This is a genomic window from Burkholderia sp. 10_S31 (genome assembly GCF_056930375.1).
Window position 1 is genome coordinate 2658775 of sequence record NZ_JBXOWK010000003.1, and the last position, 53373, is coordinate 2712147.

59 protein-coding genes, 1 tRNA gene, 1 other RNA gene, 1 pseudogene and 1 riboswitch (2 of these 63 cut by a window edge) are annotated in these 53373 nt (G+C 67.7%); of the genes and pseudogenes, 28 read left to right on the forward strand and 34 right to left on the reverse strand.

Translation table 11 applies throughout. The annotated features are described in order from the left end of the window. Positions 1 to 510, reverse strand: the beginning of a protein-coding gene (locus tag AC1Z3W_RS32465; RefSeq protein ID WP_057926020.1) for an autotransporter assembly complex protein TamA. The gene continues 1317 nt to the left of window position 1, outside the view; 510 of the gene's 1827 nt are visible here — the first part of the coding sequence; the start codon lies at positions 508 to 510; its stop codon lies beyond the left edge, outside the window. Positions 511 to 778: 268 nt separating this feature from the next. Here AC1Z3W_RS32465 and AC1Z3W_RS32470 point away from each other — a divergent pair, with 268 nt between their 5' ends. From AC1Z3W_RS32470 to panD, 4 genes are all read left to right on the forward strand, one after another. After that, positions 779 to 967 (forward strand): DUF3460 family protein, encoded by a 189-nt coding sequence (locus AC1Z3W_RS32470; protein ID WP_044849219.1) that lies wholly within the window; start codon positions 779 to 781, stop codon positions 965 to 967. Between the two features lie 4 nt (positions 968 to 971). Next, positions 972 to 1844, forward strand: a complete 873-nt coding sequence (locus AC1Z3W_RS32475) for a segregation and condensation protein A (RefSeq protein WP_057926021.1) — start codon at positions 972 to 974, stop codon at positions 1842 to 1844. A gap of 258 nt (positions 1845 to 2102) precedes the next feature. After that, positions 2103 to 2942, forward strand: coding sequence for a pantoate--beta-alanine ligase (gene panC, locus AC1Z3W_RS32480; RefSeq protein WP_057926209.1), 840 nt, complete (start codon positions 2103 to 2105; stop codon positions 2940 to 2942). Between the two features lie 41 nt (positions 2943 to 2983). After that, on the forward strand, positions 2984 to 3370 hold the full coding sequence (gene panD / locus AC1Z3W_RS32485; RefSeq protein ID WP_006754524.1) for an aspartate 1-decarboxylase: 387 nt from the start codon (positions 2984 to 2986) through the stop codon (positions 3368 to 3370). A gap of 190 nt (positions 3371 to 3560) precedes the next feature. Here panD and AC1Z3W_RS32490 read toward each other — a convergent pair whose 3' ends face one another. The 4 genes from AC1Z3W_RS32490 to AC1Z3W_RS32505 all read right to left on the reverse strand — a co-directional run bounded on the left by AC1Z3W_RS32490 (position 3561) and on the right by AC1Z3W_RS32505 (position 6650). Next, positions 3561 to 4220 (reverse strand): ParA family protein, encoded by a 660-nt coding sequence (locus AC1Z3W_RS32490; protein ID WP_057926022.1) that lies wholly within the window; start codon positions 4218 to 4220, stop codon positions 3561 to 3563. A 126-nt stretch (positions 4221 to 4346) separates the two neighbouring features. Next, positions 4347 to 4760, reverse strand: coding sequence for a DoxX family protein (locus AC1Z3W_RS32495; RefSeq protein WP_057926023.1), 414 nt, complete (start codon positions 4758 to 4760; stop codon positions 4347 to 4349). Between the two features lie 164 nt (positions 4761 to 4924). After that, positions 4925 to 5065, reverse strand: a complete 141-nt coding sequence (locus AC1Z3W_RS32500) for a hypothetical protein (protein WP_162840555.1) — start codon at positions 5063 to 5065, stop codon at positions 4925 to 4927. A gap of 82 nt (positions 5066 to 5147) precedes the next feature. Beyond that, a complete protein-coding gene (locus tag AC1Z3W_RS32505) occupies positions 5148 to 6650 on the reverse strand; it encodes a cobyric acid synthase (protein WP_483509307.1) in 1503 nt (500 codons plus the stop codon). A gap of 75 nt (positions 6651 to 6725) precedes the next feature. Here AC1Z3W_RS32505 and cobU point away from each other — a divergent pair, with 75 nt between their 5' ends. From cobU to AC1Z3W_RS32525, 4 genes are read left to right on the forward strand one after another with little or no spacing between them, the layout of a single operon-like run. After that, entirely contained in the window at positions 6726 to 7286 is a 561-nt protein-coding gene (gene cobU, locus AC1Z3W_RS32510) for a bifunctional adenosylcobinamide kinase/adenosylcobinamide-phosphate guanylyltransferase (RefSeq protein ID WP_483509308.1), read from the forward strand. Next, positions 7280 to 8224 (forward strand): adenosylcobinamide-phosphate synthase CbiB, encoded by a 945-nt coding sequence (gene cbiB / locus AC1Z3W_RS32515; RefSeq protein ID WP_483509309.1) that lies wholly within the window; start codon positions 7280 to 7282, stop codon positions 8222 to 8224. The genes cobU and cbiB overlap by 7 nt, the downstream gene beginning before the upstream one ends. Further along, positions 8217 to 9236: a threonine-phosphate decarboxylase CobD gene (gene cobD, locus AC1Z3W_RS32520; RefSeq protein WP_483509310.1), complete on the forward strand. Its 1020-nt coding sequence runs from the start codon at positions 8217 to 8219 to the stop codon at positions 9234 to 9236. The genes cbiB and cobD overlap by 8 nt, the downstream gene beginning before the upstream one ends. Next, complete coding sequence (locus AC1Z3W_RS32525) at positions 9233 to 10144, forward strand: cobalamin-binding protein (RefSeq protein ID WP_483509311.1); 912 nt, start codon at positions 9233 to 9235, stop codon at positions 10142 to 10144. The genes cobD and AC1Z3W_RS32525 overlap by 4 nt, the downstream gene beginning before the upstream one ends. Positions 10145 to 10181: 37 nt before the next feature. On the opposite strand, the gene cobC is transcribed toward AC1Z3W_RS32525, so the two are convergent. Genes cobC through AC1Z3W_RS32550 form a run of 5 tightly spaced genes read right to left on the reverse strand, consistent with a single transcriptional unit; the run spans position 10182 to position 14438 of the window. After that, positions 10182 to 10766, reverse strand: a complete 585-nt coding sequence (gene cobC / locus AC1Z3W_RS32530; protein WP_175825079.1) for an alpha-ribazole phosphatase — start codon at positions 10764 to 10766, stop codon at positions 10182 to 10184. Next, positions 10751 to 11527, reverse strand: coding sequence for an adenosylcobinamide-GDP ribazoletransferase (locus AC1Z3W_RS32535; protein WP_057926028.1), 777 nt, complete (start codon positions 11525 to 11527; stop codon positions 10751 to 10753). Before AC1Z3W_RS32535 ends, cobC begins: the two co-directional genes overlap by 16 nt. After that, a complete protein-coding gene (gene cobT / locus AC1Z3W_RS32540) occupies positions 11517 to 12572 on the reverse strand; it encodes a nicotinate-nucleotide--dimethylbenzimidazole phosphoribosyltransferase (protein ID WP_124834436.1) in 1056 nt (351 codons plus the stop codon). The genes AC1Z3W_RS32535 and cobT overlap by 11 nt, the downstream gene beginning before the upstream one ends. A gap of 52 nt (positions 12573 to 12624) precedes the next feature. Continuing rightward, positions 12625 to 13443, reverse strand: coding sequence for an ABC transporter ATP-binding protein (locus AC1Z3W_RS32545; protein WP_483509312.1), 819 nt, complete (start codon positions 13441 to 13443; stop codon positions 12625 to 12627). Beyond that, positions 13440 to 14438, reverse strand: a complete 999-nt coding sequence (locus AC1Z3W_RS32550; RefSeq protein ID WP_124834438.1) for a FecCD family ABC transporter permease — start codon at positions 14436 to 14438, stop codon at positions 13440 to 13442. The genes AC1Z3W_RS32545 and AC1Z3W_RS32550 overlap by 4 nt, the downstream gene beginning before the upstream one ends. A gap of 432 nt (positions 14439 to 14870) precedes the next feature. Beyond that, positions 14871 to 15127, reverse strand: a riboswitch (cobalamin riboswitch). 176 nt (positions 15128 to 15303) lie between these two features. Here AC1Z3W_RS32550 and AC1Z3W_RS32555 point away from each other — a divergent pair. From AC1Z3W_RS32555 to AC1Z3W_RS32575, 5 genes are all read left to right on the forward strand, one after another. Continuing rightward, the gene (locus AC1Z3W_RS32555; protein WP_057926031.1) at positions 15304 to 15654 is read left to right on the forward strand and encodes a hypothetical protein; all 351 of its coding nucleotides are present in this window, start codon (positions 15304 to 15306) and stop codon (positions 15652 to 15654) included. Next, complete coding sequence (locus tag AC1Z3W_RS32560; protein WP_011885730.1) at positions 15651 to 15965, forward strand: cell division protein ZapA; 315 nt, start codon at positions 15651 to 15653, stop codon at positions 15963 to 15965. The genes AC1Z3W_RS32555 and AC1Z3W_RS32560 overlap by 4 nt, the downstream gene beginning before the upstream one ends. Before the next feature lie 80 nt (positions 15966 to 16045). Further along, positions 16046 to 16227, forward strand: a non-coding RNA gene (ssrS, locus tag AC1Z3W_RS32565) — 6S RNA. A gap of 70 nt (positions 16228 to 16297) precedes the next feature. Next, on the forward strand, positions 16298 to 16759 hold the full coding sequence (locus tag AC1Z3W_RS32570) for an EVE domain-containing protein (protein ID WP_006750008.1): 462 nt from the start codon (positions 16298 to 16300) through the stop codon (positions 16757 to 16759). Positions 16760 to 16964: 205 nt separating this feature from the next. Next, complete coding sequence (locus tag AC1Z3W_RS32575; protein ID WP_175825078.1) at positions 16965 to 17705, forward strand: SIMPL domain-containing protein; 741 nt, start codon at positions 16965 to 16967, stop codon at positions 17703 to 17705. Between the two features lie 168 nt (positions 17706 to 17873). Here AC1Z3W_RS32575 and lgt read toward each other — a convergent pair whose 3' ends face one another. Next, entirely contained in the window at positions 17874 to 18764 is an 891-nt protein-coding gene (lgt, locus tag AC1Z3W_RS32580; protein ID WP_057926033.1) for a prolipoprotein diacylglyceryl transferase, read from the reverse strand. An 89-nt stretch (positions 18765 to 18853) separates the two neighbouring features. After that, positions 18854 to 19771, reverse strand: a complete 918-nt coding sequence (locus tag AC1Z3W_RS32585) for a LysR family transcriptional regulator (RefSeq protein ID WP_057926034.1) — start codon at positions 19769 to 19771, stop codon at positions 18854 to 18856. Between the two features lie 135 nt (positions 19772 to 19906). On the opposite strand from AC1Z3W_RS32585, the gene ilvD reads away from it, so the two are divergent. Both ilvD and AC1Z3W_RS32595 read left to right on the forward strand, forming a co-directional pair. After that, positions 19907 to 21580: a dihydroxy-acid dehydratase gene (gene ilvD, locus AC1Z3W_RS32590; protein WP_124834441.1), complete on the forward strand. Its 1674-nt coding sequence runs from the start codon at positions 19907 to 19909 to the stop codon at positions 21578 to 21580. A gap of 126 nt (positions 21581 to 21706) precedes the next feature. After that, entirely contained in the window at positions 21707 to 22036 is a 330-nt protein-coding gene (locus tag AC1Z3W_RS32595) for a c-type cytochrome (protein WP_124834442.1), read from the forward strand. 148 nt (positions 22037 to 22184) lie between these two features. Here AC1Z3W_RS32595 and AC1Z3W_RS32600 read toward each other — a convergent pair whose 3' ends face one another. The 3 genes from AC1Z3W_RS32600 to AC1Z3W_RS32610 are packed head-to-tail and all read right to left on the reverse strand — an operon-like array spanning position 22185 to position 24925. Continuing rightward, entirely contained in the window at positions 22185 to 22931 is a 747-nt protein-coding gene (locus tag AC1Z3W_RS32600; RefSeq protein WP_483509313.1) for a DUF2486 family protein, read from the reverse strand. Positions 22932 to 22956: 25 nt separating this feature from the next. Beyond that, on the reverse strand, positions 22957 to 23373 hold the full coding sequence (locus tag AC1Z3W_RS32605) for a DNA polymerase III subunit chi (RefSeq protein ID WP_057926038.1): 417 nt from the start codon (positions 23371 to 23373) through the stop codon (positions 22957 to 22959). 40 nt (positions 23374 to 23413) lie between these two features. Continuing rightward, a complete protein-coding gene (locus AC1Z3W_RS32610) occupies positions 23414 to 24925 on the reverse strand; it encodes a leucyl aminopeptidase (RefSeq protein WP_057926039.1) in 1512 nt (503 codons plus the stop codon). Between the two features lie 122 nt (positions 24926 to 25047). On the opposite strand from AC1Z3W_RS32610, the gene lptF reads away from it, so the two are divergent. From lptF to AC1Z3W_RS32625, 3 genes are read left to right on the forward strand one after another with little or no spacing between them, the layout of a single operon-like run. After that, positions 25048 to 26139, forward strand: coding sequence for an LPS export ABC transporter permease LptF (gene lptF / locus AC1Z3W_RS32615; RefSeq protein WP_175825074.1), 1092 nt, complete (start codon positions 25048 to 25050; stop codon positions 26137 to 26139). Between the two features lie 3 nt (positions 26140 to 26142). Next, positions 26143 to 27291 (forward strand): LPS export ABC transporter permease LptG, encoded by a 1149-nt coding sequence (lptG, locus tag AC1Z3W_RS32620; RefSeq protein WP_057926041.1) that lies wholly within the window; start codon positions 26143 to 26145, stop codon positions 27289 to 27291. Between the two features lie 25 nt (positions 27292 to 27316). Further along, the gene (locus AC1Z3W_RS32625; protein WP_057926042.1) at positions 27317 to 27700 is read left to right on the forward strand and encodes a sirohydrochlorin chelatase; all 384 of its coding nucleotides are present in this window, start codon (positions 27317 to 27319) and stop codon (positions 27698 to 27700) included. A gap of 128 nt (positions 27701 to 27828) precedes the next feature. Here AC1Z3W_RS32625 and cobA read toward each other — a convergent pair whose 3' ends face one another. The 6 genes from cobA to AC1Z3W_RS32655 all read right to left on the reverse strand — a co-directional run bounded on the left by cobA (position 27829) and on the right by AC1Z3W_RS32655 (position 34037). Then, a complete protein-coding gene (gene cobA / locus AC1Z3W_RS32630; RefSeq protein ID WP_175825073.1) occupies positions 27829 to 28578 on the reverse strand; it encodes a uroporphyrinogen-III C-methyltransferase in 750 nt (249 codons plus the stop codon). Positions 28579 to 28672: 94 nt separating this feature from the next. Then, on the reverse strand, positions 28673 to 29989 hold the full coding sequence (locus tag AC1Z3W_RS32635; RefSeq protein WP_057926044.1) for a sulfate adenylyltransferase subunit 1: 1317 nt from the start codon (positions 29987 to 29989) through the stop codon (positions 28673 to 28675). A 22-nt stretch (positions 29990 to 30011) separates the two neighbouring features. Next, positions 30012 to 30974, reverse strand: coding sequence for a sulfate adenylyltransferase subunit CysD (gene cysD / locus AC1Z3W_RS32640; RefSeq protein ID WP_057926045.1), 963 nt, complete (start codon positions 30972 to 30974; stop codon positions 30012 to 30014). Between the two features lie 75 nt (positions 30975 to 31049). After that, a complete protein-coding gene (locus AC1Z3W_RS32645) occupies positions 31050 to 31793 on the reverse strand; it encodes a phosphoadenylyl-sulfate reductase (protein ID WP_057926046.1) in 744 nt (247 codons plus the stop codon). Then, positions 31790 to 32332, reverse strand: coding sequence for a DUF934 domain-containing protein (locus AC1Z3W_RS32650; protein WP_124834445.1), 543 nt, complete (start codon positions 32330 to 32332; stop codon positions 31790 to 31792). Before AC1Z3W_RS32650 ends, AC1Z3W_RS32645 begins: the two co-directional genes overlap by 4 nt. Before the next feature lie 25 nt (positions 32333 to 32357). Next, positions 32358 to 34037: a nitrite/sulfite reductase gene (locus AC1Z3W_RS32655; protein ID WP_175825072.1), complete on the reverse strand. Its 1680-nt coding sequence runs from the start codon at positions 34035 to 34037 to the stop codon at positions 32358 to 32360. Between the two features lie 216 nt (positions 34038 to 34253). On the opposite strand from AC1Z3W_RS32655, the gene AC1Z3W_RS32660 reads away from it, so the two are divergent. The 4 genes from AC1Z3W_RS32660 (at position 34254) to AC1Z3W_RS32675 (ending at position 36919) form a co-directional block, all read left to right on the forward strand. Beyond that, on the forward strand, positions 34254 to 35195 hold the full coding sequence (locus AC1Z3W_RS32660) for a CysB family HTH-type transcriptional regulator (protein WP_009689198.1): 942 nt from the start codon (positions 34254 to 34256) through the stop codon (positions 35193 to 35195). A 73-nt stretch (positions 35196 to 35268) separates the two neighbouring features. Continuing rightward, positions 35269 to 36426: an ABC transporter substrate-binding protein gene (locus AC1Z3W_RS32665; protein ID WP_057926049.1), complete on the forward strand. Its 1158-nt coding sequence runs from the start codon at positions 35269 to 35271 to the stop codon at positions 36424 to 36426. Between the two features lie 96 nt (positions 36427 to 36522). After that, positions 36523 to 36607 (forward strand) — tRNA-Leu (locus AC1Z3W_RS32670). Between the two features lie 144 nt (positions 36608 to 36751). Next, the gene (locus AC1Z3W_RS32675) at positions 36752 to 36919 is read left to right on the forward strand and encodes a hypothetical protein (protein WP_162840556.1); all 168 of its coding nucleotides are present in this window, start codon (positions 36752 to 36754) and stop codon (positions 36917 to 36919) included. Positions 36920 to 36943: 24 nt separating this feature from the next. Here AC1Z3W_RS32675 and AC1Z3W_RS32680 read toward each other — a convergent pair whose 3' ends face one another. Beyond that, positions 36944 to 37846, reverse strand: coding sequence for a LysR family transcriptional regulator (locus AC1Z3W_RS32680; RefSeq protein ID WP_483509314.1), 903 nt, complete (start codon positions 37844 to 37846; stop codon positions 36944 to 36946). A gap of 117 nt (positions 37847 to 37963) precedes the next feature. Between AC1Z3W_RS32680 and AC1Z3W_RS32685 the strand changes: the two genes are divergently transcribed. Continuing rightward, positions 37964 to 38701: an SDR family oxidoreductase gene (locus AC1Z3W_RS32685; protein ID WP_057926051.1), complete on the forward strand. Its 738-nt coding sequence runs from the start codon at positions 37964 to 37966 to the stop codon at positions 38699 to 38701. A gap of 168 nt (positions 38702 to 38869) precedes the next feature. Here the strand turns inward: AC1Z3W_RS32685 and AC1Z3W_RS32690 are convergent, their stop codons facing one another. From AC1Z3W_RS32690 to AC1Z3W_RS32700, 3 genes are all read right to left on the reverse strand, one after another. Then, positions 38870 to 39799 carry a LysR family transcriptional regulator gene (locus AC1Z3W_RS32690; protein ID WP_124834449.1) on the reverse strand — a complete coding sequence of 310 codons (930 nt, stop codon included), beginning with the start codon at positions 39797 to 39799 and terminating at the stop codon, positions 38870 to 38872. 179 nt (positions 39800 to 39978) lie between these two features. Beyond that, entirely contained in the window at positions 39979 to 40752 is a 774-nt protein-coding gene (locus tag AC1Z3W_RS32695) for an SDR family oxidoreductase (RefSeq protein ID WP_057926053.1), read from the reverse strand. Between the two features lie 192 nt (positions 40753 to 40944). Beyond that, positions 40945 to 41445 carry a DinB family protein gene (locus AC1Z3W_RS32700; protein WP_175825071.1) on the reverse strand — a complete coding sequence of 167 codons (501 nt, stop codon included), beginning with the start codon at positions 41443 to 41445 and terminating at the stop codon, positions 40945 to 40947. 207 nt (positions 41446 to 41652) lie between these two features. On the opposite strand from AC1Z3W_RS32700, the gene AC1Z3W_RS32705 reads away from it, so the two are divergent. Both AC1Z3W_RS32705 and AC1Z3W_RS32710 read left to right on the forward strand, forming a co-directional pair. Next, positions 41653 to 42369, forward strand: a complete 717-nt coding sequence (locus tag AC1Z3W_RS32705) for a pseudouridine synthase (protein ID WP_057926055.1) — start codon at positions 41653 to 41655, stop codon at positions 42367 to 42369. A gap of 105 nt (positions 42370 to 42474) precedes the next feature. Continuing rightward, positions 42475 to 42663 carry a hypothetical protein gene (locus tag AC1Z3W_RS32710; protein WP_057926056.1) on the forward strand — a complete coding sequence of 63 codons (189 nt, stop codon included), beginning with the start codon at positions 42475 to 42477 and terminating at the stop codon, positions 42661 to 42663. Here the strand turns inward: AC1Z3W_RS32710 and AC1Z3W_RS32715 are convergent. Next, complete coding sequence (locus AC1Z3W_RS32715; RefSeq protein ID WP_057926057.1) at positions 42646 to 43683, reverse strand: NAD-dependent epimerase/dehydratase family protein; 1038 nt, start codon at positions 43681 to 43683, stop codon at positions 42646 to 42648. The two genes, AC1Z3W_RS32710 and AC1Z3W_RS32715, sit on opposite strands and share 18 nt — an antisense overlap. A gap of 106 nt (positions 43684 to 43789) precedes the next feature. On the opposite strand from AC1Z3W_RS32715, the gene AC1Z3W_RS32720 reads away from it, so the two are divergent. The 3 genes from AC1Z3W_RS32720 to AC1Z3W_RS32730 all read left to right on the forward strand — a co-directional run bounded on the left by AC1Z3W_RS32720 (position 43790) and on the right by AC1Z3W_RS32730 (position 46769). Then, complete coding sequence (locus tag AC1Z3W_RS32720; RefSeq protein ID WP_057926058.1) at positions 43790 to 44821, forward strand: CDP-6-deoxy-delta-3,4-glucoseen reductase; 1032 nt, start codon at positions 43790 to 43792, stop codon at positions 44819 to 44821. Between the two features lie 294 nt (positions 44822 to 45115). Further along, a complete protein-coding gene (locus tag AC1Z3W_RS32725) occupies positions 45116 to 46300 on the forward strand; it encodes an acetylornithine transaminase (RefSeq protein WP_057926059.1) in 1185 nt (394 codons plus the stop codon). A 13-nt stretch (positions 46301 to 46313) separates the two neighbouring features. Further along, positions 46314 to 46769 (forward strand): GNAT family acetyltransferase, encoded by a 456-nt coding sequence (locus AC1Z3W_RS32730; RefSeq protein WP_057926060.1) that lies wholly within the window; start codon positions 46314 to 46316, stop codon positions 46767 to 46769. 18 nt (positions 46770 to 46787) lie between these two features. Here the strand turns inward: AC1Z3W_RS32730 and AC1Z3W_RS32735 are convergent. From AC1Z3W_RS32735 to AC1Z3W_RS32770, 8 genes and pseudogenes are all read right to left on the reverse strand, one after another. Continuing rightward, positions 46788 to 47039, reverse strand: a pseudogene (locus tag AC1Z3W_RS32735) (DUF2278 family protein); the annotation flags it as partial. Between the two features lie 100 nt (positions 47040 to 47139). Then, positions 47140 to 47856 (reverse strand): ABC transporter ATP-binding protein, encoded by a 717-nt coding sequence (locus AC1Z3W_RS32740; protein WP_057926061.1) that lies wholly within the window; start codon positions 47854 to 47856, stop codon positions 47140 to 47142. After that, entirely contained in the window at positions 47856 to 48632 is a 777-nt protein-coding gene (locus AC1Z3W_RS32745; protein WP_057926062.1) for an ABC transporter ATP-binding protein, read from the reverse strand. The genes AC1Z3W_RS32740 and AC1Z3W_RS32745 overlap by 1 nt, the downstream gene beginning before the upstream one ends. Positions 48633 to 48656: 24 nt before the next feature. Further along, positions 48657 to 49826, reverse strand: coding sequence for an ABC transporter permease subunit (locus AC1Z3W_RS32750; RefSeq protein WP_057926063.1), 1170 nt, complete (start codon positions 49824 to 49826; stop codon positions 48657 to 48659). 19 nt (positions 49827 to 49845) lie between these two features. Next, positions 49846 to 50796: a branched-chain amino acid ABC transporter permease gene (locus AC1Z3W_RS32755; RefSeq protein WP_057926064.1), complete on the reverse strand. Its 951-nt coding sequence runs from the start codon at positions 50794 to 50796 to the stop codon at positions 49846 to 49848. A gap of 211 nt (positions 50797 to 51007) precedes the next feature. Beyond that, positions 51008 to 51844: a type 1 periplasmic-binding domain-containing protein gene (locus tag AC1Z3W_RS32760; RefSeq protein WP_124834453.1), complete on the reverse strand. Its 837-nt coding sequence runs from the start codon at positions 51842 to 51844 to the stop codon at positions 51008 to 51010. Between the two features lie 268 nt (positions 51845 to 52112). Further along, the gene (ispH, locus tag AC1Z3W_RS32765) at positions 52113 to 53093 is read right to left on the reverse strand and encodes a 4-hydroxy-3-methylbut-2-enyl diphosphate reductase (RefSeq protein WP_057926066.1); all 981 of its coding nucleotides are present in this window, start codon (positions 53091 to 53093) and stop codon (positions 52113 to 52115) included. Positions 53094 to 53095: 2 nt separating this feature from the next. Beyond that, positions 53096 to 53373: the 3' portion of an FKBP-type peptidyl-prolyl cis-trans isomerase gene (locus AC1Z3W_RS32770; protein WP_057926067.1), read on the reverse strand. Its footprint extends 178 nt past the window's final position; only the last 278 of its 456 coding nucleotides appear in the window; its start codon lies off the right edge, out of view; its stop codon occupies positions 53096 to 53098.

The window sequence follows — 53373 nt, forward strand, 5'->3', positions numbered from 1 at the left end:
GCCCGGCTTCAGCGAGAACGCGAAGCGGGTCGCGGCCTCCTGCTTCGGATCCTCGGTATCGACCGGCCCCTTGAACGTCAGGTCGACCGTCGACACGACGGTCTGCGGCCCGGGATCGACGGCGACGCGCACGTCGCGCCTGCCGTCGCGCGTGCGCACGTCGGTGCGCACGACCGGCGAGAAATAGCCGGCCGTCGCGGTCAGGTCGCGCACCTGCTGCGGCGTGGCGGTCACGAGGAAGTCGAACTGGTCGTCGCTGATGTCGTCGCGCTTCGCGAAGCGCGCGATGTCGAGATGGGTCTTGAGGAGCTTGCGGATCGAGCGCGGCGCGTCGATGTCGACGTCGTACTTCGCGTAGGCCGGCAACACGACGCACGCGGCGAGACAGCCCACGAGGGCAGTCCGGGCCGCGGCACCGGCGCCGCGCCGTGCGCGATCGCCGGGATCACGGGCCGCGCGCGGATTCGCCTCACGCGCCGGATGTGCTTGCTGGTTCGCCTGACCCGCCAAATATGACCTCGTCCTCGGTTGTCTCGGTTTCGTGGAAAACCCTGTATTTGACCACAGGGTGCAGGCGTCGAAGCTTAATGTTTGCAAACCGCGCCGCGGGCGGACGTGACCGCGGCGCAGCGCTTGCCGGCCCTCGGCGCTGGCGCCGGCCGTGCCCCGGCCAGCGGATTCGACGCGCGATTGCCGCCGGCTGTTCCCCGCGATGCGGTAAAATCCCGCCATCGAGAATCCGGCGCACCGTGCGCCGCCCGAAACGGAAAGCCAAGCCATGCCGTACCAGTCCGACGTCACGCAATTCCTGAACCAGCTCAAGCAACAGAAGCCGACGCTCGAAGAAGAGCAGCGCAAGGGCCGCTCCCTGCTGTGGGACAAGCAGCCGATCGACCTCGACGAGCGCGCCGAGCAGCAGGAATCGCGCGTGAAGCAAACGTCCTACGTCTACTACCAGAACTTCTGACGACGTGAGCGCCGCCGACGAGGCCAGCGCCGCCCGGCAGGACGACGCGATCGCCGCGCCCGCGGGCGCCGACTCGACGCCCGACACGGTAGACGGTGTCGCGGCGTTCGCACGCCTGTACGGCGAGCCGCTCTTCAAGCTGCCGCAGGATCTCTACATCCCGCCCGATGCGCTCGAGGTGTTCCTCGAGACGTTCGAAGGCCCGCTCGACCTGCTGCTGTACCTGATCCGCAAGCAGAACTTCAACGTGCTCGACATCCCGATGGCGCAGGTCACCGCGCAATATCTCGGTTACGTCGACCAGATCCGCACGTCGAACCTCGAGCTGGCGGCCGAATACCTGCTGATGGCCGCGATGCTGATCGAGATCAAGTCGCGGATGCTGCTGCCGGTCAAGAAGGCCGACACCGGCGAGGAAGCCGAGGATCCGCGCGCGGAACTCGTGCGCCGCCTGCTCGAATACGAGCAGATGAAGCTCGCCGCGCAGCGCCTCGACCAGCTGCCGCAGCTCGGCCGCGACTTCCTGCGCGCCGAGGTCTACATCGAGCAGAGCGTCACGCCACGCTTCCCCGACGTGAACTCGGACGACCTGCGCGCCGCGTGGGCCGACGTGCTCAAGCGCGCGAAGCTCGTCCAGCACCACAAGATCTCCCGCGAGGAGCTGTCGGTGCGCGAACACATGAGCCTGATCCTGCGCCGCCTGCAGAACGCGCGCTTCATGGAGTTCGCCGACCTGTTCGACACGTCGCGCGGCGTGCCGGTGGTCGTCGTGAACTTCATCGCGATGCTCGAGCTCGCGCGCGAATCGCTCGTCGAGATCACCCAGGCCGAACCGTTCGCGCCGATCTACGTGCGCCTCGCCTACCTGCCCGCGTAAGGCGGGCCGCCGCGCCCGCGTCGCCCCTGCACACTCGACACACCGCATTGCGCCGCCGGCCCCGCCCGCGCGGCTCGCCAGCGACGCGCCCGATTAAAAAGTGAACGATCGTTCTTTTTTTGATGCGCCCGGCGGCCAAATCCTCTACAATCCGCCGACGCCCGATGCGCGGCCCGCGCGCCGGCGTTCTCCGCTTCGACCCCGACGCCGCAGTTGCGGCGCCAACGCGCGCATGCGCGAGGAACCCGCTACCCGATCATGAAAGTCATCAGCTCGATCCAGGAACTGCGCGACCAGTTGCGCGGCCAGAACCGCACGGCGTTCGTGCCGACGATGGGCAACCTGCACGAAGGTCACCTGTCGCTGATGCGCCTCGCGCGCCAGCACGGCGATCCGGTCGTGGCGAGCATCTTCGTCAACCGGCTGCAGTTCGGCCCGAACGAGGATTTCGACAAGTATCCGCGCACGCTGCAGGACGATATCGAGAAGCTGCAGAAGGAAAACGTCTACGTGCTGTTCGCGCCGACCGAGCGCGACATGTATCCGGAGCCGCAGGAGTACCGCGTGCTGCCGCCCGACGACCTCGGCGGGATTCTCGAGGGCGAGTTCCGCCCCGGCTTCTTCACGGGCGTGTGCACGGTCGTCGCGAAGCTGATGTCCTGCGTGCAGCCGCGCGTCGCCGTGTTCGGCAAGAAGGATTACCAGCAATTGATGATCGTGCGCCGCATGTGCCAGCAGCTCGCGCTGCCGGTCGAGATCATCGCGGCCGAGACCGTGCGCGACGAGGACGGCCTCGCGCTGTCGTCGCGCAACCGCTACCTGACGCCCGACGAGCGCAAGGAAGCGCCCGAACTCGCGAAGACGCTGCAGCGCGTGCGCGAAGGCGTGCTCGGCGGCGAACGCGACCTCGGCAAGCTCGAGCAGACCGCATGCATGCACTTGGCCGAGCGCGGCTGGGCGCCCGACTACATCTCGATCCGCCGCCGCGCGAACCTGATCGCGCCGAGCGCCGCCGAGCTCGAAGCCGGCGAACCGCTCGTCGTGCTCGCGGCCGCGAAGCTCGGCGCGACGCGCCTGATCGACAACCTGGAAATCTGACGGGCCGCCCGCCCTCGCCTCTCACGCATCACGGAGATACCATGCAGCGCCATATGCTCAAATCGAAGATTCACCGCGCGGCCGTCACGCACTGCGAGCTGCATTACGAAGGCTCGTGCGCGATCGACGAAGACCTGCTCGAAGCAGCGAACCTCGTCGAGAACGAACGGATCGACATCTGGAACATCAACAACGGCGAGCGCTTCTCGACGTACGCGATCAAGGGCGAGCGCGGCAGCGGGATGATCTCGCTGAACGGCTCGGCCGCGCGTCGCGCGCAACTCGGCGACCTCGTGATCATCGCGGCGTTCGCGATGGTCGACGAAGCCGAGCTGCAGGCCGGCTGGAAGCCGAAGCTCGTGTTCATCGACGAAGGCAACAAGATCAAGGGCCATCGCGATCACGTGCCGACGCAGAACTGGACGTAATACGGCCGGCCATCGGCGTGTCACGACACGCCGGGTAGCTGTCGCGGCGCCCCGCGCGTCATGGCGGCCGGAGCCGCGCAACCGTATGAAAACAAAGGGCCTGATCCGGCGCGATGCCGGATCAGGCCCTTTGTCATTCACTCTGCCTTGCTCACTGTGCCCCGGCTTCGCCCGGTTCGGCCAACGCGGATCAGGACGCCTTCGCGACCTTCTCCGCTTTCGACGCACGGCGCTCGGCCCATTCGACGATCGGCCGCCACTGCTCGAGATCCTTCTCGACACGGTTCTTCGCGACGTCCCACAGCGTCAGGCCGTGCGCGGCGATCTGCACGTAGTTCTGCGTGTCGCGCACGTAGCCGAGCACCGGCAGCCCGAGCCCCTCGACGAAACGGTGCAGTTGGTCGGACGAGCGCGTACGCGCGTCGACCCGCATCCCGACGATCCCGACCTCGACGCTGCCCTTGCGCACCGCCTTCTCGCCGGCGAGGCGCTCCAGAAACTGCTGGGTCGCGAGAATATCGAACATCGACGGCTGTAGCGGCACGATCACCTTGTCCGCGAGCTGCAGCGCGACGTTGAGCCGGTTGCCGTGCAGCCCGGCCGGCGTGTCGATCACCGCATATTCGAGGCCGCGCGGCGGCTTCGTCGGCGCGTCCGGATCGAGATCCCATGCCTCGATCGCCGGCAGGCCAGCCGGCCGCAGGTCGAGCCATGCATGCGCGGACTGCTGCCGGTCCAGATCGGCGAGCGCGACCCATGCGCCCTGCGCCGCGAAATAGCCGGCAAGATTGGTGGACAGCGTGCTCTTCCCCACGCCGCCCTTCGGATTCGCCACCACGATGACCGTCATGAATTCCCCCGAGAAGGCCGCGCGGCGCGTGCCGCATGGCAGGCGCCGCTCGATTGCGGATACAGGGAGCGATGATATCGGCAAACGGGGTGTCACCGGAACGGGTTGCGCCGATGCCTGCCCCGTTTATGCGGGTCGCGTCGCCGCGCGCGGCGCGCCGAGCGCGAAGGCGCCGCCGCCCAGCAGCGCCTGCACGGCCAGCGTGACGGCCCAGAACGCCGGGTATTCCCAGCCGCCGTGCGGCGATGCGAAGCCCCAGCCGTTCGGCAGATGCGCGGACACCGCGCCGAGCATGAACGGCAGCAGCACGAGCGCGGCGATCCGCACGCGGAAGCCCGCGAGCAGCGCGAGGCCGCCGGCCAGCTCGACGAAGGCCGTCACATACGCGAGCCAGCCCGGCAGGCCGATCGACGCGAAGAACTGCGCGGTGCCGGGCAGCGTGAAGACGAATACCTTCTGCGCGACATGCGCGAGGTACAGCACGCCGAGCGCGACGCGCAGCAGCGTCGCGCCGAGATCGTTCAGACGATTGGGGTTCATGGCGAATTCCTTCGTGAGTGGGTGAGAATGGATCGCACTCTATTCGAATCGATTCGACCGATAAACACGCCGCAAGGCTTTAACTGATTCCTACAAGGAACGAATCGAGCTGTAAAAAAGGGCATGACCGATCATGCCCTGACGCTCCATTTCCAATACGCTCGTCAGCCGCCGCTCTTGCCCTGCCCGGCGTCGCCGGAGCCAGCCGGACCGCCGCCCGGTGCGTACGAATCGCACGCGTGCGCAACCGCCGACGCGCCCAGCAGCACCGCGAGCAGCACGCTCAACCACCATCGAGCCTTCATCGTCGCGCTCCTTCGGGCGGACCTCCGCCCACCTGAGTTGTACGCGATCCTCCGCAAAATACCAGGCCGGCCGCGCCGTACGTCAGCGGAACTCGGCGTACAGCGCGCGCAGGTCGAGATGCTCGGCGAACGAATCGGCCAGCCGCTCGAGCGACGCCTCGCGCAGCGCCGGATAGTCGATGCGTTCCGCGCCGTCGAGCCCCGCCCACGCGAGCAGGGCCGCGCACGCGTCGGGCGCGTCGAACAGCCCGTGCACGTAGGTCGCGAGGATCTGCCCGTCGGGCGATACCGCGCCGTCCGTGCGCACGCCGCCCGGTGCGTCGCCCGTTGCCAGTTCCAGCGCAGGCGCCGCGAGCGCGGGCCCGCGCGTGTCGCCCATGTGGATCTCGTAGCCGTGCACGGCGGCCGCGCCGGGCAGCGCGAGATGCCCGGCCACGTTCTTTAGCGTCTTGTCCGGCTGCAGCGTCGTGTCGAAGTCGAGCAGGCCGAGCCCCGGCACGCTGCCGGGCGCACCCTCGAGGCCGAGCGGATCGTCCAGCGTGCGGCCGAGCATCTGCATCCCGCCGCAGATGCCGATCACCTTGCCGCCATAGCGCAGGTGCCGGCGGATCACAGCGTCCCAGCCCGCGTCGCGCAGCCACGCGAGATCGCGCTGCACGCTCTTCGAGCCGGGCAGGATCAGCAGGTCGGCGTCCGCCACCGGGCCGCTTTTCCAGTACGTGAACTCGACCTGCGGATGCGCGCGCAGCGGATCGAAATCGGTGTGGTTGCTGATCCGCGGCAGTGCAGGCACCACCACGCGCAGCACGCCGGCGTCGCCGCGCGCGGCGGCGCTGCGCGCCTGCGACGGCAGCATGTCCTCGGCGTCGAGCAGCAGCCCGTGCAAGTACGGCAGCACGCCGAATACCGGCTTGCCCGTCTGCGCGCGCAGCCAGTCGAGGCCCGGTTCGAGCAGCTTGATGTCGCCGCGGAAGCGGTTGATGACGAAGCCGCGCACGCGCGCGCGCTCGCTGTCCGACAGGCACGCGAGCGTGCCGACCAGGTGCGCGAACACGCCGCCGCGGTCGATGTCGGCCACCAGCACGACCGGGCAGTTCACGCGTTCGGCGAAGCCCATGTTCGCGATGTCGCCGTCGCGCAGGTTGATCTCGGCCGGGCTGCCCGCGCCTTCGACGAGCACCGTGTCGTAGCCGGCGCGCAGCCGCGCGTACGACTCGAGCACTGCGTCGAACGCGACCGGCTTGTAGTCGTGGTACGCACGCGCATCGAGGTTCATGCGCGCCTTGCCGTGAATGATCACCTGCGCGCCGCGATCGCTCGTCGGTTTCAGCAGCACCGGGTTGAAATCGGTATGCGGCGCCACACCCGCGGCGAGCGCCTGCAGCGCCTGCGCACGACCGATCTCGCCGCCGTCGGCCGTCACCGCGCTGTTCAGCGCCATGTTCTGCGGCTTGAACGGCGCAACGCGCGCGCCCGCGCGGCGCGCGAGGCGGCACAGGCCCGCGACGAGCGTGCTCTTGCCGGCGTCGGACGTCGTGCCCTGGATCATCAACGTGCCGCGCGGCTGCGGTTCGGGTGCATTCATCGTGTGCAAGGTCGTGGCGAAGCAAAGGCCGCATTATCGCCCGCGCCGCCGCACGCGCGCCGTTACAATCACGCGATGATTCCGCACGACCTCACCTTCGTCCTCGGCGGCGCGCGCTCGGGCAAGAGCGCGCACGCCGAGCGGCTCGCCGCCGACAGCGGCCGCCCCGTCACCTATATCGCGACCGCGACGGCGACCGCCGCCGATGCCGAATTCGAACGGCGCATCGCGCATCACCGCGCGCGCCGGCCGGCCGACTGGGGCTTCGCCGATGCGAGCGTCGACCTCGCCGGCACGCTCGCGCGGCTCGACGATCCGCGCGCGTGCCTGCTGGTCGACTGCCTGACGCTGTGGCTCACGAACCTGCTGTGCCCGCTTGACGGCGAACCGCTCGACGATGCGCAGTACGCGGCGCAAGTCGAGCGGCTCGAGCACGCGTTGCGCAACGCACGCGCGCAGGTGATCGTCGTCAGCAACGAAATCGGGCTCGGCGTCGTGCCGCTCGGGTCGGTCACGCGCCGCTACGTCGACGAGCTCGGACGCCTGAACCAGCGCATCGCCGCGCTCGCGACACGCGTGACACTGCTGGTGGCCGGGCTGCCGCTCGAGCTCAAGGCCGGAGCGCCGTCATGCTGATGCTGTCGCTGCCGGTCGTCGCGATGCTCGCGGTCGCGGCCGCGCTCGTCGATCGCCTCGTCGGCGAACCGGCCAGCTGGCATCCGCTCGTCGCGTTCGGCCGGCTCGCCGGCCGCATCGAAGGCGCACTGAACACGGGCCGGCGCGGCCGCGCGGTTGGCGTTGCCGCATGGGTCGCGGCGGTGTTGCCGCCGGTGGCCGTCGCCGCATGGCTCGCGGCCGTGCTGCCGTGGCCGCTCGCGGCCGCGCTGCACGTCGCGCTGCTATGGTTCGCGCTCGGCGCGAAGAGCCTCGCCGACCACGTCGCGCCGATCGCCGCCGCGCTGCTGCGGCACGATCTCGACGCCGCACGCGCGCTGACCGCGCGGATCGTGTCGCGCGACACGAGCGAAGCCGACGAAGGCGCGCTGTCGCGCGCGGCCGTCGAATCGGCGCTCGAAAACGGCAACGATGCGATCTTCGGCGCGCTCTTCTGGTTCGTCGTCGCGGGCGGCCCCGGCGCGCTGCTGTTCCGGCTCGCGAACACGCTCGATGCGATGTGGGGCTACCGCACGCCACGCTTCCTGACCTTCGGCTGGGCCGCCGCGCGCCTCGACGATGCACTCAACTGGATTCCCGCGCGCCTCACCGCCGCGAGCTACGCGCTGCTCGGCGACACGGCCGCCGCGTGGCGCTGCTGGCGCACGCAGGCACGCCACTGGGACAGCCCGAACGCGGGCCCCGTGATGGCCGCGGGCGCCGGCAGCCTGAACGTGCAGCTCGGCGGCCCGGCCGTCTATCACGGCGAAATCGAAGAGCGCCCCGCGCTCGGCACCGGCGCGCCCGCAACGGCCGTGCACGTCGTCGCCGCGCTGTCGCTCGTCACGCGCACGCTCGCGCTGTGGCTCGCGCTGCTCGTCGCGAGCGGCGCACTCATCCTCGCTACCCATCATGTCTGACGCACGCATCCCGCACGGCGGCAACCTGCACGAAGCCGCGCGCCGCCACGGCATTCCGTACGACGCCTGGCTCGACCTGTCGACCGGCATCAATCCGGTCGGCTATCCGGTGCCGCCGGTCCCGGCCGACGCATGGCGCCGGCTGCCCGACGACGGCGATGCGCTCGCCGCGCGCGCGGCCGACTACTATCACGCGCCCGATGCCGAGCACGTGCTGCCGGTCGCCGGCAGCCAGGCCGCGATCCGCGCGTTGCCCGCGCTGCTGCCGACCGGCGACGCCGGCGTCGCGACACTCGCGTATGGCGAATATGCGCCTGCCTTCGCGCGCCACGGCCATCGCGTCGTACCGCTCGACATCGACGCGGACGTGTTGCCTGCGACGTTGCGTCACGTCATCGTCGGGAATCCGAATAATCCGACCGCCGAATCCGTGCCAACCGAACGGCTGCTCGGCTGGCATGCGCAGCTGTCGACACGCGGCGGCACGCTGATCGTCGACGAGGCATTCGCGGATACCGGCGCCACCCCATCGCTCGCGCAGTACACCGATCGTCCGGGTCTCGTCGTGCTGCGCTCGGTCGGCAAGTTTTTCGGGCTTGCCGGCATTCGTGCAGGCTTCGTGCTCGCGCATCCCGACCTGATCGCCGCATTGCGCGACGTGCTCGGCGCCTGGACCGTCAGCGGCCCCGCGCGTCATGCGGTCGCCGCCGCGTTCGCCGATCGCGCATGGCAGGCTGCCGCGCGCGATCGGCTCGCGGCCGACGGCGAACGACTCGCCACGCTGCTGCGCATGCACGGCTTCGCAGTACGTGCGACACCGCTCTTCAGCTGGACCGACGACCCGCGCGCCGCCGCGCTGCATGCGGCGCTCGCCGCGCGCGGAATCTGGACACGGCACTTCGCGCGACCGTCGAGCATACGCGTCGGCCTGCCGGGAAGCGAAGCCGAATGGCAGCACATCGCCGACGCGCTCGCGCAGTGCGTCCCGGCGCTGCAACGGGCATCCGCATGAACGTTCGCCTGTTCCGCCGGCTACCGCCGCTCGTAACACTCGTCGCGCTCGCGCCTTTCGCTCATGCCGACGTCACGGCACACGACGATGCCGGCAATACCGTCACGCTGCCTGCGCCGGCGCAACGCGTGATCAGTCTCGCGCCGCATGCGACCGAGCTGGTCTACGCGGCTGGCGGCGGCGCGAAGCTGGTCGGCACCGTCACGTACAGCGACTATCCGCCCGCCGCGCAGGCCGTGCCGCGCGTCGGCGACAACAAGGCACTCGACCTCGAGCGGATCGCCGCGCTGAAGCCGGACCTGATCATCGTCTGGCGGCACGGCAATGCCGAACGGCAGACCGATGCGCTGCGGGCGCTGCACATCCCGCTGTTCTTCAGTGAACCGAAGCATCTCGACGACGTGGCGACGTCGCTGCGCCGGCTCGGCACGCTGCTCGGCACGGAACCGGTCGCCGACGCGGCCGCGGCATCGTTTTCGCGCGACATCGCGGCGCTGCGCGCGCGTTACGCGACGCGTCCGCCCGTCACGATGTTCTTCCAGGTATGGGACCGGCCGCTGACGACGCTCAACGGCGCGCACCTGTTCAACGACGTCATTGCGCTGTGCGGCGGCCGCAACGTGTTCGCGGCGCTGAAGCCGCTCGCGCCGACCGTCACCGACGAGGCCGTGCTCGCGGCGAATCCTGAAGCGATCGTGACGACGAGCGCCGGCGCGACGCGCTTGGATGCGCCGCTGCCGAGCCTCGCGCGCTGGCGTGCCTGGCCCGCGCTGACGGCCGTGGCGCACAACAACCTGTTCGCGATCGACGGCGACCTGCTGACCCGTCCGTCGCCGCGGATCGCGCAAGGCGCGGCTGCGCTGTGCGAGGATCTCGACGCCGCGCGGGCGCGGCGGCCGGCGCGCTGATTCCGGCCTGCGGCGCGTCGGAGGCGGACGCGAGCGCCTACGCGTCCCAGTGGACGACTTCCCACGGGCGGTCGGCATCATCCATGCGCAGCCACACGACGCCGCCCGTCGGTACCGGTCGCGACAGCACCGTATCGAGCGGCACGCGCAACGCGTGCGACGCGAGCGCGCGAATCACGCCTGCATGCGTGAGTGCCCATTGCGGCGCATCGGTCTGCGCGACCGTGCCCGCGATCCGCGCGACACGCGCGGCGAACCGTGCGACGCTTTCGCCGCCGTGCGCGCATGCGTGCATCAGGTCGGCCGCCCACGCGTCGAGCGCGGCGCGGTCGATGTCGTCCCAGCGCTGCAGCTCCCACGTGCCGAAGTCCATTTCCCGCCAACCCGCGTCGCACCGCAGCGGCACGTCGAGCGCTTGCGCGAGCCGTTCGGCGACCGACGCGCAGCGCGCAAGCGGGCTTGTCCAGACCTGTTCGGGCAACGGCGCTGCGAGCGCCGCCAGACGCTCGCGCACGGCCTGCGCGCCCGCATCGGCCGATGCCGCGAGCGGCACGTCGCTTCGCCCGTAGCAGACGCCCGGCTCGACATCGACGGCCGGATGGCGGATCAGGACGAGGTCCATCCGAGCACCACCAGATAGATCGCCAGTTCACTCAGTTGCTGCGCGAAGCCGAGACAGTCGCCGGTATAGCCGCCGATCCGCTTCACGAAATAGCGGGCCGCCCATGCACGCACGATCACGAGCGCGACGAGGGCCGCAATGCCCGCGCGCCAGTCCGGCCAGATGAGCCACGGCAGCCCGAATGCGGCCGCGACCGACGCCGAGCGTGCACCCATGCGCTGCGCGACCGGTTTTGCCTTGCCCTCCGGCCGGACGTAGTCGAGCGACATCAGCAGGCTCACGGCCGCCGCGCGGCTCGCCGCATGTGCGGCGATCATCGTCCACGCGGCGCGCAGCGGCGGCATGGCCGCGAGCGCCTGCCATTTCAGGCCGAGCGCGATCACGAGCGCGACCGCGCCGAACGTGCCGATTCGCGAGTCGTGCATGATGCGCAGCACGTCGTCGCGCGCATAGCCGCCGCCGAACGCATCGCAGCTGTCGGCGAGGCCATCCTCGTGGAACGCGCCGGTCGCGAGCAGCGTCGCGGCCATCGACAGCCCAACTGCGATCGACGCGGGCAGCACGCGCAGCGCCGCGAGATAGACGAGCGCGCCCCACGCGCCGACGCATGCGCCGATCAGCGGGAAGTAACGCGCGGCCTGGTCGAGATCGCCCGCCGCGTAGCCGATCGCGCGCGGCACCGGCACGCGCGTGAAATAGCCGAGCGCGACGAAGAAGTAGCGCAGTTCGGCGCGTACGCCGCGCGCGTGCTCAGGCGTCACGATTGTCGACGCCCGCGGATTCGAAGCTCGCCATCTCGGTGAGGAACGCGGCCGCCGCGCGCACCAACGGCAGCGCGAGCGCGGCGCCCGTGCCTTCACCGAGCCGCAGGTCGAGCGCGAGCAGCGGCTTCGCGCCGAAATGCTCGAGCATGCGCCGGTGGCCGGCCTCGTGCGACGTATGCGAAAACACGCAGTAGTCGCGCACACCGGGCGCGATGCGCTCGGCGACGAGCAGCGCGGCCGTCGCGATGAAACCGTCGACGAGGATCGTCATCCGCTCGCTCGCGGCCGCGAGATACGCGCCCGTCATCATCGCGATCTCGAAGCCGCCGAACGTCGCAAGCACGTCGAGCGGCGCGATCGCGTGCGAATGCCGGACGAGCGCGCGGCCGAGCACCGCGCGCTTGTGTGCGAGCCCCTGGTCGTCGAGGCCCGTGCCGCGCCCGACGCACGCGTCGATCGGCACGTCGAGCAGCCGGCTCATCAGGCATGCGGCCGACGACGTGTTCGCGATCCCCATCTCACCGAAGCCGATCACGTTCGTGCCGAGCGATGCGTGCAGGCGTACGCGTGCGGCGCCGGCCGCGAGCGCGGTGTTCGCCTCGTCGCGCGTCATCGCGGGCTCAACCGCGAAGTTGCGCGTGCCGCGCGCGATCGGCAACGACACGAGCCGGTCGGATACCGGCAGCGGCGACGCGACGCCCGCATCGACGATCTCGAGCACGCTCTGCGCGACACCCGAGAACGCATTGATCGCCGCGCCGCCGGCCAGGAAGTTCGCGACCATCTGCGCGGTGACCGACTGCGGATACGGGCTCACGCCCTCGGCCGCGATCCCGTGGTCGCCGGCGAACACGATCGTGACGGGGCGCTGCAGCTGCGGCCGCTCGGTATGCTGGATCAGGCCGATCTGCAGCGCGATCGCCTCGAGCTGGCCAAGACTGCCCGGCGGCTTGGTCTTGTGATCGATCACATGCTGCAGGCGCTTGCGCAGCGTGTCGTCGAGCGGCGCGATCGCGGGCGGGAAGTCGGTCGGTTTCGTCATTGGAAGGTTGCCTCGTTGGCGCGGCCGCTGCCGCGCATCGAAAGAAGGGAGTTCATCGCCGCTCGGGCCACGCAGGCAGCAGCGCGTCGCGGCCGTTCTCGCGAATCAGCACGAGCGGATAGCCGAACGCGTCGCTCGCGCGCGCCGGCGTCAGCACGTCGTGCACGGGGCCCGCCCACGCATGGCCGCGGCCGTCGAGCAACAGCGCGTGCGTCGCGAAACGCCGCGCGAGATTCAGGTCGTGGCACGAGAACAGCACCGTGCGCGGGCCCGCGTCGAGCCACGCGCCCAGCGCGGTCAGGCCATCGATCTGGTGATGCAGGTCGAGATGGGCGAGCGGTTCGTCGAGCAGCATCAGCGGCGCGTCCTGGCACAGGGTCGCGGCCAGTGCGACGCGCTGCCGCTCGCCGCCCGACAGCGACAGCACGTCGCGCGACGCGAGCTCGGCGAGCCCGAACGTCGCGAGCGCGGCGCGCGCGGCCGCACGGTCCTCGTCACGCTCCCAGCCCCAGCCCCAGCCGCCAAAATACGGAAAGCGGTTGAGCAGCACCGTGTCGAATACCGTCGCGCTGAACGCGTCGTGCAGTTGTTGCGGCATCAGCGCGCGGCGCCGCGCGAGCGCTTCGGGCGACCACGCGGCGAGCGGCCGGCCGTCGATCTCGACGTGGCCGCCGGCCGGCTGCTGCAGGCCCGCGAGCGTCGCGAGCAGCGTCGTCTTGCCTGCGCCGTTCGGCCCCGCGACGCACCAGATCTCGCCGGGCCGGAACCCTTGCGTGAAGCCGTCGAGCAGCGTCCGTGCGCCGGCCTTCAGCGTCAGGTCGACCGCCGCGCAGGCCATGTCGCCGCCGGTGTGCGATACGGTGTGCGTCATCGCATCGGTCTCCTCAGCAACATCCACAGGAACACCGGCACGCCGATCAACGCAGTCATCACGCCGACCGGCAATTGCGCGGGTGCGATCGCGGTGCGCGCGAGCAGGTCCGCCGCCATCACGCCGCCGCCGCCCGCGAGCATCGCGGCGGGCAGCAGCATGCGCTGGTCGTTGCCGAATGCGAGCCGCAGCGCGTGCGGCACGACGAGGCCGACGAAGCCGATCGTGCCGGCCGTCGTCACCGCGGCCGCGGCGGCCAGCGACGCGACGAGGTAGATCCGCATGCGCAGTCTCGCGACCGGCACGCCAAGCGCATGTGCAGTCGCGTCGCCGCGCAGCAGCACGTTGAGTTGCGGCGCGGCCGGCAGCGCGACGCAGGCGGCCACCAGCAGCGCACCCCATGCGAACCAGGGCGCCGTCACGCCGTTCAGGTCGCCCGTCAGCCAGAAGATGATGCCGCGCAGCCGCGCATCGGGCGCGAGCGACAGCAGCAGCGTGACGAGCGCGCCCCACCCGGCCGCGATCACGACACCGGTGAGCAGCAGCCGCGGCGACGCATCGCGCGAATCGCCGCGCCACAGCTCGCGGCGAGCCAGCCCGAGCACGAGCGCGACCGACGCGAGCGAGCCGGCGAACGCGGACGCATCGACGAGCCACCACGCGGCGCCCGCGATCATCGCGACGAGCGCGAAGCCCGCCGCGCCGCCCGACACGCCGAGCACGTACGGCTCCGCGAGCGGATTGCGCAGCAGCACCTGCAGCAGCGCACCGGCGAGCGCGAGCAGCGCGCCGCAGGCGAAACCCGCGAGCGCGCGCGGCAGCCGCAGCGTGCGCACGATGTCGGCGAACAGCGCGTCGCCGCCGTGCGGCACGAGCGACGCGAGCGCCTGCCACGGCGACATCGGCACGCTGCCGATCGACAGCGACGCGACGAACAGCAGCGCGACCACGGCCGCAAGCACGGCCCAGATCGCGGCGGCACGCGCGGCGCTCATGCGGCGTACGGCATCGCGCATGACGCGCGACAGGTCGGCTGACCACTGTTGCCGACCGAGCGCGGCACGGGCGTCGCGCTTCGGCGCGTTGTAGGCATACGCAAGCTCGTTATCCTTGTCGAACGGGTTGTTGCGCCGCACGCCGGCCATACCGGCATGCAACGGCCGCGATCCGCCGGGCCGCACCTTCGCGCGACCGGCGTTCTGCGCAATATAGTGGAAGGTGCCGCATCGGGTCGATCGGCGTGGTGACGACGAGCGTCGGCGCCGATCCCGGACGAATCGGCGTCCGCCGCGGCCTGCGCGACGGCGGCAAGCGGTACGCCGCGGCGTGCGCCGAATGCCGTGCGGACGATTGGGGTCAGCATCGAAGACAAGTCCCGTGAAGCACTGCGCGCCCCGCTTCCCCGCAGGCCGCGCGTCATGAAGCCGTGCTGGCTCCTCGCCTCGGCCGGTATCCGGGCTGGCGGCGTACCGGCTCGCCTTCCCGCGCGTGTCACGCGCAGTGGCCCGCGCCCGCGTGCGACCTACCTGCACGCGAAACGCGCCCGAGCCGGCCTGCGTCACGCGACGCGGCCGCTTACCGTTGCGGGGGCAGCGCAGGTTGGCGATCTCCGGGCGGAGCGCGCGGCCTGCTTCCCGTTTAACCGCGCGACGCACGCGCGAGCACCGAGGCGGCGCCAGTTTAGGAGCCGGCCGCGCGAGCGTCAAGAAAGCGGCCGAACGCGTGCCTGGCGCGCGCCGCGAACACGCCGGAGCCGTGTATTCGCGGCAAGAAGCCGGGGTGTTACGACTGGAAACGTTACAGATGTCGGAATGCGCGTTATTCCGCGCTAAAATGCTGGGTCTTTAGAGGACGCAGCAGATGCTCAACGAACTCGAAACTTTATCTCAAAATATTGGCCGTCTGATCTCGCTGAACAAGCGCTATCACTCGGAACGGCTCGCGCTCGAGGAGCAGGTCGCGCAAATGCGCGCGGAAGCGGACGCGGTCCGCGCGGAACTTGCGCAACTGCGCGACGAACGCAATGCGCTCGCGGCCGAGCGCGACACGCTGTCGGCGAAGATCGACGACGCCCAGGTCAAACTGAACGCGATTCTCGAAAAGCTGCCGCGCACGAAGAATGCGGAGCAAACCGACAACCAGCTCGACCTGCTGGATGCGCAGGCGCGCACGGATAGCGACGACGCGGCCAGCCACGGAGAACATGCATGAGCACCAAGCAGATCGAAGTCTCGATTCTCGGTCAGCCCTATCGGCTCGCCTGTTCGGCCGAGACCGAAGCGGCGCTGCTCGAGGCCGTCGCGCGCGTCGACGCCGAAATGTCGAAGATCCGCGCGAACAGCTCGGTGCGCGGCACCGATCGCATCGCGGTAATGGCGGCATTGTCGCTCGCATCCGAATTGCTGCGGCTGCAAACGAGCGTGCGGCACGGTGAAGCATTTCCGGCGGAAGAAATCCGTCGTACAATGCATCAGATGAACGAACAGCTCGGCGCGGTGCTCGCACAGCACGAGACGCAGTAACGTTCGATCGATGCGTCGATTCCCCTTGATCTCGGCGATCAACGGTGGTCAAATTGGCGCAACGAAACACAGTTCAGTCAGCTTCCCTGCCTGGTTCGCCAAGGTCATATATTCCTTGAACCAATGCCATGTGCACGGTTGCGGAAATTTGTAGCACGGGCGCGCGCGTCACTCTGTCTGATGTACCCGATGTGCTGCTAACTGCGACCAATTCTGAACCCCAGGTTCAGGATGCCGGCCTAGCGGCCAAGGCGGGGGCCTATCCAACGGCATCGGGCGAGTCCCGATGCCGTTTCCTTTTGTAGCAGCCTCTTTCTGCGTCGATCACGACCATGCAATACTGGCTGATGAAGTCCGAACCGGACGAAGCAAGCATCGACGACCTCGCGCACGCGCCGCAGCACTCGCTGCCCTGGACCGGCGTGCGCAACTATCAGGCGCGCAATTTCATGCGCGACACGATGAAGATCGGCGACGGTGTGCTGTTCTATCACTCGAGTTGCCCCGAGCCAGGCATCGCGGGCCTCGCCGAAGTCTCGTCGACACCCTACCCCGATCCCACCCAGTTCGATCCAAAAAGCCCGTATTACGATCCGAAGTCGACGCAGGAAGCACCACGCTGGCTGCTCGTCGACGTGCGCTTCGTGAAAAAGTCGCCGCTCGTGCCGCTCGCCGCGCTGCGCGAACACGACGAACTCGCCGACATGCGCGTGCTCGCGCGCGGCAACCGACTGTCGATCACGCCCGTCACGCGCGCCGAATGGCGCTTCATCACCGAAAAGCTGATGAAGTAGGCGCACGCAGTAAGGCGCGTGCAGCTCGCGCACGCCAAAGGTCAAATCCGGTCAACACGCGCCACGATCACGGAACTCGCGGAGCGTTCGCGCGGCCTAAGCAACCGCTGTCGTCCGATCGGGCGACGGCCGTTTTTTGTCGCGCGGTACGCCCGCGTCGCGCACGCGTGATCCGCGTGCGCGCCCTCGCACAAGGAATCCAACAATGACCAAGAAATCCGCACTCGCGCTGTCGCTCGCCCTCGCCGTCGCCGTGCCCGTCGCGCTGACGCTCGCGTCGCCGGCCGCGCACGCGCAAACCGCGAACCCGCACTTTCCGGAGCCGGCGGGCGTGCTGTCGCTGTCGTCGCAGGCCAGCGCCGACGTGCCGCAGGACATCATCCACATCACGCTGTTCTACGAACAGCAGGCGAAGGACCCGGGCAGCCTGACGTCCGCGCTGAACCAGCGCGCCGATGCGGCGCTCGCACAGGCGAAGGGCGTATCGGGCGTCACCGCACACACCGGCGCGTTCTCCGTATATCCGAGCACCGATCGCGACGGGAAAATCTCCGCATGGCGCGGCCGTACCGAAGTCGTGCTCGAATCGCGCGACTTCGCGGCGGCGTCGAAACTCGCGGGCCAGTTGTCGAACCAGATGCAGGTCGCGAACGTCGAGTTCTCGCTGTCGCCCGAAGCGCAGCGTGCGGCCGAGCAGAAGCTCACGACCGAAGCGATCAAGTCGTTCCGTGCACGCGCGGACGAAGCCGCGAAGGCCTTCGGCTACAGCAGCTACTCGATTCGCGACGTGAACGTCGGCGGCGGCCGCAATGTGCAGCCGTACACGCGCATGATGGCGATGGCCGCGGCGCCGATGGACAACGCGAAGATGAGCGCGCCGATCTCGGTCGAAGGCGGCAAGGCGACCGTGTCGGTGACGGTCAACGGCTCGGTGCAGATGAAGTAACGCGCATCGCGCGACGCTCGGCAGATGCGAAAACGCCGGCCCGAAGGCCGGCGTTTTCATTTGTGATCCTGCGCTTTGCGATCCTGCGGTCGGTGCGCATGCCGATCGTGCGCATCGGCATCGCATCACGCGTCATACGTCACACGGAGCGCGCATGACACAACTCCATTACGCAACCGCATTCGCCGCGCGGCGGCGATACGCCCACACCATCAGCGCAATGCCCGTGAGAATCATCGGCAGCGACAGCCACTGCCCCATCGACAGGCCGAGGGCGAGCAGGCCAAGGAAATCGTCCGGTTCGCGCGCGAATTCGACCGTGAAGCGCGCGAGCCCGTAGCCGATCAGGAACAGCGCGGACACCGCCCCCATCGGCCGCGGCTTGCGCGAGAAGAAGAACAGCGCGAAGAACAGCGCAATGCCTTCGAGCGCGATTTCGTAGAGCTGCGAAGGATGGCGCGGCAGCATCTGGTATTGCATGAACACATCGGCGAGATGCCACTTCTCGACGAGCGCCGGATGCTTCGGCAGCCATGCTGCGTCGTCGCGCATCGCGCCCGGGAACATCATCGCCCATGGCGAATTCGGATCGGTCACGCGACCCCACAGCTCGCCGTTGATGAAGTTGCCGAGCCGCCCGGCCGCGAGCCCCGTCGGCACCATCGGCGCCACGAAATCGGTGACCTGCAGCCAGTGGCGCTTGCGCTGCCACGCGAACAGCGCCATCGCGAGCGTCACGCCCAGGAAGCCGCCGTGGAACGACATCCCACCCTCCCACACCTTGAACACGTCGAGCGGATGCGAGAAGTAGAAGTCAGCCTTGTAGAACAGCACGTAGCCGAGCCGGCCGCCGAGCACGGTGCCGAGCACGCCGTAGAACATCATGTCGTCGATGTCCTTCGCGGTCCAGCCCTGCGCCGCGACATGCGGCAGCTTCAGGCGGATCCGGCCGACGACGATCGCCGCGATGAAGCCGACGAGATACATGAGGCCGTACCAGCGCACGGCCAGCGGCCCGAGGTGGATCGCTACGGGGTCGAAATTCGGGTGAATGATCATGGGTTAGCGATGAAGTTTTCGAATGCGGTACGGCGCTCGCACCGGCGCCGCACCACGCATTGGACGGCGCCGGCGCGCCATCGTTCGCATCACGCGGCGAGACCGTGTGCGCGCACGACGTCGATGAAGCCGGCAAGCACGGGGCTGACATCCCCCGTGCGCCACACGAGGCCCGTCTCGACGACCGGCGCGTCGCCGGCGAGCGGCCGGTAGACCACGCCGGTGCGCCGCAGGTTACGCAGCGACTGCGGCACCAGTGCGACACCCATGCCGGCCGACACGAGGCTGACGATCGTCTGCATCTGGATCGCCTCCTGGCCGATGCGCGGGGTTTCCCCCGCCGCGCCGTAGCAGCCCGTAATGATGTCATAAAAGCCGGGCGCCAAACGGCGCGGGAAGATCACGAGCGGCAACGCGGCCAGCTCGGCCAGATGCACGGGTTCGTCTTCGGGCACGTCCGGCGCCGCGGCCGCCGGCATCGCGACCACCAGCGGCTCGCGCACGACCGGCAGGTACGACAGCCCGGCCGCATGGCGCGGCGGCACGGGCGGAATCACGAGCCCCGCGTCGATGCGGCCCGCGACGAGTTCGTCGATCTGCACGTCGCTCGTCGCCTCCGCGAGCTGCAGCCGCACCTGCGGATAGCGCGCGCCGAACGCGCGCAGCAGCGACGGCAGCAGCCCGTAATCGGCGGTCGACACGAACGCGAGCGACAGCGAACCGGCTTCGCCGCGCGCGAGGCGCCGTGCGAGCGGCGGCAGCGCGTCGGCCGACGCGAGCAGCCTGCGCACGTCGGGCAGCAGCGCGGCACCCACCGCCGTCAGCGCAACCGAGCGCTTGGTGCGCACGAACAGCGCGACACCGAGCGCATCCTCGAGCGCCCGGATCGCCTGCGACAGCGGCGGCTGCGTCATCGACAGGCGCTCGGCTGCGCGGCCGAAATGGCGCTCGTCGGCGACGGTCACGAAATAGCGCCACTGGCGCAGGTCGGGTGTCGGGTCGGCCATGCTTCACTCATTCGCAAAACGACTTAATAGGCGACAAATAATATATTGGACATCCCAAACCGGAAACTCCATTCTTGACTGATCCGAACCGGCGCGCCGTTCGCGGGCGTCGCCAATACAACGATGGAGCTCCCCATGCCGTACAACCGTCGCTCGAAGCACATCACGCAAGGCGTGGCCCGTTCGCCGAACCGCTCGATGTATTACGCACTCGGCTATCAGAAGGACGATTTCGACAAGCCGATGATCGGCATCGCGAACGGCCACTCGACGATCACGCCGTGCAACTCGGGCCTGCAGCGGCTGTCGGACGCGGCCGTCGCGGCAGTCAAGGCGGCCGACGCGAACCCGCAGATCTTCGGCACGCCGACGATTTCCGACGGCATGTCGATGGGCACCGAGGGGATGAAGTACTCGCTGGTGTCGCGCGAAGTGATCGCCGACTGCATCGAGACCTGCGTGCAGGGCCAGTGGATGGACGGCGTGGTGGTGGTCGGCGGCTGCGACAAGAACATGCCGGGCGGGATGATCGCGCTCGCGCGCCTGAACGTGCCGGGCATCTACGTGTACGGCGGCACGATCCGCCCCGGTCACTGGAAGGGCCGCGACCTGACGATCGTGTCGTCGTTCGAGGCGGTCGGCGAGTTCACCGCGGGCCGGATGTCGCAGGAGGATTTCGAGGGAGTCGAGCAGAACGCGTGCCCGACATCGGGGTCGTGCGGCGGGATGTACACCGCGAACACGATGAGTTCGTCGTTCGAGGCGCTCGGCATGTCGCTGATGTACTCGTCGACCATGGCGAACCCCGACCAGGAGAAGGTCGATTCGGCCGCCGAATCGGCGCGCGTGCTGGTCGAGGCGGTGAAGCGCGACCTGAAGCCGCGCGACATCATCACGAAGGCGTCGATCGAGAACGCGGTGTCGCTGATCATGGCAACCGGCGGCTCCACCAACGCGGTGCTGCACTATCTCGCGATCGCGCACGCGGCGGAGGTCGACTGGACGATCGACGACTTCGAGCGCATCCGCAAGCGCGTGCCGGTGATCTGCGACCTGAAGCCTTCGGGCCAGTACGTCGCGACCGACCTGCACGCAGCCGGCGGCATTCCGCAGGTGCTGCGGATCCTGCTCGATGCGGGGCTGCTGCACGGCGACTGCATGACGATCACCGGCCGCACGATCGCCGAGGAGCTGAAGGACGTGCCGGGCGTGCCGCGCGCGGACCAGAACGTGATCTTCCCGATCGATCGCGCACTGTACAAGGAAGGCCATCTCGCGATCCTGAAGGGCAACCTCGCGGAAGACGGTGCGGTCGCAAAGATCAGCGGCCTGAAGAACCCCGTGATCACGGGCCCGGCGCGCGTGTTCGACGACGAGCAAAGCGCGATGGACGCGATCCTCGGCGACCGGATTCGCGCCGGCGACGTGCTGGTGCTGCGCTATCTCGGCCCGCAGGGCGGCCCCGGCATGCCGGAAATGCTCGCGCCGACGTCGGCGATCATCGGCAAGGGGCTCGGCGAATCGGTCGGCTTCATCACGGACGGCCGCTTCTCGGGCGGCACCTGGGGAATGGTGGTCGGCCACGTCGCGCCCGAGGCGTTCGTCGGCGGCACGATTGCGCTCGTGCAGGAAGGCGATTCGATCACGATCGATGCGCACCGGCTGGTGCTGCAGCTGAACGTCGACGACGCGGAACTCGCGCGCCGGCGCGCTGCGTGGAAGCAGCCGGCGCCGCGCTACACGCGCGGCGTGCTCGCCAAGTACGCGGCCCTCGCGCGTCCGGCGAACAAGGGCGCCGTCACCGGCTGACGCGGCGCGCGGGGCATGCGACCCCATTGCAGGCGGCCGCCGGGAAAACGCGCAAAACGTGCTTTCCCTTTGCTTTTATAATGCGCGAATCGTGAAGCCGGCCGTCCCCCGCCGGCGGAGAACTGCATGAAACAGACGATATTGCGCGCGCTGCTCGTGGCGCTGCTGACCGGCAGCGCGGCGGCGGCCCACGCCGACCAGGCCGGCAACGGGCTCGCGCTCGCACAGCGCAAGAACTGCATGGCCTGCCATGCGGTCGGCAAGCTGCTGATGGGCCCATCGTTCCATGACATCGCCGGCAAGTACGCGGCACGCGCCGACGCCGTCGATTACCTCGCGCAATCGATCGTGAAGGGCAGTGTCGGGGTGTGGGGCAGCGTGCCGATGCCCGCCAATACGCAGCTGACGAGCGCCGAAGCACACACGCTCGCGCAGTGGGTGCTGTCGCTGCATTGAATTGGACCGGATGAGCGGGCGGCGTGCATGCACGCCGCGCTTCCCGTCGGGCACTGTCCCGCTCTCCTCGACATGACCGGCTCGGCGACCCGTCATTGACGATGAACGGAACCGCACCCGCGGTTCCGGCGCACGAACGATCGTGCGCTCAGCCAGAATGACCGGTCTGGCGACGGGCGATCTCTTCGTCGACCGCGTCGCGAACCCACTCCATCACTTCGGTTTCGAGCGCCAACGCCACTTCGCGCGTGATCTGGCCGACCAGCCAGGCCGTATGGTCGTGCAGCGCATCGCGGCAGCGGGCCTCGATCGCCTCGCGCCCTTCCCCGGTCAGATAATTCGTCAGCCGATTGCGCAGACGCTCGGCAATACGCTGCGCGTCCTCCGGCGTCAGCGCGGCGGCCGCAGGCGTGTCCGGCTGCGATACGCCGGCGAGCTGATCCGTAGCCAGCCCGTCGGCAGCCGGTGCGAGCCCATGCGGCAGCACCGCTTCGTCGGCCTCGCGCGGCGCCGCCGCGGCAAAGGCGGGCTGCTGCGTGTCATCGGTGGCCAGTGCGGAGCGCAGCGGCGCCTGCATCCCACCAGACTCTTCGGCGACGATGTGTCCGGCGGCACCGGGTTGCGCCGGTGCGTCGCTGTCTCCGGGCAATTCGACGGTCGGGACGTCCGGCGTCGGCACCGGCTCGACCACCACGGATTCGGGGTCGGGTCCCACGTATTCCGATGCGGCGGACGGCGTGGCCGGATGGCCCGGCGCGACCACGTCGGTCAGCGCCGGCACGGCGGCATCGTCGCTCGGCGGCGCATCGGCCGCGGACGAACGCTCCGGCGCCGGCTTGCCCGGCACCAGCACGTCGGTCAGCGTCGGAATCGAAGAAGATTCGGCTTGTGTCACGGGGATGCTCCGTCGACGGTTTCGGCTAGCTGCCCTGCTTGTAGTTGTTCAGCGCGTATCCGCGATCGCGGTAGAAGCGGTAGCGGTCGCGGCCCGCGGCCAGTTCGTCCGGCGCGTTGCCGACCACTTCGAGCAGGCGCTCGAAACGGGCGAACTGCGCGGGCACGGCCGCACCGAGGTTCAGCAGCACATGGTGATGCGGCGCCTGGTCGAGATCGGCGGTCAGCACGATCGGCGTGCCGGCCGCGTGCGCGCTGTCGACGCCGCAATGCGGGATGAAATCGAGCGGCGAGAACGTCCAGAGCCGCTCGTCGAGCGCGCGCAGGCGCGCGGGTTCCGCGAGCACGACGACCGGCTGCCCGGCCTGATAGGCCTTGCGCAGCAGCCGGCATGCATACGCGAGCGAATCGCCGACGTTCGAATGGAAATCGATTCGCGTCATTGCCCGCGTACCCGCATCGTCGTAAGACCTGCCATCACTATCACTGGCCGGCGCGGTCGATCAGGAACTGCGCGAGCAGCGGCACCGGACGGCCGGTCGCGCCCTTCGCCGCGCCCCCCTTCCATGCGGTACCGGCGATGTCCAGGTGCGCCCACGGATAGCTTTCCGTGAAGCGCGACAGGAAGCACGCCGCCGTCACGGCACCGGCCGGACGCCCGCCGATGTTCGCGATGTCCGCGAAATTCGACTTCAGCTGATCCTGGTACTCGTCGTCGAGCGGCATGCGCCATGCCGGGTCGTTCGCTTCGCGCGATGCGTCGAGCAGTTCGCCCGCGAGTGCATCGTCCTTCGAGAACAAGCCGCTGTTATGGGCGCCGAGCGCGATCACGCATGCGCCCGTCAGCGTCGCCACGTCGATCACCGCGGCCGGCTTGAAGCGCTCCGCATAAGTCAGCGCGTCGCACAGGATCAGGCGACCCTCGGCGTCGGTGTTCAGCACCTCGATCGTCAACCCCTTCATGCTGGTGACGATATCGCCCGGCTTCGTCGCGTTGCCGCCCGGCATGTTCTCGCAGGTCGGCACGATCGCGACCACGTTGATCTTCAGGCCCATTTCGGCGACTGCACGCATCGTGCCGAGCACCGAACCGGCGCCGCACATGTCGTACTTCATCTCGTCCATGCCCTCACCCGGCTTCAGCGAGATGCCGCCCGTGTCGAACGTGATGCCCTTGCCGACCAGCACGACCGGCGCGGCCTTCGCGGCGGCACCCTGGTAATGGAGCACGATGAACTGCGGCGGCTCGACCGACGCGCGCGCCACCGACAGGAACGAGCCCATCTTGAGCGCCTGGATCTGCTTCAGGCCGAGCACCTCGGCCTTCAGACCCCAATCCTTCGCGATCTTCTTCGCGGTGTTGCCGAGATAGGTCGGCGTGCACACGTTGCCGGGCAGGTTGCCCAGATCGCGCGTGAGATCCATCCCGTTCGCGAGCGCGACGGCCTGCTTGACCGCCAGCTTCGCCGCCTTTTCATCGGCCGGATCGACGCTGAACACGACTCGCTTGAGCGTATGCGACGCCGGTTCCGGCTTGCTCTTCATCTGCGTGAAGCGGTAGGTTTCGTTGCGCAGCGCGAGAATCGCCGCACGCACGCCCCAGTCGGAGCCGCGCTCGTCGACCGGCAGCTGCGCGAGCGTGAACGTGACCTGGACGACCTTGGTCGCCAGCAGCGCGCGCCATGCGGCCGTCGCTGCATCGTTGTAGGCTTTCTGGTTGAAAGCATCCTGCTTGCCGAGCCCGACGAGCAGCACGCGCGACGCGCCGATGCCCGATACCTCGGGGAGGAACAGCGTCTTGCCGCGCTTGCCGTCCATGTCGCCGGCCTTCACCACGCGCGAGATCAGCCCCTTGGTGGCCGTGTCGATGTCGAGCGCTGCGCCTGAAAGGGTCTGCGCCTCGAAGATGCCGAGCACGATGCAATCGGACTTCCCGGTCAGGAACCCCTTGGCCTCGCCTTTGCTCCAATCACAGCCTTTTATGCTAAAGTCCATCGCGCTTGTCCTCGGATAAAATCTGGGCTAAGGATGAAAGCCGCAATTATCCGCTATTTTTCCCGTGGCGGCGCGAGCGCTCCACCACGCGTGCGCAGCCTCCCGCCCTCTTCTCATCAAGAATGATCTTCGAACGCTCCCTCCAGCGCGAGCTTGCGTATACGGCTGGCGCCGTGTTCATGGTGCTGCTCACGATCATGCTCACGACGATGATGATCCGCATCGTCGGTTACGCTGCGTCCGGCGAAATCGATCCGCGGGACGTCCTCGTGCTGATCGGCCTCACCGTGATCGGCTATCTCGCCGTGATGCTCGTCGTCACGCTGTTCGTGTCGATCCTGTTCGTGCTGACTCGGTGGTACCGGGACTCCGAAATGGTGGTCTGGCTCGCGTCGGGCGTGAGCCTCACGCGCCTGATCAAGCCGATCGGCGTGTTCGCCACGCCGATCGTCCTGCTGATCGCGTTCTTCGCGTTCGTCGGCTGGCCGTGGTCGAACCAGCAGAGCAAGATGATCAAGGCACGCTTCCAGCAGCGCGACGAGATCTCGCTGCTCGCACCCGGCCAGTTCCGCGAATCGGCCGCGAATCATCGCGTGTTCTTCATCGAGAAGATGTCGCCGGACCAGAGCAAGGTGCAGAACGTGTTCGTCACGTCGACCGAGAACGGCAAGGTCAATATCGTCGTATCGCACACGGGCCATACGGAAACGAAGGACGGCGATCGCTTCGTCGTGCTGGAAGACGGCCGCCGCTACGACGGCACGCCGGGCCAGCCGAACTTCAAGATCATGGAGTTCCAGCGCTACGGCGTGAAGATCACAAGCACGCCGGTCACCAACGTGCCGACCACCAACAGCACGCCCACGCCCGACCTGCTGCGCAACCCGACGCGCGACAACCTCGCGGAATTCGCGTGGCGCGCGGGGCTGCCGCTGATCGCGATCAACCTGATGGTGCTCGGGATTCCGCTGTCGTACCAGAACCCGCGCCGCAGCCGCACGATCAACCTCGTGATGGCCGTGCTGATCTACCTCACGTACTCGAACCTGCTGAACGTCGTGCAGGCACAGATCGAGCAGGGCAAGATGTCGTTCGGCGTCGGCCTCGTCGGCCTGCACCTGGTCGTCGCGGTGATCGTCGCGTTCATCTTCTGGTTGCGCGTGCGCAATCGTCCGCTGTTTCCACGCGCGCTGTTCGGCCGCTCGGGAGCATGATCGATGCGGCTCTATGAAAAATATTTCGCGCGGCAGATCTACGTCACGTTCGTCTTCATCCTGTTCGCGTTCTCGGGCCTGTTCTTCTTCTTCGACCTGATCAGCGAACTGAACTCGGTCGGGCACGGCAACTACAAGTTCGGCTACGCGGTGCTGCGCGTTGCGCTGCAAACCCCGTCGCGCTTTTACGAGATCATCCCGGTCGCCGCGCTGATCAGCGCGATCTACGTGTTCGCGCAGATGGCCGCGAACTCGGAATTCACGATCTTCCGCGTGTCGGGCCTCGCGACCAACCAGGCGCTGCGCTCGCTGCTGAAAATCGGCATTCCGCTCGTGATCATCACCTACCTGATCGGCGAATTCGTCGGCCCGTACGCCGACCAGCTGTCCGAACGCGTGCGGCTGCAGGCGCTCGGCGCGTCGGTGTCGTCGAACTTCCAGTCGGGAGTGTGGGTGAAGGACACACTCGCGGCCCGCGAGAACGGCGAGCAGGTCACGCGCTTCGTCAACGTCGGCAGCCTGTCGCCCGACTCGACGATCAGCAACGTGCGCATCTACGAGTTCGACTCGAAATTCCAGCTGCAGAACGTGCGGATCGCGCAGACGGGCCGCTACGAGCCGCCCGGCCACTGGCTGCTCAAGGGCGTCACCGAAACCGAACTGACGCCGATCAAGCCGATCAGCGGCCAGCCGACGGATGCGCTGAACCCCGTGTACCGGTCGCAACAGGTGACGCTGCCCGAATACCGGCTGCGCTCGGACCTGACGCCGCAGATCCTGTCGGTGCTGCTCGTGTCGCCGGAACGGATGTCGCTCATCAATCTGTTCCGCTACATCCAGCACTTGCGCGAGAACCAGCAGGACACGCAGCGCTACGACATCGCGCTGTGGCGCAAGCTGCTCTACCCGTTCGCGGTGTTCGTGATGCTCGTGCTGTCGCTGCCGTTCGCGTACCTGCATACGCGCGCCGGCGTGGTCGGCGTGAAGGTGTTCGGCGGCATCATGCTCGGCATGAGCTTCCAGCTGCTCAACACGCTGTTCTCGCACATCGGCACGCTGAATACGTGGCCCGCGCCGCTGACCGCGGCGACGCCGGGCCTCATCTATCTCGCGCTCGGCCTGTTCGCGCTCAAGTGGGTCGACCGGCACTGAGCGCCGTCACGACGGAGGCTTCGACATGAGTTCGCATGGCATCGTCCTGTTCGGCCACGGCGCACGCGATCCGCGCTGGGCCGAGCCGTTCGAACGGCTGGCCGCACGGCTGCGCGGCGCCGGCGCCTCCCCGCCGCACGTGTCGCTCGCGTTCCTCGAACTGATGACGCCGTCGCTCGACGCAGCCGTCGCCGCGCAGGTCGCGGCCGGCTGCACGCGTATCACCGTGGTGCCCGTATTCTTCGGCCAGGGCGGCCATGTCCGTCGCGACCTGCCGCAACTCGTCGACGCCTGCCGCGCCGCGCATCCGGGGGTCGAGATCCGTTGCGCGACGGCCGTCGGGGAAGACGACGGCGTGCTCGACGCCATCGCACGCTACTGCATCGACCAGGTCGGCCGCGACGCGTAAGCGAATCGGCGGCCCCAAAACAAAAAAGCGCTGGCTTCGGTGAAGCCAGCGCTTTTTTTCAGCCTGCGGACCGGCGTCAATCCGGCGGCCATCGATGCATCGCTTGCCGCACGGACCGCGCCTTCGACTCAAGCCGCGTCCCGCAACGCGTCGCCCTCTTTCGCGAGCCGCACGCGTTCGGCGAACGCATCGCCGATCATCAGCAGGCTCGGTTCCGCCGGGTCGAGCCACGTCTGCGCGTCGCCCGCCGCCATCTGCGCAAGCGTCAGCGTCAGCGTGCGTTCGCGCGCGGTGCTGCATGCCTCGACGATCGCCACCGGCGTCGCGGGCGCGCGGCCCGCGTCGATCAGTTCCTGCGCGATGCCGGGCGCGCTGTCGCGGCCCATGTAGTAGACGATCGAATCGGCGCGCGCCGCCTCGCGAATCTCGTCGCTGCCCGGTGCGCGGCTGTGCGTCGCGAACGCGACGCTGCGCGACACGCCGCGCAACGTCAGCGAGCGCTTCAGCGTCGCCGCGCCGGCCAGCGCCGCGGTGATGCCCGGCACGACCTCGTAGTCGATGCCGGCCGCCTCGAGCGCGCGCATTTCCTCTTCGGCGCGACCGAACAGCATCGGGTCGCCGCCCTTCAGCCGCACGACGCAACCATGCTCGCGCGCCGCGTCGACGATCTGCTTGTTGATGAAGTGCTGCGCGGTCGAACGCTGCCCGCAGCGCTTGCCGACCGCGATCTTCCGCGCGTTTGGCGCGTAGTCGAGCATCGCCGGCTCGACGAGCGCGTCGTGCAGCACCACGTCGGCTTGCTCGAGCAGCCGCGCGCCACGCACCGTGATGAGGTCCGCGGCGCCCGGCCCTGCTCCGATCAGATACACCTTGCCCATGTTTGTCGCTTCGCTTGTCCTGCTCGTGCGGACGGCGGCCGGCCCGCGCCGCCGCGAGGGCGGCGCTAACCGCCGGTTATGCCGGTTATGCCGGTTACGCCGAGAACGCCCGGATCATGCCGGCGGCGACCGTGTGGTGCGTCGCCTCGTCGATCAGCACGAACGCGCCCGTGCCCGGATGCGCGTCGTACGTGTCGCAGACGATCGGCTTCTGCAGCGTCAGCGCGACGCGGCCGATGTCGTTCATCTTCAGCTCCTGGCGGTCGGTCGCGTGCGACAGCGTATGCACGTCGAGCACTTCCTTGACCGCGCCGATCTTCGCGAACACCGTGCTCGTGGTCTGCTTGAGCAGGTACTTGCGCTGCGGCGACAGCGGCGTCTCGTCGAACCAGCACAGGTCCGCCTCGAGCTTCTTCGCCGGCGCGACCGGCTCGGCGGTCGTGACGAACATGTCGCCGCGCGACACGTCGACGTCCTCTGCGAGGCGAATCGTCACCGTCTGGCCCGCGAATGCATGCGCGACGGACGCGGTGCCGCCCGGCACCGGCGCGACGATCTCGGCGACCGTCGCGGTGCGGTTCGACGGCAGCACGATGATTTCGTCGCCGACCTTCACCTCGCCCGACTCGATCCGGCCCATGTAGCCGCGGAAATCGTCGGCCGAGCTGCCGTCCTGGCGTGCGACCCACTGCACCGGGAAGCGCAGCGCGTCATGCGCCTGCGTCTCGACCGGCAGCGATTCGAGCACGTCGAGCAGCGGCTCGCCCGCGTACCACGGCATGCGCTCGCTCGCGCCGACGATGTTGTCGCCCTTCAGCGCCGACACCGGCACGAAACGCACGTCGGTCAGGCCGAGCTGCTTCGCGAGCGCGACGTACGCGTCGCGAATCTCGTTGAAGCGCGCTTCGCTGTAGTCGACGAGGTCCATCTTGTTGATCGCGACGATCACGTGCTGCAGCGCGAGCAGCTTCACGATCGCGCTGTGGCGCTTCGTTTGCGGCAGCAGTTCCGCGACGCCGTTCTCGATCGTCACGCGCGTCGCGTCGACCAGGATGATCGCCGCGTGTGCGGTAGACGCACCCGTCACCATGTTGCGCGTGTACTGCTCGTGGCCCGGCGTGTCGGCGATGATGAACTTGCGCTTCGCGGTCGCGAAATAGCGGTATGCGACGTCGATCGTGATGCCCTGCTCGCGCTCGGCCTCGAGCCCGTCCGTCAGCAGCGCGAGGTCGATCTCGTCGCCGACGGTGCGCTTGTTCTTCGCGCGCGACAGCGCGGACAGCTGGTCGGACAGCACGGCCTTGCTGTCGTACAGCAGGCGGCCGATCAGCGTGCTCTTGCCGTCGTCGACGCTGCCTGCGGTGATGAAGCGCAGCACGCCGAGGTCTTCGGTGTTCTCGATGATGCTCATGATGTGAATGTCCTCGTGTGCTTCAGAAATAACCTTGCTTCTTGCGCTGTTCCATCGCGGCTTCGGAGGCCTGGTCGTCCATCCGGGTCGCGCCGCGTTCGGTGATCTCGGTCACCGCCGTCTCGGCGATGATCTTCTCGACGTCGTCCGCATCGCTCGCAACCGGGCACGTGCAGGAAATGTCGCCGACCGTGCGGAAACGCACCTGCGCAAGCTCGCTCGTCTCGCCGTCACGCATCGGCGTGAGCGGCGTGACCGGCACGAGCAGCCCGTTGCGGCGCACGATCTCGCGCTGGTGCGCGTAGTAGATCGACGGCAGTTCGAGGTTCTCGCGCGCGATGTACTGCCACACGTCGAGTTCGGTCCAGTTCGAGATCGGGAACACGCGCAGGTGCTCGCCCTTGTGCAGGCGGGCGTTGTACAGGCTCCACAGTTCCGGGCGCTGCGCCTTCGGATCCCACTGGCCGAATTCGTCGCGGAACGAGAAGATCCGCTCCTTCGCACGCGCCTTCTCTTCGTCGCGGCGCGCGCCGCCGATCAGCGCGGTATAGCCGTGCTGTTCGATCGTCTCGAGCAGCGTGACGGCCTGCGCGGCGTTGCGCGAATCGGTTTCGCGGCGCAGCACGACCGTGCCGCGCTTGATCGAATCCTCGACATGGCCGACCACGAGCTCGGCGCCGAGCTCCTGCGCACGACGGTCGCGGAAGTCGATCACTTCCTCGTAGTTGTGGCCCGTGTCGATGTGCACGAGCGGGAACGGCAGCGTGGTCTTGCGGTTCGCGCCGAGGCCGAATGCCTTCAGCGCGAGGTGCAGCACGACGACCGAATCCTTGCCGCCCGAGAACAACAGCGCCGGCTTGCTGCACTCGGCGACCAGCTCGCGCAGGATGTGGATCGACTCGGCTTCGAGCCAGTCGAGGTGGCCCATGCGGCTGTCGGCACCGGTGGGCGGGGCAAAGGCGGATTGCTCGAGCGTCGTGCTCATGATTTCAGTCCTTCTCTTCTGGGTTCGTGCCGCCCGCTGTCGCAGGCGGCGCAATATTCGGTTTCTTGTCGGCTTTCAGTTCGCGGCGCCGGCAACGGCTGTCGCGGGAATCGGCGTGATCGTGATGTGCAGCCCGCATTCCTTCGTGTCGCGCGACTCCCACCACCAGCGGCCCGCCCGGCTGTCCTCGCCGGGACGGATCGCGCGCGTGCATGGCTCGCAACCGATGCTCGGGTAGCCACGCGCATGCAGCGGGTTGACCGGCACGTCGAACGCCTTCAGGTAAGCCCACACGTCGGTTTCCGTCCAGTCGGCGAGCGGGTTGTACTTCGCGATCCCGCGCGCTTCGTCCTGTTCTTCCTCGTGCAGCTCCGCACGCGTGACCGACTGCTCGCGACGCTGGCCCGTGACCCACGCGCCGACGTCGGCCAGCGCGCGGTTCAGCGGTTCGACCTTGCGGATGTGGCAGCACGACTTGCGCAGCTCGACGCTTTCGTAGAACGCGTTCAGGCCGTGCTCGGCGACGTACTGGTCGACCGCGTCCTGCTGCGGGTGAAACTGCTCGATCTCGTAGCCGTAGCGCTCGCGCACGCGGTCGATCATGCCCAGCGTTTCCGCGTGCAGGCGGCCGGTGTTCAGCGAGAAGATGCCGATCGACACGCCCTTCGACAGGATCGCGTGCGTGAGCAGCATGTCTTCCGCGGCGAGGCTGCTCGCGAACTTCACCTTCTCGTGCCGTGCGCCGATCTGCGCGAGCAGCGCGTCGAGGCGCTCGACCTTCGCGGCGAGTTCCGGGCTCAGTGCGGTCGCGCTGCTCATGCGCTCACCTTGGTGTCGACTGCCGCGGTGCGGCGGCGGAACAGCGGCGCCGGCTCGTCGAATGCGCCCTGGTAACGCTGCGTGAACTCGCCGAACGCATTCAGCGCGTCGTGGATGTCCTTGTCGGCACGCACCGCGAACGCGTCGAAGCCGCAACGCGACATATACAGCAGCTGGTCGCGCAGCACATCGCCGATCGCGCGCAGCTCGCCGTTCCAGCCGTGGCGCTCGCGCAGCAGGCGGCCGATGCTGTAGCCGCGGCCGTCCGCGAAGCGCGGGAATTCGACGGCGATCAGCGAGATCGCATCGAAATCGGCCACGAGATCGGCCGGCTCGCCGTCCGGCGCGAGCCACACGCCGAGTTCGTCCTTCGTCTTCGTGGCGACGAGCGCCGCGCGCTCGGCCTGCCACAGGGTGAACGGCACCAGCACCTTGCCGGCCGGCAATGCGTCGACCGCGGGCAGCGCACCGTCTTCCGCCGCGCGCACGACCTGCCATGCGTCGTCGATCACTGCGCGGTTCTTGATAATCGAAGCCATCTGCAAATTCCCTCTACCCGGTTGGTTACGCGTTCACTGCCTGGCGCGCCGCATACACGCGCTCCTTGAACGGTGCGATGCCGATGCGGTCGTACGTGTCGATGAAGCGCTCGCCGTCGATGCGCGTCTCGACGAACGTGTCGATCAGCTTCGCGATCACGTCCGGCACTTCTTCCGCCGAGAACGACGGCCCGATCACGCGGCCGAGACGCGCGCCGTTCTGGCCCGTGCCCTGCTCGCCGCCGAGCGACACCTGGTACCACTCGGCGCCGTCCTTGTCGACACCGAGGATGCCGATGTTGCCCACGTGGTGATGGCCGCACGAGTTCATGCAACCGGAAATGTTCAGCGACAGGTCGCCGAGGTCGTACACGTAGTCCAGATCGTCGAAACGCTGCTGAATCGCCAGCGCGATCGGGATCGACTTCGCGTTCGCGAGCGAGCAGAAGTCGCCGCCCGGGCACGCGATGATGTCGGTCAGCAGGCCGATGTTCGGCGTCGCGAAACCGGCCGCCTTCGCCTTTTCCCACACCGCGAACAGGTCGCGCTTCTTCACGTTCGCGAGAATCAGGTTCTGCTCGTGCGACACGCGCAGTTCGCCGAACGAGTACGCGTCGGCCCAGTCGGCCACCAGGTCCATCTGCGCGTCGGTCGCATCGCCCGGGGCCACGCGATGGTCCTTCAGCGACAGCGTGACAGCGGCATAGCCCGGCACCTTGTGCGGTGCGACGTTGCGCTCGACCCAACGCGCGAACGCCTTGTTCTCGAGCAGGTGCTGTTCGAACGACGCATCGGTGTCGGCGAGCTTCTCGTAGACGGGCGGCTGGAAGTATTGCGACACGCGGTCGAGTTCGGCCTGCGTGAGCGTCGACGGGCCGTCCTTCAGGTGCTGCCACTCTTCCTCGACCTGCTGCGCGAACTTCGCGGGCGACAGCGCCTTCACGAGGATCTTGATACGCGCCTTGTACAGGTTGTCGCGGCGGCCGTAGCGGTTGTATACGCGCAGCACGGCTTCGCAGTAGGTGATCAGGTGCTGCCACGGCAGGTCTTCCTTGATCACCGCACCGACGATCGGCGTACGGCCGAGGCCGCCGCCCGCGAGGATGCTCGCGACCACTTCGCCCTGCGCGTTCTTCTTCAGGTACACGCCGAGGTCGTGAATCTGCACGGCCGCGCGGTCGTCCTTCGAGCCGGACACCGCGATCTTGAACTTGCGCGGCAGCCATGCGAATTCGGGATGGAACGTCGACCACTGGCGCAGGATCTCGGACCACGGACGCGGATCGATCTCCTCGTCCTGCGCGACACCGGCGAACTGGTCGGCCGTGATGTTGCGGATGCAGTTGCCCGACGTCTGGATCGCGTGCATCTGCACCGACGCGAGCTTCGCGAGGATCTCGGGCGTGTCTTCCAGCTCGACCCAGTTGAACTGGATGTTCGAGCGGGTCGAGAAGTGGCCGTAGCCGCGGTCGTGTTCGCGGGCGATGCGCGCCAGCATGCGGAGCTGCTCGCTGCGCAGGTTGCCGTACGGAATCGCGATGCGGTGCATGTACGCGTGGCGCTGCATGTACAGGCCGTTCTGCAGGCGCAGCGGACGGAACTCGTCTTCGCTCAACTCGCCCGACAGGCGGCGGCGCACCTGATCGCGGTACTGTGCGACTCGCTCGTCGACGATCGTCTGGTCGTACTGGTCGTACTGATACATTCGGGGACCCCAGGGTTTTCGTGGTGACTGCGCGACGTCCTAGCCACGTCGCGCCCGAATCTCCGTTCCGCCGCCACCGCCGGCCTTCCGCTGCCTGGCTGGATTGCTAATGACGAAAACAGATATCCATATTTGAAAAACTCCGGTGAATCGTAATAAACTCGCCTTATATTTCAAACGACTAAAAAATTCTGTTGATATGCGGAAGGGTTATAAATGAACCTGCACCAATTTCGCTTCGTGCGCGAGGCCGTCCGGCAGAATTTCAACCTCACCGAGGCCGCCAAGGCGCTGTACACGTCGCAACCGGGGGTATCGAAGGCGATCATCGAGCTCGAGGACGAGCTCGGCGTGGAGATCTTCACGCGGCACGGCAAGCGCGTGCGCTCGCTCACCGAGCCGGGCAGGATCATCCTCGCGTCGGTCGAGCGGATACTGCAGGAGGTTGAAAGCCTAAAAAGGGTCGGAAAAGACTATGCAGCACAGGATCAGGGCAACCTGACGATCGCCGCCACTCACACGCAGGCCCGCTACTCGCTGCCGGCCGCGATCGCCGAGTTCAAGAAGCGCTTCCCGAAGGTGCACCTGTCGATCCTGCAGGGCAGCCCGACGCAGGTCGCCGAGATGGTGATCCACGACCAGGCCGATCTTGCGATCGCGACCGAGGCGATCGCCGACTACAAGGAACTCGTGTCGCTGCCCTGCTTCCAGTGGCATCACGCGGCCGTGGTGCCTGCCGACCACCCGCTGCTCGAGCGCAAGCCGGTCACGCTGGACGATCTCGCGCAGTACCCGCTGATCACGTACGACGACGCGTTCGCCGGCCGCAAGAAGATCAACCACGCGTTCGCGCTGCGCGGGCTGTCGCCGGACATCGTGCTCGAGGCGATCGACGCCGACGTGATCAAGACCTATGTCGAGCTCGGCCTCGGCGTCGGGATCATGGCCGACATCGCGTTCAATCCGGAGCGCGACCGCAACCTGCGGCTGATTCCGGTCGGCCACCTGTTCGGCAGCAATGTGACGCGCGTCGCGCTCAAGCAGGGCGCCTACCTGCGCAGTTATGTGTATACACTCGTCGAGCTGCTGTCGCCGACGTTGAACCGCAAGCTGATCGAGCAGGCGCTCAAGGGCGAGTCCGAATCGTACGAGCTTTGACCCGCGTGTATAAACGCAGGGGCGCCCGCTCCCCGCTTGGCGCCCCTTTTTGCTGCCCGACGGAGATTCCCGCATGACGCTTCCCGCCCTGTTGCGCCGCGCCGCCGGCGCCGCCCTCGTACTCGCGTGCGCGGCCGCGCACGCCGACCTGAAGGTCGGCGTCGACCTGTCGTCGACCGGCCCGGCCGCCGCGATCGGCATCACCAGCAAGAACGCGATCCTGATGTGGCCGAAGACGATCGCCGGGCAGCCGGTGCAGGTGACGGTGCTCGACGACGCATCCGACCCGGGCACCGCCGTGCGCAACATCCGCAAGCTGGTCGACGAGGATCACGTCGACGTCGTGGTCGGTCCGAACATCACGCCGGCCGCGCTCGCGGCGCTCGACGCGGTGGCAACCGCCCAGACGCCGATGATCACGCTGGTCGGCTCCGGCGCGATCGTCGAGCCGCAGGAAGGCGCGCGGACCTGGGCGTTCAAGATGGCGCAAAGCGACAGCGCGATGGCCGACGTGATGACGCGCTATATGGCCAACCACGGCGTGAAGACGGTCGGCTTCATCGGCTTCGCGGACAGCTACGGCGACAGCTGGCTGAACGAGTTCACGCGCTTCGCGCAGGTGCGCAAGATCCGCGTGATCGCGACCGAGCGCTTCAACCGCACCGACGCGAGCGTCACCGGCCAGGCGCTGAAGCTGATCGCGGCGAAGCCCGATGCGATCCTGATCGCGGGCTCCGGCACGCCGGCCGTGCTGCCGCAGCGCACGCTGATCGAGCGCGGCTACAAGGGCGCGATCTACCAGACGCACGGGATCGCGACACCGGAATTCATCAAGCTCGGCGGCAAGGACGTTGACGGGACGCTGTTCCCGACCCAGCCGGTCGTCGTCGCGCGCACGCTGCCCGCCGACCATCCTGCCCGCAAGGCCGCGCTCGCGTTCGTCGACGCGTATGAGGCGAAATACGGCGCCGGTACGGTCACGCAGTTCGCGGGCGACGCGGCGGGCGTGTACCCGCGCCTCGCCGACGCGGTCGGCCGCGCGCTGAAGACAGCGCAACCCGGCACGCCCGCGTTCCGCGCGGCGCTGCGACGCGAGCTCGAGCGCGCGCACGAGCTCGTCGTGCCGAACGGCGTCGTCAACACGAGTGACAAGGATCACGTGGGGCTCGATCAGCGCGCGAGCGTGATGGGAATCGTGAAGCAGGGCCGGTTCGTCTACCTGAGCCAGTAACGCGCGAACGGTCGCCGGACAGCTTGCCCGGTGGCCCGTTTTCCGCCATAATCCGCGTTTCGCCGCGCACAATCGCATGCGCGGTCAGGAACACAAGCCCAGGTGGTGAAATTGGTAGACGCAGGGGACTCAAAATCCCCCGCCGCAAGGCGTGCCGGTTCGATTCCGGCCCTGGGCACCAGCTTTCGCAGCGTCATGCGCTGCACTCGAAACCCGCGCAAGCACATCGCTTCGCGGGTTTTTTGTTATTCGCCGCCCGCGCCGCAACGCACGCCGCTCCCCGCCGGTCCAAGCATCATGATCGACGCGCAGCACGGAGGCAGCCATGCCCATGCGCACGATATCATCCCCGCTCTGCCGCGGCGTGCTCGCCGCGGTGCTCTCGCTGGTGCTGGGCGGATGCGACGTGCTGACCGCGCCGCCCGTACCCGAATGGCCGGGACCGCATGCGCCGTATCCGTTCCCGGACAACGTCCCGCATCGCACCGAATGACCGGTCGCCTTGCGCCGCATGCGCTCAACCCGTCAGCTCCCGCACGAAGTCGAGAAACACACGCACCTTCGCCGAAACGAGGTTCGACGCGTGGTGATACGCATACAATGGGAAGGTCTCGTCCGCCCACTCGGGCAGCAACTGCACCAGCCGGCCTTCAGCGACGATGTCTCTCGCGTAGAGTTCGAGCAACTGCGCGACGCCCTCCCCGCCGACACACGCGCCGAGCAGCGCGCCCGTATCGTTGACCGTCAGCCGGCCGGCGGCGTCGAACGGCACCACCTCGTTGCCGCGATGGAATTCCCATCCGTACGGCCGCCCCGTCACCGGGTCGCGGATCAGCACGCAGCGGTGCCCGTCCGCGAGATCCCGCGGGTGCCTCGGCTCGCCGTGACGCGCGACATAGGCCGCCGACGCGCAGGTGAGCACGTGCGTCTCCAGCAGCAGTCGCGCCCGGTATGACGACGGCTCCGGAATGCCGAAACGCACCGCGACGTCGAACCCGTCGGCGACGAGGTCGCCCATCCGGTCGCGCACGCTGATCTCGACGGACAGCTCGGGGAAGCGGTTGAGGAATTCGGCCATCCTCGGCGCCAGCACATAGTGGCCGAAGGTGCCGTCCACGTTGACCCGCAGCCGCCCCCTGACACGCGCCCGGGAACGGCCGGCGTCGACCGCCGCCTCCTCGATGCCGGCCAGCAGCGGCGCGACGGCCTCGTAGAAGCGCCGCCCTTCGTCGGTCAACGTGATCGCGCGCGCCGTCCGGTTGAAGATCCGGATACCGACACGCTCTTCCAGCCGCGCGACCGCGCGGCTCACCGCCGGCTGCGTCAGTCCCATCGCCTCGCCCGCGCGCGCGAAGGTACCGGCCTCGATCACCGCCGAGAGCACGCCGATCCCGCTCAGGAGCCTGCTGTCGAATCCCATGAGACATACTTTTAGTCATTCTTGATCTGATCATTATTCATTATTTTTATTGGTCGAGGAAACCTACATTAGTCCTGTCGCCGGATCGTCCGGCACTTACGAACCAAGGAGCAGGACATGAACGCATCGAAACAGGTCGCCCTCGTCACGGGCTCGTCGCGCGGCATCGGCGCGGAAATCGCCCGCCGTCTCGCCCGGGACGGCTTCCGGGTCGTCGTGAACTACGCCGGCGGCGCCGCCCCGGCCCGGGAAGTGGTCGACGCGATCGCCGCCGACGGCGGCGAAGCCATCGCGGTACAGGCGGACGTCGCCGACCCGGCGGCGGTGGCCGCACTGTTCGATGCGGCCGAGCAGGCGTTCGGCCGCATCGACGTGGTCGTCAACAGCGCGGGCGTCATGAAGCTTGGCGCGCTCGCCGAGTTCGACGATGCGGCCTTCGACCAGACCGTCGCGATCAACCTGAAGGGGGCGTTCAACGTCAGCCGCGAGGCGGCGAAACGGGTGCGCGACGGCGGGCGCATCGTCAATCTGACGTCGAGCGTGATCGGCATGCGCCTGCCGACCTACGGCGTGTACATCGCGACCAAAGCGGCCGTCGAAGGGATGACGCAGGTGCTCGCGCAGGAGATGCGCGGCCGCGGCATCAGCGTGAACGCCGTCGCACCGGGGCCGGTCGCCACCGAATTGTTCCTGCAGGGCAAGAGCCCCGAGCTGGTCGATCGCATGGCGAAGCTGAACCCGCTCGAGCGGCTGGGCCAGCCCGAGGACATCGCCGGCGTCGTCGCGTTCCTCGCCGGCCCCGACGGCGCGTGGGTCAACGGCCAGATCCTGCGCGCCAATGGCGGCATGTGCTGACCAGCGCAGGGAATCGCATTCGCCGCGAGAGGTTCAGGAACATCAGACTCGCCGACCTGCTTGCGCCCCGCGTCGGCGGCGGATCCGCCGCCCGCCGGCCGCAATACATGGCGAATGCCGCCGGCACCCGCCGATCGCGGTCAGCGCATTCGGGCGCAGCGGCCTTCTTCAGTCACCGCTCGCACTCGTGCCCGTGTCGTTCAGCGCATCCGCCATCAACTCCCCGAACCACTCGATGAACGCGTTGAGCCGCCGCGACCGGTGCCGGCGATGCGGATACACGGCCGACACGTCCATCGGCGCGGCCCGATGGCCGGGCATCACCTCGACCAGCGCACCGCTGTCGAGCAGATGCATGACGTCGAACCGCGGAATCTGGATCAGCCCCATCCCGGCAATGCAGCTCGCGATATAGGTTTCGGCGTTGTTGACGATCACGCGGCTCGGCAACGCCAGTGTGTGCCGCCCACCGTCCGCGCAGTATTCCCAGCCGAGCTCGCGCCCGGTCGTCGGCGACGCATAGCCGATCGCCCAGTGGCCGTGCGCGAGCGCATCCGGATGCTCGGGCACGCCGCATTCGCGCAGGTAGTCGGGGCTCGCACAGTTGATCAGCGCAAACTGCCCGAGCGGCCGTACGACGAGACTGCTGTCCGCGAGCCGCCCGACCCGGATCGCGCAGTCGACGCCTTCCTGCACGAGGTCGATCGACCGGTCGGTCGAGCCGAGCGAGAGCTGCAGCTTCGGATACTGGCGAAACAGCGAAGGCAGCGCGGGCGCAACCACGCGACGCGCGATCCGGCTCGGCACGTCGACGTTCAGCCGCCCGATCACGTCGCGGTCGCGGCGGCGGAACAGGCGATCGAGGTCGTCGGCCTCCGCGAGCAGCCGCCGGCCGCGCTCGAGCAGCAGCGCGCCGTCGGCAGTCAGCTGGACCTGCCGTGTCGTGCGGTGCAACAGGCGCGTGCCAAGCGCCGTCTCGAGCTGCTGGACGGCCGCCGACACGGTCGCGCGCGGCACGTCGAGCGCATGCGCGGCCTTGATGAAGCTGCCCATCTCGGCAACCTGAAGGAAGATTCTGACCTGGTCCAGCTTGTCCATCGGCGGGTGGAAAAAGTGGGTTCGGGCGACCGTCACCGGCAAACGCCGGGCGTCGCGGCCGATGCCTGCGGCACAGAAGAAACGGGCGCGTAGCTTCGTGCCCGCGCGCCCGTCCATTGTCCATGCAAACGGTCCATTGCGGGTTCCCGCGCGCACACGGCGCCCGCCGACACGGCCCGTTACTTCGTCGTATAGCCGCCGTTGATCAGGATCGTCTGGCCGGTGATCCACCAGCCGTCGGTCACGAGGTGACGGATGAACGGCACGACGTCCTCGATGTCGGTGAGGCCCGTCTTGCTGAACGGCGACAGCGCGGCCGCCGTCTTGTGATACGCGACCGCGTCGGCGCCTTCGGCCGGATAGAAGAACGGCGTGTCCATCGGACCCGGCCCGACCGCCGTCACCGAGATGCCGCGCGCGCCGTACTCCTTCGCCGCTGCGCGCGTGAAGTGCTCGACCGGCGCCTTCGACCCTTCGTAGGCCGCATAGAACGGCGTGAACGCGCCGAGCAGCGACGTCACGAGCGTGACGAGCTTGCCGTGATCCTCGAGGTGCCGCCCCGCTTCCTTGATGAAGAAGAACGCCGACTTGCTGTTCACCGCGAACATCTCGTCGTATTCGGCCTCCGAAATTTCCGTGAACGGTTTCTTCAGCACCTTGCCCACGGTGTTGATCGCGATGTCGATCTTGCCGAAGCGCTGCTTCGCGTCGTCGAACAGTTTTTCGACCGCGGCGGCCGTCGTCAGGTCGGCCTGGAACGTCGCGGCTTGCGCGCCGGCCGCGCGCACGGCGGCGGCCGTCTCCTCGGCCTGCGCCTGCGACGCCGCGCTGTTGTAGTGAATCGCCACCGCCTTCGCGCCGTGGCCGGCCAGGTCCCGGGCGATCAGGCCGCCGAGATTCTTGGCGCCGCCTGCGATCAGGACGACCTTGTCTGCGAGCGTGTGAGTAGCCACGGTTGACTCCTTTTAGCGTTGAATGAAGCTAGGAGTGTAGGCACGCGCAACGCACCGGTCAGCCCGGCGCGGCTGGATGGATTATCCAGAAAAGCGCTCCAATCGAGCGGCGGGAATGGCGGGCTGCCCCACCGACAGCGGCCGCGAAATCGGCTCGGCGCGATACGATGCGCGGCCCCGGCGCCACGCGAATCACCGTGTGTACAGCACCGCGTCGATCTTGCCGAGCAGCCACTGCATGCCGGCCAGATGCTGCTGGTCGTGGCTGCACAGGTAGTGAAGGAGGCCGCGCACGGTCAGCGCGCCATAGCCTTCGAACTCGCCGGTGCGTGCAAACTGATCGGGCGTGAGGCGCGCCACGAGGTCGAGCGTCTCGCGCCGTGCGTCGCGAATCGCCGCGAGCACGTCGGATGCGTACGCGGCGTCGTAGCGGCGCGCGATCGCGAGCGCGTCGCCGTCGACCGACACGAGCAGCGGGTGGTCTTCCTCGAGCATCCGCCGCAGCCGCACGTGATAGCCGTCGATCTCGATGTCGCGCACGTGGCAGAGCTGCCCGAGCGGCGAGAAGTGCTCGCTCGGGATGCCGCTCCAGTCGTCGGGCGTCCAGCGCGCGTAGCCGTCCGGCACGGCGGCGAAATGGGCTTCGAGCTGGCGGGGAAAATCGGCGAGTGCATCGAGCGTCGTCGGATTCATGCGGCAAACTCCGTGGCGGATGAAGACGGCGGCAGCTCTGGCACGGGCCTGCCGCCGCCGTGGCACGACTTCTCGCTGAAGCCGAACGTCCCTTGCGTGCGACGGCCGTCGGTCGCGAAGGATGAGCGCGCGCAGCGCTCCGGCAGCTTACCAGCGCGGGCGGGTTCGTGCCGGTGCCGGCACGCGGCTTGATAGAATGCGCGCGCTATGGATCTCGAAAGCATTCTCTACACGCAGGGCTTCGGCTCGCGCCGCCAGTGCCGCGGCCTGATCGAAACGGGCCGCGTCACCGTCGCGGGTGCGAGCGCGACCGACCCCGACGCGTCGTTCGACACCGACGGCCTGGTGTTCACGGTCGACGACACCGCGTGGCCGTTCCACGCCCGCGCGTATCTCGCGCTCAACAAGCCGGCCGGCTACGAGTGTTCGCGCGAGCCGCAACACCACGCGAGCGTGTTCAGCCTGCTGCCCGCGCCGCTCGTCGCGCGTGGCGTGCAGTGCGTCGGCCGCCTGGACCAGGACACGACGGGCCTGCTGCTGCTGTCCGACGACGGCCAGTTCGTGCATGCGTACACGTCGCCGAAGCGCAAGGTGCCGAAGACCTACGTCGCGACCGTGCGCCACCCGCTCGACGACACCCAGCTGGACGCGCTGCGCGCCGGCGTGCAGCTCCACGGCGAGCCGAAGCCGATCGCGGCGGTCGCCGCCGACGCGCGCGACACGCATGCGCTCGCGCTGACCGTCCTCGAAGGCAAATATCATCAGGTGAAACGCATGGTCGCCGCGGCCAGCAATCGCGTCGAGGCACTGCACCGCGAAAGCATCGGCGGCTTCACGCTGCCGGATGACCTGGCGCCCGGCGCGTGGCGCTGGCTCGGGGAAAGCGACCTTTCAGCCCTGCGCAATCCCGTCAAAACCCTGTAAGGGAAAATCCGCACGACCGTTCGAAGTCCGGCCGCATCGCGGCCGAACGTTCCCCCGCTATACTGAAATCACAAGCTGTAAGAGCAGCAATGCAGGGGAGACATCATGAACATCAACCATTCGTTCGAACTGTCGTACGTGACGATCGCGTTCGCGGTCATGGGCGCCATCGTGATCGGCGCGCTGCTGGCCACGATGCACATGAAGCACAAATATCATCCGAACCTGATTGGCGCGCTGATCGGCGCGTTGCTGTGCTTCCTGCTGATCGAGGCGTTACCGGCGCTGACCTGACGCGCTGCGCGGCGCGAGCGTTTGAAGGAATTCGTCTACGGTTGGATAGCGCAACGTCACGCACAATTCGGTCTTGAGCCGTGCATTGGACAGGCGCCGCGACTCGCGCATGAACGACAGGAGCGTTGGCTCGAGCTGATGCTCGGCGTCCGCGCGGCTGATACGCGGCGGCGGCGGCAGGCCGAATGCCTGTGCGACCCGGTCGAAATACTCTCCCATCCGCAGTTCGCTGTCGTCCGACGCGTGCACGGCGCGCGCCGGCTTGCCGCGCACGGCCGCGCGGCGCAGGATCGTCGCGAGATCGTCCGCATGGATGTGATTGGTGTAGACGTCGTCGGCCGGCTCGAGCGCCGGCGTGCCGCGTTCGAGCCGCGCGAGCGGCAATCGGTTCGCCGCGTAGATGCCGGGAATGCGCACGATGCGCGCGGACAGCACGCCGCGCACCGTCGCCGCCCGCAGCTGGCGCTCGGCCGACACGCGCCGGAACGCGCGCGGATTCGCGGGGCGCAGCGGCTGCGTTTCATCGATTCGCGCCCCGCCGCAATCGCCGTATACGCCCGTCGTACTGGCATAGACGAGCGTCGGCGCGCGAAGGGCGTCGGGTACAATACGCGCTGCCTGAAGCGGCATGCCGGCCTGTCGGGTCGCGGCGCGCAGCGTGCGAAGCCGGCCCACCGAAGACACCGACGGTGCGCGGGGTCGCCGTGCAGGCACGGACAATGCGGCGATCAACGCACGGGTGCGGCGATCGTCGCGGCCGTCGGATGGCGGCGGTGCGAGATGCAGGATCGTGCGGGCAAGCCCGGCGATCCGTACGAGTGTCGCCCGGTGATCCAGGTTGCCGACGATCGGCGTCGCGCCGGCCGCGCGCAATTCGTCGCAGCGGCCCGGATGGCTCGTCAGCGCGACGATGCGCAGGTTGCGGCGCGCGGCGCGCCACTGCGCGACGCAGCGCAGCCCGACGTCGCCGCAGCCGACGATCAGTGCGCGCGGCCGGCGCAGGATTCGAGTCGCGATCATGTTGGTTGCGAAATCAGTAGCCACCGTTGCGCGGCGCGCAACGGGTTTGCATTGTAGCTGCCGTGCGCGACATGCACGGTCCCCACATTTTGTTCTATTTGGTTCTATGGCATTCAACGTTACTCTCAAGCAAAGCGGCCGGCAGTTCCAGGTCGAGTCGGACGAAACCGTGCTGGCGGCGGCGCTGCGCCAGAACGTCCATCTGCCGTACGGGTGCAAGAACGGCGCGTGCGGCTCCTGCAAGGGCCAGATCGTGTCGGGCCAGATCGAACAAGGCCCGCACGCCGCGTCGGCATTGTCCAACGACGAACGCACGCGCGGCCTCGCGCTGCTGTGCTGCTCGAAGGCGCAATGCGACCTCGAGATCGACGTGCGTGAAATCGCCGGCGTCGACGGCGTGCAGGTGAAGAAGCTGCCGTGCCGGATCGCCGCGCTCGAGCGCCGCGCCGACGACGTGATGGTCGTGAAGCTGCAGCTGCCCGCCAACGAGCGCCTGCAATACCTCGCGGGGCAGTACGTCGAATTCATCCTGAAGGACGGCTCGCGTCGCAGCTACTCGATGGCGAACGCGCCGCACGAGGAAGGCCCGATCGAGCTGCACATCCGCCACATGCCGGGCGGCAAGTTCACCGACCACGTGTTCGGCGCGATGAAGGAGCGCGACATCCTGCGCTTCGAAGGCCCGCTCGGCACGTTCTTCCTGCGCGAGGACTCCGACAAGCCGATCGTGCTGCTCGCGTCGGGCACCGGCTTCGCGCCGATCAAGGCGATCGTCGAGCACGTGAAGCACACGGGCATCACGCGCCCGATGACGCTGTACTGGGGTGCTCGCCGCAAGCAGGACATCTACCTCGGCGAGCTCGCCGAGCAATGGGCGCGCGAGATCCCGAACTTCACGTACGTGCCGGTGCTGTCCGAACCGGACGACGCCGACCAGTGGACCGGCCGCACCGGCTTCGTCCACCGCGCGGTGATCGAGGACCTGCCCGATCTGTCGGGCCATCAGGTGTACGCATGCGGCGCGCCGGTGATGGTTGAATCCGCGCAGCGCGACTTCACGCAGCACCACGCGCTGCCGGCCGACGAGTTCTACGCGGATTCGTTCACGAGCGCCGCCGATCTCGCGCATCCGGTCTGAACACCGGGCGCGCCCGCGTCCCCCGCTGCGCGCCGCCGTGTCACATCCGTGGCATCGCGGCGGTTTACAGTGGGGCGCGGGATGCCTTATGCTTGCGCACATGAACCGCTTCCTGTCCGCTCTCCGACGTCGCCGCTCGCCGCTCCGCCCGGATGCCGCCGGCTCGTCACGGACTCGCGCGTAACCCTTCTCCGCTTCACCGGTTACGCACAAGCTGTTCGATCCACCAGCCACGGCCTTCCGTGGCTTTTTTATTGCCCGTTTCCCTTTCAACGCCCGCTGGAGTCTGCTGCCATGCCCCTGAACGATTACCCGATCGACTCGCTGATGTACATCACGAACCGCCCCGACATCGTGTTTACGCACGGCAAGGGTTCGTGGCTCTACGATCACACGGGCAAGCGCTATCTGGACTTCATTCAGGGCTGGGCCGTCAACAGTCTCGGCCACTGCAACGACGGCATCGTCGAAGCGCTGAAGACGCAGGCCGAGAAGCTGCTGAACCCGTCGCCCGCGTTCTACAACGAACCGATGGCGAAGCTCGCGGACCTGCTCACGCAGCACAGCGTATTCGACAAGGTGTTCTTCACGAACAGCGGCGCGGAAGCGAACGAAGGCGCGATCAAGCTCGCGCGCAAGTGGGGCCGCAAGTTCAAGAACGGCGCATACGAGATCATCACGTTCGACCACAGCTTCCACGGCCGCACGCTCGCGACGATGTCGGCCAGCGGCAAGCCGGGCTGGGACACGATCTACGCACCGCAGGTGCCGGGCTTCCCGAAGGCCGAGCTGAACGACATCAACTCGGTCGAGAAGCTGATCACCGACAAGACCGTCGCGGTGATGCTCGAGCCGATCCAGGGCGAAGGCGGCGTGATTCCGGCGACGCGTGAATTCATGCAGGCGCTGCGCGCGCTGACGAAGCAGCACAACCTGCTGCTGATCGTCGACGAAGTGCAGAGCGGCTGCGGGCGCGCCGGCACGCTGTTCGCGTACGAGCTGTCCGGCATCGAGCCGGACATCATGACGCTCGCGAAAGGCATCGGCGGCGGCGTGCCGCTCGGCGCGCTGCTGTCGAAGGCCGACGTCGCGGTGTTCGAGGCCGGCGACCAGGGCGGCACGTATAACGGCAACCCGCTGATGACGGCGGCCGGCTATTCGGTGATCTCGCAGCTCGTCGCGCCGGGCTTCCTCGAAGGCGTGCGCGCGCGCAGCGAATACCTGAAGCGCAAGCTGCTCGAACTGTCGGAGGAGCGCGGCTTCGAAGGCGAACGCGGCGAAGGCCTGCTGCGCGCGCTGCTGCTCGGCAAGGACATCGGTCCGCAGATCGTCGAGAAGGCGCGCGACATGCAGCCCGACGGCCTGCTGCTCAACGCAGCCCGCCCGAACCTGCTGCGCTTCATGCCCGCGCTGAACGTGACGACCGAGGAAATCGACCAGATGATGGCGATGCTGCGGTCGATCCTCGATACGCTCTAAGGAGACCCCCGCGATGGATGCCGCCGCCGATGCTGTCGCCATCCGCCCGTTCGAACGCGCCGACACCGATGCCGTGCTTGCAGTCTGGCGCGACGCGTTCCCGCAGTACGACGAAGCCGGTGCGCCGCCGCACCGCGATCCGCTGCGATCGATCGAGCTGAAGCTCGCGACGCAGCCGGAGCTGTTCTTCGTCGCGACCTGCGGCGCGCGGGTCGTCGGCACGCTGATGGCGGGTTTCGACGGACATCGCGGCTGGCTCTACTCGTTCGGCGTGTCGCACGACGCGCGGCGACTCGGCATCGGCCGCGCGCTGATCGCGCATGCGGAACGCGCGCTCGCCGCGCGCGGCTGCCTGAAGATCAACCTGCAGGTACTGCCCGGCAACGACGATGCGTGCCGCTTCTATGCGGCGCTCGGCTATCGCGTCGAAGAACGCATCTCGTTCGGCAAGACACTGCCGGCCGCCTGACGCCGGCAGTCGCCACCCTCAGCGCGTGATCGGCACCGCGCCCGGCAGTGGGTTGCCGAGCGCGTCGGTCGGCACGGCCTGCTGCCCGAACGCCGCGCAATACGCGGCCCATTGCGACTCGCTCACGCGCACGATCAGCGCGCCGTCCTGCCACACGTCGTTGTGATCGTTGTGGTCATCGCCCGCGCGGTGCAGGTAGTTCGAGCCCGTCGAACCCTGGTTCATGTGCGTGTCGTGAATGCCGTTGCCCTCCGAATACGCGGCACGAAAAGCACGAAAAAAAAGCTGTCACGGCATCCCGTGACAGCTTTTCGAACGTCCTTGCGCGGCACGCCGGCATCCGCCGCCGCGCCGCACCAGATCCGCTGTTTTACTCGCCCAGATACGCGGCCCGCACCTTCGGATCGTCGAGCATCTTCTTCGCGTCGCCTTCCATCGTGACCGTGCCCGAGTCCATCACGTAGCCGCGGTCGGCCGCCTGCAGCGCGAGGCGTGCGTTCTGCTCGACCAGCAGCACCGTGATCCCCTCCTTCGAGATCTCGCGCACCACTTCGAAGATCTTCTCGACCATGATCGGCGACAGGCCCATCGACGGCTCGTCGAGCAGCAGCAGCTTCGGCTTGGACAGAATCGCGCGCGACATCGCCAGCATCTGCTGCTCGCCGCCCGACAGCGTGCCCGCGAGCTGCGTCGCACGCTCCTTCAGGCGCGGGAAGAAGCCGAACATCCGGTCGACGTCCTTCTTGATCTGCTCCTTGTCGTTGCGCAGGTACGCGCCCATCTGCATGTTCTCGACGATCGACATCCGCGCGAAGATCCCGCGGCCTTCCGGCACCATCGCGAGGCCGCGCTTGAGCAGTTCGTGCGCAGGCACGCCCTTGATCGACTTGCCGTCGTACTCGATGTCGCCCGCCGAGTACGGCTTCAGGCCCGTGATCGCCTTCATCGTCGTGGTCTTGCCTGCGCCGTTCGCGCCGATCAGCGTCACGAGCTCGCCCTGGCGGACTTCCATGTCAACACCCTTGACGGCCTGGATGCCGCCGTAGTTGACCTGCAAGCCCTTGATTTTCAACATTGCCGCTGCCATCAGTGCACCCCTGCGCCGAGATATGCCTCAATCACCTTCGGATTCTTCTGCACGTCCTGCGGCAGACCCTCGGCGATCACCTTGCCGTAATCGAGCACCGTCATCCGGTTGCATAACCCCATCACGAGCTTCACGTCGTGCTCGATCAACAGGATCGTGCGACCGTCCGAGCGGATCTTGTCGAGCAGGCGCGTCAGTTCGACCTTCTCGGTCGCGTTCATCCCGGCCGCCGGCTCGTCGAGCGCGAGCAGCTTCGGGTCGGTCGCAAGGGCCCGCGCAATCTCGAGACGGCGCTGGTGGCCGTACGACAGGTTGCGCGACGTGTAGTCCGCGTACTGCAGCACGCCGACGTATTCGAGCAGCTCGATCGCGCGTTCCTTGATCTCGCGCTCTTCCTGGCGTTCGGCCGGCGTCTGGAACACCGCGCCGAGCAGCCCGTGCTTGGTGCGCACGTGGCGGCCCACCATCACGTTCTCGAGTGCGGTCATCCCGCCGAACAGCCGGATGTTCTGGAACGTGCGCGCGATGCCCGTCTTCGCGACCTGGTGCACCGCGGTCGGCTGGTATTGCGTGCCGTCGAGCCTGAACTCGCCGGAGTCCGGCGTGTAAAGACCCGTGATCACGTTGAAGAACGTCGTCTTGCCGGCACCGTTCGGGCCGATCAGCCCGTAGATCTCGCCTTCCTTGATCTCGAGGCCGACGTCGGACAGCGCCTGCAGGCCGCCGAAGCGCTTGTTCACGCCTTTGACGGACAGTCGGATTTGTTTGTCGCTCATGTGTGATATCCCCTTGTCCGTCGGTTAAGCGCGCACCGGCTTCTTGCTGTTGCGCTTTGCCAGTTTCGCGATCTTGTCCTCATGCTTCGGCGCGGGCCACAGGCCTTCCGAGCGATACAGCATGATGACCACCATCGCGAGTCCGTACAGCGCCTGACGGATCACTTCGGTATCGACGATGTCGTGGCCGAAGATCGCATGCTGCAGCGGGCTCATCGTCGAGCGCAGGAATTCCGGGAAGATCGCGAGCAGCACCGCACCCAGGATCACGCCCGGGATGTGGCCCATGCCGCCGAGCACCACGCAGGCCAGCACCACGATCGATTCCCAGAACGTGAACGACTCCGGCGACACGAAGCCCTGGAACGAACCGAACATCGCACCCGACAGGCCACCGAACGACGCGCCCATCGCAAACGCGAGCAGCTTCACGTTACGCGTGTTGATGCCCATCGCCTTCGCCGCGATCTCGTCTTCGCGGATCGCCGCCCATGCGCGGCCGATACGCGAATGCTGCAGGCGCGTACACACCCAGATCACCAGCAGCGAGCACAGCACGAACAGGTAGTAGTACATGTACACCGACGGCAGCTGGATGCCGAACAGCGAGTGCGTCTGCGACAGGTTGAAGCCGCCGACGTGCACCGGATCGATGCCCGTGATCCCCTTCGGGCCGTTGGTGATGTTCACCGGGCGGTCGAGGTTGTTCATGAAGATCCGGACGATTTCACCGAAGCCGAGCGTCACGATCGCCAGGTAGTCGCCGCGCAGGCGCAGCGTCGGCGCGCCGAGCAGGATCCCGAAGGTCGCCGCCAGCGCCATCGCGATCGGCACGATGAGCAGGAACGGCACGTGCAGCCCGTTCGGCGCGAGCGCCGCGATCCACTCGAACTGCGAGCTCAAGTGCGGCGAGCTCAGCAGCGCCGCCGTGTACGCGCCCACCGCGTAGAACGCGATGTAGCCCAAGTCGAGCAGGCCGGCGAAGCCGACCACCACGTTCAGGCCCAGCGCGAGCATCACGTACAGCATCGCGAAGTCGAGCACGCGGACCCAGTAGTTGCCGCCGGCCGAGCCGATGATGATCGGCGCGGCGATCACGAAGGCCGCGGTCAGGATGCCGATGATGACGGTCTTGGCGGTGTTGCGCTCTTCGACGAGCGACGTCGAGGATTCGATCGGTTGAATGGATGTCATGTTGTTTGCTCCCCTTCCGTTACGCGCGATCCGCGACACGTTCGCCCAGCAGGCCCGACGGACGGAACACCAGCACGATGATCAGCACGATGAATGCGAACACGTCCTGGTAGTTACTGCCGAATACGCCGCCCGTGAGGTTGCCGATGTAGCCCGCGCCGAGCTGCTCGATCAGGCCGAGCACCACGCCGCCGACCATCGCGCCGCCGAGGTTGCCGATCCCGCCGAGCACCGCCGCCGTGAACGCCTTCATGCCCGGGATGAAGCCCATGTAGAAGTGCACGTTGCCGTATTCGGAGGCGATCATCACGCCGGCCAGCGCGGCGAGCGCGGAGCCGATCATGAACGTCGCGGAGATCACGAAGTTCGGGTTCACGCCCATCAGGCTCGCGGTGTTCGGGCTTTCGGCAATCGCACGCATCGCGCGACCGAGCTTGGTCTTGTGCACGAGCAGCAGCAGGCCGGCCATCACGATGAACGCCACCGCGATGATCACGATTTCGGTCACCGAGATCACGGCGCCGGGCGTCGTGTCGGTCGCCTTGATCACGTTGATCGGGTCGGTCGGCAGCAATTGCGGGAACGGCAGCGGGTTGCGCGACCAGATGATCATCGCGGCCGTCTGCAGCAGGATCGACACGCCGATCGCGGTGATCAGCGGGGCGAGACGCGGGGCGCGGCGCAGCGGCCGGTACGCGACGCGCTCGATCGTGTAGCCCACGCAGGCGCAGACGATCGCGGCGATGCCCAGGCCGATCGTCAGCGTCGCGACGTTGCCGAGTTCGGGGAAGTGGTTCTGCAGCACGGTGATCGCCGACAGGGCGACCATCGCGCCGATCATCAGCACGTCGCCGTGCGCGAAGTTGATGATGCCGAGAATGCCGTACACCATCGTGTAGCCCAACGCGATGATGGCGTACACACTGCCGAGCACCAGCCCGTTGAGAACCTGCTGGACGAAAATATCCATTTAAAGCTCCTTGGCCCGTGCTGCCGGAGGACGTTGCGCCCCGCGGGTAAGCGAGGAATCGCGCCTTCTCGGCGACACTGCGGGTACTAGTCGATACCGGTAAGGGTGGATCGTCCCGGCGCGCGCCGCCCGGCCTGTACGGCCGGACTTGCCGCCGGAGCGGATACAAAAACAGCACCGCACTGTTCCGGTGCCATCAAGAGTCCCGTCGCTAAATCGTCACGACATCGAGGACGGTGTACTTGGCCTCCTTGAAGTCGTAGGGCAGCGTGCTGAAGCGGCCGGTCTCCGGTTTCCCGAATGCCATGCCTTTTTCCGTCACGGCCGGTGCGAACCCCGCGTCCGGACAGATCAGGTTCCGCGCCGCGTCGCCCGCGAGCTCGACCACCTTGACGGCGCACATGCCGTTGTCGCCAAGGATTTGCGCTCCGATGCCGGACGCCGTCGCCTGCGTTGCAAGCGGGCCGTCCGCCGCCGCCCGCGCGGCGCCCGAACCGGCATCGCGAAGGTGGCACCCGACTTTCGTCAGGACTGCGTCGGAATTCGTGAAACGAAGCAGACTGCCCGCCGCGACGCGGTGAGCCGCGGCGACACGCTGTTTCGTCGAATCGAAATGAAAGGGGACCAGTGACATCTGCACGTTGCCTGCGTTGCCCCGAAACCCGGCCGTCCGTCGTTCAACGCGCCCTGCTGCCGCATCACGGTCGGCGGCCCGTCGTCGGGCCAACCGCGTGCCCGTCGCCCGGTTGGTCGCCATGCCGCCGGCGCGTCTTGCCCGCCGTGACGAATGCATGCCGATCTTCGGGCCCTGCGCGTTGAATTCCTCGATCGCCAAACGTGCCCCGTTATCCTTGTCACTGTCCGATTGCGCAATGCGGCACGCCGACGGCGCCGCACGACCGGTTCTGGCAGCGCGCACGTCGCTGGCCGCCGGTACGGCGTATGCCGCAGCCTCCCTGCCCGCCCCGTCGTCGCTCTTTTTTCTGCAACCGGTAAGCATTGCAACCGGTGCGGCGACAGACATGGCGTAAGCCAACTTCACATGCATCGAGTGGTCTCCCGCGCCTTGCCAAAACCTTGTTTCAAAGCCATTCCGGCCTGAAAACGGGCGCATTGTAACTCCATTTACAGGACGCCAATAATCCTGATTCGATGGGGTTTTCCTGCATTGCAACCAATTTTGAGAGACGGTTAAGCAAGGGTATAGCAACCGGGTTGCACTATTAATGTGAATAATGGTTGCGATTTCGTTTTCGTGACGCAAAAAAAAGCGCGCCGGGAGGCGCGCTTCGGGGTACTGCGGTGTGATGCGGCAATCAGGCGGCAGGCGGCAGGTTCAGCCCGCGCGGCAGCGGAAACGACACGTTTTCCTCGATGCCGTCGAGTGCGCGGACGTTGCGCACGCCGAGTTCGCGCAGCCGCGCGATCACGGCCTGGGCGAGCACTTCGGGCGCCGATGCGCCGGCCGTCACGCCGATGCGGCGCTTGCCGGCCACCCACGCCGGATCGATCTGCTCGGGTGCGTCGACCATGTACGCGGCCACGCCGCGCTTCTCGGCCACTTCGCGCAGGCGGCTCGAATTCGAGCTGTTCGGGCTGCCGACGACGATCACGACGTCGCACTGCGGCGCCATGAACTTCACCGCATCCTGGCGGTTCTGCGTCGCGTAGCAGATGTCCTGCTTCTTCGGCTCGCGGATCTTCGGGTATTTCGCCTTCAGCGCGCCGATGATCTCGGCCGCGTCATCGACGGACAGCGTCGTCTGCGTGACGAGCGCAATGCGCTCGGGATCGGCAAGTTCGAGTTTCTGCACGTCCTCGACGCTTTCGACGAGGTGCATGCCGCGCTCGACCTGCCCCATCGTGCCTTCGACTTCCGGGTGACCCTTGTGGCCGATCATCACGATGTCGACGCCGTCCTGGCGCATCTTCGCCACTTCGACGTGCACCTTCGTGACGAGCGGGCAGGTTGCGTCGTAAATGCGCAACCCGCGCACGTCCGCCTCGTCGCGCACGGCCTTCGACACGCCGTGCGCGCTGAAGATCACGGTGTTGCCGGCCGGCACTTCCTCGAGCTCCTCGACGAAGATCGCGCCCTTCTTCTTCAGATCCTCGACCACGTACTTGTTGTGGACGATCTCGTGACGGACGTAGATCGGCGCACCGTGCATCGCGATCGCGCGCTCGACGATCTCGATTGCGCGATCGACCCCCGCGCAGAAGCCGCGCGGCTGGGCCAGCAGGATTTCGGCATCGGCGGCGACGGTCTGCCCGGACAGCGTATCGGTGGTGCTCATGATTACAGGATTCCGATGATTTTCACTTCGAACGTGAGCGCTTGGCCCGCGAGCGGATGATTGAAGTCGAACAGCGCCGAGGTTTCGCTGACTTCCTTCAGCACCCCTGCATAGCGGCCGCCGTCCGGCGCGTTGAACTCGATCAGGTCGCCCGGCGTGAAATCGTCGCCGACCATCCCGTTCTCGCGCAGCGTCGACAGCGTCACGCGCTGGAGCATGTCGGGATTGCGGGGACCGAACCCCTGTTCGGGCGTTAGCTGAAAAGTCGAATGGTCGCCGA

Coding starts and splice junctions, on each gene's coding strand:
- AC1Z3W_RS32610 (WP_057926039.1), bottom strand. CDS start 24,925: ATGGACTTTAGCATAAAAGGCTGTGATTGGAGCAAAGGCGAGGCCAAG.
- lptF (WP_175825074.1), top strand. CDS start 25,048: ATGATCTTCGAACGCTCCCTCCAGCGCGAGCTTGCGTATACGGCTGGC.
- AC1Z3W_RS32470 (WP_044849219.1), top strand. CDS start 779: ATGCCGTACCAGTCCGACGTCACGCAATTCCTGAACCAGCTCAAGCAA.
- cobC (WP_175825079.1), bottom strand. CDS start 10,766: ATGGACCTCGTCCTGATCCGCCATCCGGCCGTCGATGTCGAGCCGGGC.
- AC1Z3W_RS32490 (WP_057926022.1), bottom strand. CDS start 4,220: ATGACGGTCATCGTGGTGGCGAATCCGAAGGGCGGCGTGGGGAAGAGC.
- AC1Z3W_RS32700 (WP_175825071.1), bottom strand. CDS start 41,445: ATGAATCCGACGACGCTCGATGCACTCGCCGATTTTCCCCGCCAGCTC.
- AC1Z3W_RS32675 (WP_162840556.1), top strand. CDS start 36,752: ATGCCCATGCGCACGATATCATCCCCGCTCTGCCGCGGCGTGCTCGCC.
- AC1Z3W_RS32645 (WP_057926046.1), bottom strand. CDS start 31,793: ATGAGCAGCGCGACCGCACTGAGCCCGGAACTCGCCGCGAAGGTCGAG.
- AC1Z3W_RS32690 (WP_124834449.1), bottom strand. CDS start 39,799: ATGGACAAGCTGGACCAGGTCAGAATCTTCCTTCAGGTTGCCGAGATG.
- AC1Z3W_RS32525 (WP_483509311.1), top strand. CDS start 9,233: ATGAACGTTCGCCTGTTCCGCCGGCTACCGCCGCTCGTAACACTCGTC.
- AC1Z3W_RS32725 (WP_057926059.1), top strand. CDS start 45,116: ATGCCCCTGAACGATTACCCGATCGACTCGCTGATGTACATCACGAAC.
- AC1Z3W_RS32760 (WP_124834453.1), bottom strand. CDS start 51,844: ATGCATGTGAAGTTGGCTTACGCCATGTCTGTCGCCGCACCGGTTGCA.
- AC1Z3W_RS32755 (WP_057926064.1), bottom strand. CDS start 50,796: ATGGATATTTTCGTCCAGCAGGTTCTCAACGGGCTGGTGCTCGGCAGT.
- cobT (WP_124834436.1), bottom strand. CDS start 12,572: ATGACGAAACCGACCGACTTCCCGCCCGCGATCGCGCCGCTCGACGAC.
- lptG (WP_057926041.1), top strand. CDS start 26,143: ATGCGGCTCTATGAAAAATATTTCGCGCGGCAGATCTACGTCACGTTC.
- AC1Z3W_RS32545 (WP_483509312.1), bottom strand. CDS start 13,443: ATGACGCACACCGTATCGCACACCGGCGGCGACATGGCCTGCGCGGCG.
- AC1Z3W_RS32585 (WP_057926034.1), bottom strand. CDS start 19,771: ATGGCCGACCCGACACCCGACCTGCGCCAGTGGCGCTATTTCGTGACC.
- AC1Z3W_RS32575 (WP_175825078.1), top strand. CDS start 16,965: ATGACCAAGAAATCCGCACTCGCGCTGTCGCTCGCCCTCGCCGTCGCC.
- ilvD (WP_124834441.1), top strand. CDS start 19,907: ATGCCGTACAACCGTCGCTCGAAGCACATCACGCAAGGCGTGGCCCGT.
- AC1Z3W_RS32680 (WP_483509314.1), bottom strand. CDS start 37,846: ATGGGATTCGACAGCAGGCTCCTGAGCGGGATCGGCGTGCTCTCGGCG.
- AC1Z3W_RS32500 (WP_162840555.1), bottom strand. CDS start 5,065: ATGAAGGCTCGATGGTGGTTGAGCGTGCTGCTCGCGGTGCTGCTGGGC.
- AC1Z3W_RS32685 (WP_057926051.1), top strand. CDS start 37,964: ATGAACGCATCGAAACAGGTCGCCCTCGTCACGGGCTCGTCGCGCGGC.
- AC1Z3W_RS32705 (WP_057926055.1), top strand. CDS start 41,653: ATGGATCTCGAAAGCATTCTCTACACGCAGGGCTTCGGCTCGCGCCGC.
- AC1Z3W_RS32505 (WP_483509307.1), bottom strand. CDS start 6,650: ATGAATGCACCCGAACCGCAGCCGCGCGGCACGTTGATGATCCAGGGC.
- AC1Z3W_RS32635 (WP_057926044.1), bottom strand. CDS start 29,989: ATGAGCATCATCGAGAACACCGAAGACCTCGGCGTGCTGCGCTTCATC.
- AC1Z3W_RS32745 (WP_057926062.1), bottom strand. CDS start 48,632: ATGAGCGACAAACAAATCCGACTGTCCGTCAAAGGCGTGAACAAGCGC.
- cobU (WP_483509308.1), top strand. CDS start 6,726: ATGATTCCGCACGACCTCACCTTCGTCCTCGGCGGCGCGCGCTCGGGC.
- cysD (WP_057926045.1), bottom strand. CDS start 30,974: ATGAGCACGACGCTCGAGCAATCCGCCTTTGCCCCGCCCACCGGTGCC.
- panC (WP_057926209.1), top strand. CDS start 2,103: ATGAAAGTCATCAGCTCGATCCAGGAACTGCGCGACCAGTTGCGCGGC.
- AC1Z3W_RS32650 (WP_124834445.1), bottom strand. CDS start 32,332: ATGGCTTCGATTATCAAGAACCGCGCAGTGATCGACGACGCATGGCAG.
- cobD (WP_483509310.1), top strand. CDS start 8,217: ATGTCTGACGCACGCATCCCGCACGGCGGCAACCTGCACGAAGCCGCG.
- AC1Z3W_RS32740 (WP_057926061.1), bottom strand. CDS start 47,856: ATGGCAGCGGCAATGTTGAAAATCAAGGGCTTGCAGGTCAACTACGGC.
- cobA (WP_175825073.1), bottom strand. CDS start 28,578: ATGGGCAAGGTGTATCTGATCGGAGCAGGGCCGGGCGCCGCGGACCTC.
- lgt (WP_057926033.1), bottom strand. CDS start 18,764: ATGATCATTCACCCGAATTTCGACCCCGTAGCGATCCACCTCGGGCCG.
- panD (WP_006754524.1), top strand. CDS start 2,984: ATGCAGCGCCATATGCTCAAATCGAAGATTCACCGCGCGGCCGTCACG.
- AC1Z3W_RS32560 (WP_011885730.1), top strand. CDS start 15,651: ATGAGCACCAAGCAGATCGAAGTCTCGATTCTCGGTCAGCCCTATCGG.
- AC1Z3W_RS32495 (WP_057926023.1), bottom strand. CDS start 4,760: ATGAACCCCAATCGTCTGAACGATCTCGGCGCGACGCTGCTGCGCGTC.
- AC1Z3W_RS32660 (WP_009689198.1), top strand. CDS start 34,254: ATGAACCTGCACCAATTTCGCTTCGTGCGCGAGGCCGTCCGGCAGAAT.
- AC1Z3W_RS32605 (WP_057926038.1), bottom strand. CDS start 23,373: ATGACGCGAATCGATTTCCATTCGAACGTCGGCGATTCGCTCGCGTAT.
- AC1Z3W_RS32730 (WP_057926060.1), top strand. CDS start 46,314: ATGGATGCCGCCGCCGATGCTGTCGCCATCCGCCCGTTCGAACGCGCC.
- AC1Z3W_RS32720 (WP_057926058.1), top strand. CDS start 43,790: ATGGCATTCAACGTTACTCTCAAGCAAAGCGGCCGGCAGTTCCAGGTC.
- AC1Z3W_RS32555 (WP_057926031.1), top strand. CDS start 15,304: ATGCTCAACGAACTCGAAACTTTATCTCAAAATATTGGCCGTCTGATC.
- ispH (WP_057926066.1), bottom strand. CDS start 53,093: ATGAGCACCACCGATACGCTGTCCGGGCAGACCGTCGCCGCCGATGCC.
- AC1Z3W_RS32715 (WP_057926057.1), bottom strand. CDS start 43,683: ATGATCGCGACTCGAATCCTGCGCCGGCCGCGCGCACTGATCGTCGGC.
- AC1Z3W_RS32655 (WP_175825072.1), bottom strand. CDS start 34,037: ATGTATCAGTACGACCAGTACGACCAGACGATCGTCGACGAGCGAGTC.
- AC1Z3W_RS32710 (WP_057926056.1), top strand. CDS start 42,475: ATGAACATCAACCATTCGTTCGAACTGTCGTACGTGACGATCGCGTTC.
- AC1Z3W_RS32750 (WP_057926063.1), bottom strand. CDS start 49,826: ATGACATCCATTCAACCGATCGAATCCTCGACGTCGCTCGTCGAAGAG.
- AC1Z3W_RS32595 (WP_124834442.1), top strand. CDS start 21,707: ATGAAACAGACGATATTGCGCGCGCTGCTCGTGGCGCTGCTGACCGGC.
- AC1Z3W_RS32570 (WP_006750008.1), top strand. CDS start 16,298: ATGCAATACTGGCTGATGAAGTCCGAACCGGACGAAGCAAGCATCGAC.
- AC1Z3W_RS32550 (WP_124834438.1), bottom strand. CDS start 14,438: ATGAGCGCCGCGCGTGCCGCCGCGATCTGGGCCGTGCTTGCGGCCGTG.
- AC1Z3W_RS32665 (WP_057926049.1), top strand. CDS start 35,269: ATGACGCTTCCCGCCCTGTTGCGCCGCGCCGCCGGCGCCGCCCTCGTA.
- cbiB (WP_483509309.1), top strand. CDS start 7,280: ATGCTGATGCTGTCGCTGCCGGTCGTCGCGATGCTCGCGGTCGCGGCC.
- AC1Z3W_RS32625 (WP_057926042.1), top strand. CDS start 27,317: ATGAGTTCGCATGGCATCGTCCTGTTCGGCCACGGCGCACGCGATCCG.